General features: G+C 73.1%; 51 protein-coding genes and 1 pseudogene (2 of these 52 only partly in view). 18 read left to right on the forward strand and 34 right to left on the reverse strand.

Annotated features, from left to right (window positions below; translation table 11 throughout):
- The 5 genes from G6R13_RS00250 to G6R13_RS00270 form a co-directional block, all read right to left on the reverse strand.
- Positions 1-100 carry the 5' end (the start) of a biotin/lipoate A/B protein ligase family protein gene (locus G6R13_RS00250; protein ID WP_159833149.1) on the reverse strand. It extends 959 nt beyond the left edge of the window, so the window shows 100 of its 1,059 coding nt (coding positions 1-100); its start codon is at positions 98-100; the stop codon falls past the left edge of the window.
- A gap of 103 nt (positions 101-203) precedes the next feature.
- A complete protein-coding gene (locus G6R13_RS00255; protein ID WP_036336843.1) occupies positions 204-461 on the reverse strand; it encodes a type B 50S ribosomal protein L31 in 258 nt (85 codons plus the stop codon).
- 109 nt (positions 462-570) lie between these two features.
- Entirely contained in the window at positions 571-1,413 is an 843-nt protein-coding gene (locus G6R13_RS00260) for an RNA methyltransferase (RefSeq protein WP_159833147.1), read from the reverse strand.
- Positions 1,406-2,251, reverse strand: a complete 846-nt coding sequence (locus G6R13_RS00265) for a sulfite exporter TauE/SafE family protein (RefSeq protein WP_036315227.1) — start codon at positions 2,249-2,251, stop codon at positions 1,406-1,408. Before G6R13_RS00265 ends, G6R13_RS00260 begins: the two co-directional genes overlap by 8 nt.
- Complete coding sequence (locus tag G6R13_RS00270; protein ID WP_052520061.1) at positions 2,248-3,072, reverse strand: ABC transporter ATP-binding protein; 825 nt, start codon at positions 3,070-3,072, stop codon at positions 2,248-2,250. The genes G6R13_RS00265 and G6R13_RS00270 overlap by 4 nt, the downstream gene beginning before the upstream one ends.
- Positions 3,073-3,158: 86 nt before the next feature.
- On the opposite strand from G6R13_RS00270, the gene serB reads away from it, so the two are divergent.
- Positions 3,159-3,995 (forward strand): phosphoserine phosphatase SerB, encoded by an 837-nt coding sequence (gene serB, locus G6R13_RS00275; RefSeq protein ID WP_159833145.1) that lies wholly within the window; start codon positions 3,159-3,161, stop codon positions 3,993-3,995.
- Positions 3,996-4,068: 73 nt separating this feature from the next.
- On the opposite strand, the gene G6R13_RS00280 is transcribed toward serB, so the two are convergent.
- Positions 4,069-4,827, reverse strand: a complete 759-nt coding sequence (locus tag G6R13_RS00280; RefSeq protein ID WP_159833143.1) for an SDR family oxidoreductase — start codon at positions 4,825-4,827, stop codon at positions 4,069-4,071.
- A gap of 37 nt (positions 4,828-4,864) precedes the next feature.
- Positions 4,865-5,611, reverse strand: a complete 747-nt coding sequence (locus tag G6R13_RS00285; protein ID WP_159833141.1) for a beta-ketoacyl-ACP reductase — start codon at positions 5,609-5,611, stop codon at positions 4,865-4,867.
- A gap of 171 nt (positions 5,612-5,782) precedes the next feature.
- On the opposite strand from G6R13_RS00285, the gene G6R13_RS00290 reads away from it, so the two are divergent.
- The 3 genes from G6R13_RS00290 to G6R13_RS00300 are packed head-to-tail and all read left to right on the forward strand — an operon-like array spanning position 5,783 to position 7,532.
- On the forward strand, positions 5,783-6,250 hold the full coding sequence (locus G6R13_RS00290; RefSeq protein WP_159833139.1) for a DUF3099 domain-containing protein: 468 nt from the start codon (positions 5,783-5,785) through the stop codon (positions 6,248-6,250).
- Positions 6,247-6,618, forward strand: a complete 372-nt coding sequence (locus G6R13_RS00295) for a hypothetical protein (RefSeq protein WP_036336831.1) — start codon at positions 6,247-6,249, stop codon at positions 6,616-6,618. The genes G6R13_RS00290 and G6R13_RS00295 overlap by 4 nt, the downstream gene beginning before the upstream one ends.
- Positions 6,615-7,532, forward strand: coding sequence for an SURF1 family protein (locus G6R13_RS00300; protein WP_070708822.1), 918 nt, complete (start codon positions 6,615-6,617; stop codon positions 7,530-7,532). The genes G6R13_RS00295 and G6R13_RS00300 overlap by 4 nt, the downstream gene beginning before the upstream one ends.
- Positions 7,533-7,562: 30 nt before the next feature.
- On the opposite strand, the gene abc-f is transcribed toward G6R13_RS00300, so the two are convergent.
- On the reverse strand, positions 7,563-9,161 hold the full coding sequence (gene abc-f / locus G6R13_RS00305) for a ribosomal protection-like ABC-F family protein (RefSeq protein ID WP_098092828.1): 1,599 nt from the start codon (positions 9,159-9,161) through the stop codon (positions 7,563-7,565).
- Between the two features lie 122 nt (positions 9,162-9,283).
- Between abc-f and G6R13_RS00310 the strand changes: the two genes are divergently transcribed.
- Positions 9,284-10,231 carry a neutral zinc metallopeptidase gene (locus G6R13_RS00310; protein WP_070708820.1) on the forward strand — a complete coding sequence of 316 codons (948 nt, stop codon included), beginning with the start codon at positions 9,284-9,286 and terminating at the stop codon, positions 10,229-10,231.
- A gap of 105 nt (positions 10,232-10,336) precedes the next feature.
- Here G6R13_RS00310 and G6R13_RS00315 read toward each other — a convergent pair whose 3' ends face one another.
- The 5 genes from G6R13_RS00315 to G6R13_RS00335 all read right to left on the reverse strand — a co-directional run bounded on the left by G6R13_RS00315 (position 10,337) and on the right by G6R13_RS00335 (position 14,960).
- The gene (locus G6R13_RS00315; protein WP_070708819.1) at positions 10,337-10,663 is read right to left on the reverse strand and encodes a metal-sulfur cluster assembly factor; all 327 of its coding nucleotides are present in this window, start codon (positions 10,661-10,663) and stop codon (positions 10,337-10,339) included.
- A 1-nt stretch (position 10,664) separates the two neighbouring features.
- A complete protein-coding gene (gene sufC, locus G6R13_RS00320; RefSeq protein ID WP_070708818.1) occupies positions 10,665-11,429 on the reverse strand; it encodes a Fe-S cluster assembly ATPase SufC in 765 nt (254 codons plus the stop codon).
- A 46-nt stretch (positions 11,430-11,475) separates the two neighbouring features.
- A complete protein-coding gene (gene sufD / locus G6R13_RS00325; RefSeq protein ID WP_036315255.1) occupies positions 11,476-12,714 on the reverse strand; it encodes a Fe-S cluster assembly protein SufD in 1,239 nt (412 codons plus the stop codon).
- A 1-nt stretch (position 12,715) separates the two neighbouring features.
- A complete protein-coding gene (sufB, locus tag G6R13_RS00330; RefSeq protein WP_002855322.1) occupies positions 12,716-14,188 on the reverse strand; it encodes a Fe-S cluster assembly protein SufB in 1,473 nt (490 codons plus the stop codon).
- A gap of 76 nt (positions 14,189-14,264) precedes the next feature.
- Positions 14,265-14,960 (reverse strand): helix-turn-helix domain-containing protein, encoded by a 696-nt coding sequence (locus G6R13_RS00335; RefSeq protein ID WP_230297443.1) that lies wholly within the window; start codon positions 14,958-14,960, stop codon positions 14,265-14,267.
- Positions 14,961-15,098: 138 nt separating this feature from the next.
- Here G6R13_RS00335 and G6R13_RS00340 point away from each other — a divergent pair, with 138 nt between their 5' ends.
- From G6R13_RS00340 to G6R13_RS00350, 3 genes are read left to right on the forward strand one after another with little or no spacing between them, the layout of a single operon-like run.
- Positions 15,099-16,064 (forward strand): ABC transporter ATP-binding protein, encoded by a 966-nt coding sequence (locus G6R13_RS00340; RefSeq protein WP_230956199.1) that lies wholly within the window; start codon positions 15,099-15,101, stop codon positions 16,062-16,064.
- Positions 16,061-16,837, forward strand: a complete 777-nt coding sequence (locus tag G6R13_RS00345; protein WP_036315265.1) for an ABC transporter permease — start codon at positions 16,061-16,063, stop codon at positions 16,835-16,837. The genes G6R13_RS00340 and G6R13_RS00345 overlap by 4 nt, the downstream gene beginning before the upstream one ends.
- A gap of 42 nt (positions 16,838-16,879) precedes the next feature.
- Complete coding sequence (locus G6R13_RS00350) at positions 16,880-17,896, forward strand: COX15/CtaA family protein (protein WP_095353368.1); 1,017 nt, start codon at positions 16,880-16,882, stop codon at positions 17,894-17,896.
- Between the two features lie 89 nt (positions 17,897-17,985).
- On the opposite strand, the gene G6R13_RS00355 is transcribed toward G6R13_RS00350, so the two are convergent.
- Positions 17,986-18,969: a heme o synthase gene (locus tag G6R13_RS00355; protein ID WP_060973634.1), complete on the reverse strand. Its 984-nt coding sequence runs from the start codon at positions 18,967-18,969 to the stop codon at positions 17,986-17,988.
- A gap of 262 nt (positions 18,970-19,231) precedes the next feature.
- On the opposite strand from G6R13_RS00355, the gene tkt reads away from it, so the two are divergent.
- From tkt to G6R13_RS00380, 5 genes are read left to right on the forward strand one after another with little or no spacing between them, the layout of a single operon-like run.
- Positions 19,232-21,406, forward strand: a complete 2,175-nt coding sequence (gene tkt, locus G6R13_RS00360) for a transketolase (RefSeq protein ID WP_163720859.1) — start codon at positions 19,232-19,234, stop codon at positions 21,404-21,406.
- Between the two features lie 60 nt (positions 21,407-21,466).
- Complete coding sequence (tal, locus tag G6R13_RS00365; protein WP_159833135.1) at positions 21,467-22,585, forward strand: transaldolase; 1,119 nt, start codon at positions 21,467-21,469, stop codon at positions 22,583-22,585.
- A gap of 56 nt (positions 22,586-22,641) precedes the next feature.
- Complete coding sequence (locus tag G6R13_RS00370; protein WP_155933091.1) at positions 22,642-24,243, forward strand: glucose-6-phosphate isomerase; 1,602 nt, start codon at positions 22,642-22,644, stop codon at positions 24,241-24,243.
- The gene (gene zwf / locus G6R13_RS00375) at positions 24,233-25,795 is read left to right on the forward strand and encodes a glucose-6-phosphate dehydrogenase (RefSeq protein WP_044658946.1); all 1,563 of its coding nucleotides are present in this window, start codon (positions 24,233-24,235) and stop codon (positions 25,793-25,795) included. The genes G6R13_RS00370 and zwf overlap by 11 nt, the downstream gene beginning before the upstream one ends.
- Positions 25,792-26,733: a glucose-6-phosphate dehydrogenase assembly protein OpcA gene (locus G6R13_RS00380; protein ID WP_044658947.1), complete on the forward strand. Its 942-nt coding sequence runs from the start codon at positions 25,792-25,794 to the stop codon at positions 26,731-26,733. The genes zwf and G6R13_RS00380 overlap by 4 nt, the downstream gene beginning before the upstream one ends.
- A 93-nt stretch (positions 26,734-26,826) precedes the next feature.
- Here G6R13_RS00380 and secG read toward each other — a convergent pair whose 3' ends face one another.
- The 11 genes from secG to uvrA all read right to left on the reverse strand — a co-directional run bounded on the left by secG (position 26,827) and on the right by uvrA (position 39,828).
- The gene (secG, locus tag G6R13_RS00385; protein ID WP_036315286.1) at positions 26,827-27,078 is read right to left on the reverse strand and encodes a preprotein translocase subunit SecG; all 252 of its coding nucleotides are present in this window, start codon (positions 27,076-27,078) and stop codon (positions 26,827-26,829) included.
- A gap of 81 nt (positions 27,079-27,159) precedes the next feature.
- On the reverse strand, positions 27,160-27,951 hold the full coding sequence (tpiA, locus tag G6R13_RS00390; protein ID WP_010078716.1) for a triose-phosphate isomerase: 792 nt from the start codon (positions 27,949-27,951) through the stop codon (positions 27,160-27,162).
- A gap of 2 nt (positions 27,952-27,953) precedes the next feature.
- The gene (locus G6R13_RS00395; RefSeq protein ID WP_159833133.1) at positions 27,954-29,201 is read right to left on the reverse strand and encodes a phosphoglycerate kinase; all 1,248 of its coding nucleotides are present in this window, start codon (positions 29,199-29,201) and stop codon (positions 27,954-27,956) included.
- Positions 29,202-29,308: 107 nt separating this feature from the next.
- Entirely contained in the window at positions 29,309-30,319 is a 1,011-nt protein-coding gene (gap, locus tag G6R13_RS00400; protein ID WP_044658949.1) for a type I glyceraldehyde-3-phosphate dehydrogenase, read from the reverse strand.
- A 185-nt stretch (positions 30,320-30,504) separates the two neighbouring features.
- Positions 30,505-31,131: a superoxide dismutase gene (locus tag G6R13_RS00405; protein ID WP_036315296.1), complete on the reverse strand. Its 627-nt coding sequence runs from the start codon at positions 31,129-31,131 to the stop codon at positions 30,505-30,507.
- Positions 31,132-31,280: 149 nt separating this feature from the next.
- Positions 31,281-32,246: a DNA-binding protein WhiA gene (gene whiA / locus G6R13_RS00410; RefSeq protein WP_123243856.1), complete on the reverse strand. Its 966-nt coding sequence runs from the start codon at positions 32,244-32,246 to the stop codon at positions 31,281-31,283.
- A 31-nt stretch (positions 32,247-32,277) separates the two neighbouring features.
- Positions 32,278-33,324 (reverse strand): uridine diphosphate-N-acetylglucosamine-binding protein YvcK, encoded by a 1,047-nt coding sequence (yvcK, locus tag G6R13_RS00415; RefSeq protein WP_123243857.1) that lies wholly within the window; start codon positions 33,322-33,324, stop codon positions 32,278-32,280.
- Positions 33,321-34,217, reverse strand: a complete 897-nt coding sequence (rapZ, locus tag G6R13_RS00420; protein ID WP_070709578.1) for an RNase adapter RapZ — start codon at positions 34,215-34,217, stop codon at positions 33,321-33,323. The genes yvcK and rapZ overlap by 4 nt, the downstream gene beginning before the upstream one ends.
- Positions 34,214-36,139: an excinuclease ABC subunit UvrC gene (gene uvrC, locus G6R13_RS00425; RefSeq protein ID WP_036315391.1), complete on the reverse strand. Its 1,926-nt coding sequence runs from the start codon at positions 36,137-36,139 to the stop codon at positions 34,214-34,216. Before uvrC ends, rapZ begins: the two co-directional genes overlap by 4 nt.
- Complete coding sequence (locus G6R13_RS00430; protein ID WP_036315306.1) at positions 36,132-36,803, reverse strand: lysophospholipid acyltransferase family protein; 672 nt, start codon at positions 36,801-36,803, stop codon at positions 36,132-36,134. Before G6R13_RS00430 ends, uvrC begins: the two co-directional genes overlap by 8 nt.
- A gap of 40 nt (positions 36,804-36,843) precedes the next feature.
- Positions 36,844-39,828 (reverse strand): excinuclease ABC subunit UvrA, encoded by a 2,985-nt coding sequence (gene uvrA / locus G6R13_RS00435; RefSeq protein WP_095695702.1) that lies wholly within the window; start codon positions 39,826-39,828, stop codon positions 36,844-36,846.
- A gap of 113 nt (positions 39,829-39,941) precedes the next feature.
- Between uvrA and G6R13_RS00440 the strand changes: the two genes are divergently transcribed.
- Positions 39,942-40,622: an MBL fold metallo-hydrolase gene (locus G6R13_RS00440; RefSeq protein ID WP_095695701.1), complete on the forward strand. Its 681-nt coding sequence runs from the start codon at positions 39,942-39,944 to the stop codon at positions 40,620-40,622.
- Positions 40,623-40,652: 30 nt separating this feature from the next.
- On the opposite strand, the gene G6R13_RS00445 is transcribed toward G6R13_RS00440, so the two are convergent.
- A complete protein-coding gene (locus tag G6R13_RS00445) occupies positions 40,653-41,576 on the reverse strand; it encodes a methyltransferase domain-containing protein (RefSeq protein ID WP_095695700.1) in 924 nt (307 codons plus the stop codon).
- Positions 41,577-41,618: 42 nt separating this feature from the next.
- On the opposite strand from G6R13_RS00445, the gene G6R13_RS00450 reads away from it, so the two are divergent.
- The gene (locus G6R13_RS00450; RefSeq protein WP_123243858.1) at positions 41,619-44,252 is read left to right on the forward strand and encodes a DEAD/DEAH box helicase; all 2,634 of its coding nucleotides are present in this window, start codon (positions 41,619-41,621) and stop codon (positions 44,250-44,252) included.
- Positions 44,253-44,284: 32 nt separating this feature from the next.
- Positions 44,285-45,751, forward strand: a complete 1,467-nt coding sequence (locus G6R13_RS00455) for an alpha/beta fold hydrolase (protein WP_036315316.1) — start codon at positions 44,285-44,287, stop codon at positions 45,749-45,751.
- A 53-nt stretch (positions 45,752-45,804) separates the two neighbouring features.
- Here G6R13_RS00455 and G6R13_RS00460 read toward each other — a convergent pair whose 3' ends face one another.
- The 7 genes and pseudogenes from G6R13_RS00460 to coaE (G6R13_RS00490) all read right to left on the reverse strand — a co-directional run bounded on the left by G6R13_RS00460 (position 45,805) and on the right by coaE (G6R13_RS00490) (position 54,627).
- Positions 45,805-47,064, reverse strand: a complete 1,260-nt coding sequence (locus tag G6R13_RS00460) for a TerC family protein (RefSeq protein WP_036315319.1) — start codon at positions 47,062-47,064, stop codon at positions 45,805-45,807.
- A 16-nt stretch (positions 47,065-47,080) separates the two neighbouring features.
- Positions 47,081-47,920 (reverse strand): annotated as a pseudogene (locus G6R13_RS00465) (TerC/Alx family metal homeostasis membrane protein); the annotation flags it as partial.
- 49 nt (positions 47,921-47,969) lie between these two features.
- Entirely contained in the window at positions 47,970-48,734 is a 765-nt protein-coding gene (locus G6R13_RS00470; protein WP_036315322.1) for a hypothetical protein, read from the reverse strand.
- Positions 48,731-49,369 (reverse strand): SatD family protein, encoded by a 639-nt coding sequence (locus G6R13_RS00475; protein WP_036315325.1) that lies wholly within the window; start codon positions 49,367-49,369, stop codon positions 48,731-48,733. Before G6R13_RS00475 ends, G6R13_RS00470 begins: the two co-directional genes overlap by 4 nt.
- Before the next feature lie 77 nt (positions 49,370-49,446).
- Positions 49,447-51,576 carry an excinuclease ABC subunit UvrB gene (gene uvrB / locus G6R13_RS00480; protein ID WP_036315328.1) on the reverse strand — a complete coding sequence of 710 codons (2,130 nt, stop codon included), beginning with the start codon at positions 51,574-51,576 and terminating at the stop codon, positions 49,447-49,449.
- A 37-nt stretch (positions 51,577-51,613) separates the two neighbouring features.
- Positions 51,614-52,261 carry a dephospho-CoA kinase gene (gene coaE, locus G6R13_RS00485; RefSeq protein ID WP_036315330.1) on the reverse strand — a complete coding sequence of 216 codons (648 nt, stop codon included), beginning with the start codon at positions 52,259-52,261 and terminating at the stop codon, positions 51,614-51,616.
- Positions 52,258-54,627, reverse strand: a complete 2,370-nt coding sequence (coaE, locus tag G6R13_RS00490; protein ID WP_041102705.1) for a dephospho-CoA kinase — start codon at positions 54,625-54,627, stop codon at positions 52,258-52,260. Before coaE (G6R13_RS00490) ends, coaE (G6R13_RS00485) begins: the two co-directional genes overlap by 4 nt.
- 154 nt (positions 54,628-54,781) lie before the next feature.
- Here coaE (G6R13_RS00490) and G6R13_RS00495 point away from each other — a divergent pair, with 154 nt between their 5' ends.
- Both G6R13_RS00495 and G6R13_RS00500 read left to right on the forward strand, forming a co-directional pair.
- On the forward strand, positions 54,782-55,483 hold the full coding sequence (locus G6R13_RS00495; protein ID WP_036315334.1) for a YigZ family protein: 702 nt from the start codon (positions 54,782-54,784) through the stop codon (positions 55,481-55,483).
- On the forward strand, positions 55,476-56,693 hold the full coding sequence (locus tag G6R13_RS00500; RefSeq protein WP_233569897.1) for a class I SAM-dependent methyltransferase: 1,218 nt from the start codon (positions 55,476-55,478) through the stop codon (positions 56,691-56,693). The genes G6R13_RS00495 and G6R13_RS00500 overlap by 8 nt, the downstream gene beginning before the upstream one ends.
- Before the next feature lie 135 nt (positions 56,694-56,828).
- Here the strand turns inward: G6R13_RS00500 and rpsA are convergent, their stop codons facing one another.
- On the reverse strand, positions 56,829-56,925 hold the 3' portion of the coding sequence (rpsA, locus tag G6R13_RS00505; RefSeq protein ID WP_036315338.1) for a 30S ribosomal protein S1. Its footprint extends 1,361 nt past the window's final position; only the last 97 of its 1,458 coding nucleotides appear in the window; the start codon falls outside the window, past its right edge; its stop codon occupies positions 56,829-56,831.

Consider the following 56,925-nt stretch of genomic DNA (forward strand, 5'->3'; position numbering starts at 1 on the left):
CGTTGATGCTGGCGGTCGCGATCCGGCCGTCCGCGAGGGTCAGGTCCGCCGCGACCAGCTTGCCGCCGATCACCTTGTATTCACCGTGGAGAGTCGTCATGCCCGTCAGCCTACGGGCGACGCGACGGGCCCCGCACCGCCCGGATCGCTCCGGGGGCGCGGGGCCCGTCGTCGTGGTGGGCGCGCGGCTCAGGCCGCCGCGGTCACTTCTTGCCGCCGAAGCCCTTGAAGCGGGCGTTGAAGCGCTCGACGCGGCCGGCGGTGTCCATGATGCGCTGCTTGCCCGTGTAGAACGGGTGCGAGGCGGCCGAGATCTCGACGTCGATCACCGGGTAGGTGTTGCCATCGGTCCACTCCGCGGTCTTCTCGGAGTTCGCGGTGCTGCGGGTGAGGATCTTCTCACCGGAGGCGAGGTCGTTGAAGATGACGTAGCGGTAATCCGGGTGGATCTCAGACTTCATGGTGCATCCTTCGTTTCAGCCGCCTGATTGGGACCAGGGGCGCGAGAGGTGTGGTCAGGGGGTCCGCCGGACGGCGGGCCAGCCGCCCACTCTACCGCACCCGGGCCGGTCAGCGCGCGCGCAGCTCCCACAGCGCGACCGCCGCGGCCGCGGCCACGTTCAGCGAGTCGACGCCGGCGGGCATGGGGATGACGACGTCGGCGTCGGTCTGGGCGAGGGTGTCGGGCCGGACCCCCGGCCCCTCCTGGCCGAGGACGAGGGCCAGGCGCTCGGCGGTCCGCAGCGGCTCGATCTCCGGCGAGTCCAGGCCCACGGCGCGGTCCGTCACCTCGAGGGCGGCCACCGCGAACCCGGCCGCCCGCAGCGCGGGCAGCGACTCGGCGACCGGGCCGGGCAGGCGCGCCCACGGCAGGCGGAACACCGTGCCCATCGAGACGCGGATGGCGCGCCGGTACAGCGGGTCGGCGGCCTGCGGGGTGAGCAGCAGCGCGTCCCAGCCGAGGGCGACGGCGGAGCGCACCACGGCGCCCAGGTTCGTGTGGTCCACGAGGTCCTCGGCGATGAGCACGCGCCGGGCGCCCGCGAGGACGTCGGCGAGCGGCCGGGGTGCGGGGCGGTCCATCGCGGCCAGGGCGCCGCGGTGCAGGTGGAAGCCGGTGAGGGCCTCGAGCACATCGTCGGGTCCGGTGAAGACCGGGACGTCCGGATGGGCGGCGAGCACGTCCGCGAAGGAACCGCGGTAGCGGTCCCCCAGCAGGAAGGAGCGCGGGGTGTGTCCGGCGTCCAGCGCGCGGCGGACCACCTGGGAGGACTCGGCGAGGAAGACGCCGTGCTCCGCGTCGACGCGACGGCGCAGGGCCGCGTCCGTCATGGTCGTGTAGGGGGCCAGGCGGGGGTCGGCGAGGTCCTCGATCCGCTCCAGGCGCACCTCGCGGGTCCCGCCCTCACCCACCCGAGACCTGCCGCATCACCATGACCACCAGCCCGGCCAGGCCCACGATCACGATGGTGACGCGCAGCGCCGTCGGCGAGATGCGCCGGCCGATCCGCGCGCCCACGAGCCCGCCCACGAGCGAGGAGAGCGCGATCAACAGGACGGCCCGCCAGTCGATGCGGTCGAAGGCGAAGACCAGGTAGAACGCGGCGGCGGTGAGGTTGACCACCAGCGACAGCCACGTCTTCACCGCGTTGGCGTGCACGAGGGTGCCGCCCACCAGCAGCACGCCGAAGATCGCCATGAGCATGACGCCCTGGGCGGCCACGAAGTAGCCGCCGTAGATGCCGGTCAGGAACACGAGCGTCCACAGCGTCGGGGTCACGGGGCCCACCGGCACGGGAGAGTCCGCGCCGGGGGTCGGCCCCTGGTCCTCCGCCCGACGCCGGACCCACCGCTGGATGCGCGGCTGCAGCACGACGACCGTCAGGGCCACCACGAGCAGCACCGGCGCGACGTAGCCGAACACGGCCGGGGGCAGCGTGGTGAGCAGGGCGGCGCCGATGACCCCGCCGAGCAGGGACGCGACGGTCAGCTTCGGCAGGAGCGCCCGGGACTGGGCCAGCTCGCGGCGGTACCCGTACGTGCCGGAGAAGCCCGAGGCCACCAGGCCCATCGCGTTGGAGACCTGGGCCGTCACGGGCGGGAACCCGACCGCCACGAGCGTCGGGAAGGTGACGAGCGTGCCCGAGCCGATCACCGAGTTGATCGTGCCGGCCCAGAACCCCGCGAGCAGCACGAGCAGGACCTGCCACAGGTCCATGCCCAGCAGCTGCGCGGTCAGCAGCCCCGTCACCGGGCCACGGCGGTGTACCGACCGCCGGTGCGGGTCACCTTCAGGTCCGTGCCGAACGCCGCGGAGAGGTGCTCCTCGGTGAGCGTCGACTCGATGGGCCCGGCCGCCACGACGCCGCCGTCCCGCAGCAGCAGGGCATGCGTGAAGCCCGGGGGCACCTCCTCGAGGTGGTGCGTGACGAGGACCAGCGCGGGCGCGTCCTCGTCCGTGGCGAGCGCCGTCAGCTGGCGCACGAGGTCCTCCCGCCCGGCGAGGTCCAGGCCCGCGGCGGGCTCGTCCAGCAGGAGCAGCTCGGGATCGGTCATCAGGGCACGGGCGATGAGCACGCGCTTGCGCTCACCGTCGGAGAGGGTGCCGAACGCGCGGTGCGCGAGGCGGGAGAGCCCCCAGGTCGCCACGAGGCCGAGCGCGCGGGCGCGATCCTCCGTCTCGTACCGCTCGCGCCACGTGCCGGTGATCCCGTAGGCGGCGGTGACGACGGCGTCCTGCACGGTCTCGTTCGCGGGCACCTGGGCGGCGAGCTGGGCGGAGGACAGGCCGATGCGCGGGCGCAGCTCGAACACGTCGACGGCGCCGAGCACCTCGTCCAGCACGCCGACGTCGCCGGCGGTCGGGTGCAGGCGGGCCGCGGCCAGCTGAAGCAGCGTGGACTTGCCGGCGCCGTTCGGGCCCATCACGATCCACCGCTGCCCCGCGCGGACCGTCCAGTCCAGGGGGCCGAGGATGTCGGTGGTGCCGCGGCGCACGCGCACGCGGCGCATCTGCAGCACGGCGTCCTCATCCGGGAGGAACCAGTCGTCGGGAGGCGCGGGGGTGGTCATGGGGGCCAGCCTAGTCCGGCCGGCCGGCGCGTCGCCGATGCGACGCACGCCCGGCCGCGCCCGCACCCCCGCCTAGGATGCCGCGCATGAGCACCCTGCGCCGCCTCGTCGTCACCGCCGACCCCGCCCTCCTCGTCACGGACGCGCCCCCGGCCGGCGTGCCCGACGACGCCGAGCGGCTCACCGACGACGGCCTGCTGGGCTGGCGCTTCGCCGCGGACGAGTGGGCGGCGGCCCCGGAGCCGGGCTCCGGGTGGGACGTGCTCACGGTGCCGGCGACGGTCGCCGCCGCGCCGGCGCCCCTCGTGGTGACGGACGTGGACTCCACGCTGATCCGGCAGGAGGTCATCGAGCTGCTCGCCGCCCACGCCGGCCGCGAGGCCGAGGTCGCCGAGGTGACGGAGCGGGCGATGCGCGGTGAGCTCGACTTCGCCGCCTCGCTGCACGCGCGCGTCGAGGCGCTCGCGGGGCTGCCCGTGGGCGTCGTGGCGGACGTGGTGCGGGCCATCCGGCCCACCGACGGAGCCCTCGCGCTGATCGAGGCCATCACCGCGGCCGGCGGCCGGGTGTGCGCGGTCTCCGGCGGCTTCACCCAGGTGCTCGCCCCGCTGGCCGAGGCGTGGGGCGTGCACGCCTACTGCGCCAACGAGCTCGAGGTGCGGGACGGGCACCTGACGGGGAAGGTGCTCGGCGACGTCGTGGACCGCGCGGCGAAGGCCGCCATGCTGCGCGCCTGGGCCGAGGACGCGGGGCTCACCCCCGAGCAGGCCGTCGGCGTGGGCGACGGCGCCAACGACATCGATCTGCTCGAGGCGGCCGGCTGCGGCGTGGCGCTGTGCGCGAAGCCGATCCTCCGGGAGCACGCGGACGTCGTCGTCGACGTGCCCTCCTTCACCCCCCTGCGGTGGCTCCTCGGTCTCTGAGGCGTCCGCTCCCGGAGGTCACTAGGGCCGGATCCCACGGATCCGGCCCTCGTCGTCAGGGGTGTGGTGCGGTTCAGTCCTGCCCGAGGAAGTCCTCGGCGCCGCCCACGAGCTCGGTGTGGCCGACCTCGAGGTCCTCGCGGCCCACGAGGGAGGCGATCTCGGCGGCGAACTCCTCCACGGAGTAGAGCTTGCCGGCGGCCTCGCGGCGGGCCTCGATGGCACCGGGCTCGGCGCGGTCGAGCAGGGTGGCGGTGATGGTGCCCTCGATCATGTCGCCGGAGACCACCACGAAGCCCACGCCCTTCTCGGTGAACGCGGGGATGCGCTCGCGCAGGGCGTCCTCGCCGGCGCGCTTGGAGCGGGCCACGGGCTCGTAGGAGTCCATCGTGGCGACCTCGTCGATGAAGTGCGCCTGGTGGGAGGTCACGAACACGATCTGCCCGCCGGCACCCATGCGCTCGAGCGCGGCGTCGGCCAGCGCGGCCTGGGCGTCACGGTTGAGCTTCAGGGCGTAGTCCTCGCCGAACTGGGACTCCATGCCGCCCGAGGCGTTGAGCACGAGCACGTCGAGTGAGCCGAAGTGCTCCACGGCGGCGTCCAGCAGCGCGGCCCGATCCTCGGCGACGGTCACGTCGCCGCCCACGGCCACGGCGCGGCCGCCGGCGTCCTCGATCTTCTGCACCACCTTGTTCGCGCGCGGCGCCTTCTGGCGGTAGTTCACCACGACGCCCGCGCCGCGGGCGGCCAGCAGCTCGGCGGTGGCGGCTCCGATGCCGCGGGAGGAGCCGGTGACGACGACGCCGCGTCCGGCCAGGTCCTGCTCGGTCATGTTCTGTGCTTCCTGTCTGCTCAGCGGTCGGTGGTCGTCAGTGGCCCATGCCCAGGCCGCCGTCCACGGGGATCACGGCCCCGGAGATGTACGCGGCCTCGTCCGAGGCCAGCCAGCGCACGACGCCGGCCACCTCCTCCGGGGCGGCGAAGCGGCCGGCCGGGATGGACGTCTTGTACTGGGCCTTGAGCTCGTCGTCGAGGGACTGCGTCATCTCGGTGTCGATGTAGCCGGGGGCCACGACGTTCGCGGTCACGCCGCGCGCGCCGAGCTCGCGCGTGATCGAGCGGGCCATCCCGACGAGGCCGGACTTGGAGGCGGCGTAGTTGACCTGGCCGGGCGAGCCGAGCAGGCCCACCACGGAGGAGATCAGGACGATGCGGCCGCGCTTCAGGCGCATCATGCCCTTGGTGGCGCGCTGCACCACGCGGAAGGCGCCGGTGAGGTTCGTGTCGATCACCGAGGTGAAGTCGTCCTCGGACATGCGCAGCAGCAGCTGGTCGTGGGTGATCCCGGCGTTGGCCACGAGCACCTCGACCGGGCCGTGGGCCTCCTCGACCTCGCGGAAGGCCGCGTCCACGGAGGCCGCGTCCGTCACGTCGGCCCGGACCGCGAGGACCCCCTCCGGCCCCTCCCCCGAGCGGGAGGTGATGGCCACCCGGTCGCCGTTCGCGGCGAACGCCCGGGCGATGGCCAGGCCGATGCCGCGATTGCCCCCCGTGACGAGGACGCTGCGGCCGGCGGCCTGCGCGTCCGCTGCGGGCGTGGTGGTCTGATCGGCCATGGGAACACCTTCCGGACGGGACGGGACTAGACTGAAGCACCGGCGCGGCGCCGTCGACGCCGTCCTGCGGGGCGCCGCCGAGGGCGGGCGCGCCGGCATGTGAACCACCACTCTACGTCCGCGGCCGCGCGGGGGCCCTCCGCAGGGCGCGACGTGCCAGGAGGATGCGCCATGACCAGCTCCGCCGCCAGCTCCCGAGCCGGCCGTCCCGCCCGCGCCGGGCGCGGGACGACACCGGAGGTCCAGGGGGTCACCACCGCCGCCGCCGGCCGCAGCGCGGACCGGGAGGCGCGCATGAAGGTCTACCTGGTCCAGATGCTGCTCCGCACCGCCTGCTTCGTCGCCGCGCTCTTCACCCACGGCTGGTGGCAGCTCGGGTTCATCCTCGGCGCGGTCGTGCTGCCCTACGTCGCCGTCGTGCGCGTGAACAACACCGGCCCGCAGCAGGCCGGCACCCTGCGCGCCGTGCCCACCCAGGGACCGGCCCTGGCCCCCCGCCCCGACGACACGGCGGCGCCCGAGCCGGTCGTGCTCACCGGCGACCTCGTGGACGACCCGCGCGACCGTGCGCCCCGGGCGCTGGGCCGAGGGTCCTCGTCCGCCGGCAGTCCCGGCCTGCCCGGACGGGGCGGCGCGTGATCGGCGCGGTCCCGGGTGAGCCGGGCATGGACCTGCTGGGCGCCCTCGCGTCCGGCCGCCTTGACCCCGCCGCCGGTGCCTCCACTGCCCGATCCCCGCACGCCGCCGTGGACGGGCCCGAGCGGCCGGTCTGCTCGCGTCGTGGCTGCACCGCGGAGGCCGCCTGGGCCCTGGAGTGGAACAACCCGCGCGTCCACGCCCCGGACCGCGTGAAGACCTGGCTGGCCTGCACGGACCATCGGCCCTTCCTGGACGACTTCCTGAGCGCCCGCGGCTTCCTGCGGCGCTCCCGCCCGCTCGATCCGGCCGCCACGCAGGCGCCCGAGGTCGACACGCCCGAGACCCCGCAGGAGCCCCCGCGCCCATGAGCATCCCCGCCCCCATGACGGACCCGACCGCCCGCGACGCCGAACGCCTTCCTGCCCTGCGCTTCGGCTTCCTCGCCACCGGCCCGTGGATCCTCGGCTTCGTGGTGTGCGTCCTCTTCGCGTTCCTGTGCCATGCGCTCGCGCAGTGGCAGTGGGACCGCCGCGTGGAGGTCCAGCACCGCGTCAACCGCGTCCTGGAGAACTACGACGACGACCCGGTTCCGTTCGCCGAGGCCTCCCGGCTGTTCACCGCGTTCCAGACCGACGACGAGTGGACGCCCGTGACACTGACCGGCGAGTACCTCGTCGACGAGACGCTCATCGTCCGCAACCGCCCCCGGGCCGGCCAGCCCGGCTACGAGGTGCTCGTGCCGTTCCGGACGGACGAGGGCCCCGTCGTCGTGGTGGACCGCGGCTGGCTCCCGGTGGGCAACAGTCCGGGTCAGCCGGACGCCGTGCCGGCCCCGCCCGCCGGCCACGCCGAGGTCGTGGTGCGGGTCAAGCCCGGGGAGCCGGCCCTGGACCGCGACGCCCCGGACGGTCAGGTGCCCTCGATCGACCTCGCCGAGATCGCCGACACCGTGGGCGGGCCCGTGGCCGGGACGGCCTACGGGATCATGGTCACGGAGGACCCGGCGGTGGAGCCGATGCCGCAGAAGCTCGTCGAGCCCACCCTCGACGAGGGCCCGCACCTGTCCTACGCGATCCAGTGGTACCTGTTCGCGGCCATGGGCTTCGGGGTGTGGGGGTACTCCGCGTGGATGCGCGCGCGCAACGACCGGGCCGACGCCCTCGACGACGCCGCGGACGACGGGCTGCTCTCCGCGCACCGGGTCCCCCGCGCCAAGCCGGCCCGGCGGCGGCGCGACGGGCGGCTCACGGACGAGGAGGCCGAGGATGCGCTCTTCGACTGAGCCGGCCCTCCGCCTCGGCGGCCCGCGGACTCAGGCGAGGGTGATGAGGTCCCTGTAGTCGTCGTTCCAGAGGTCCTCGACCCCGTCCGGCAGCAGCACCACGCGCTCGGGGTCGAGCGCCTCGACGGCGCCCTCGTCGTGGGTCACGAGCACCACGGCGCCCTCGTACTGGCGCAGTGCGTGGAGGATCTCCTCACGGCTGGCGGGGTCGAGGTTGTTCGTGGGCTCGTCCAGCAGCAGCACGTTCGCACTCGAGGCCACGAGCGTGGCCAGCGCCAGGCGGGTCTTCTCGCCGCCGGAGAGGACGCGGGCGGGCTTGTCGACGTCGTCGCCCTGGAAGAGGAACGATCCGAGCAGCGTGCGCGCCTGGGTGTCGCCGAGCTGCGGGGCGGCGTGGCGCATGTTGTCCAGGACCGACGCGTCCTGGTCCAGGGTGTCGTGCTCCTGGGCGAAGTAACCCAGCTTGAGCCCGTGGCCCGCCTGCACCTCCCCGGTGTCCGGGGTCTCCTCCCCGGCGAGCATGCGCAGCAGCGTCGTCTTGCCGGCGCCGTTGTAGCCCAGGATCACCACGCGCGAGCCGCGGTCGATCGCCAGGTCCACTCCCGTGAAGATCTCGAGCGAGCCGTAGGACTTGGAGAGGTTCTCGGCGCGCAGCGGCGTCTTGCCGGAGGCCTGCGGGGTGGGGAAGCGGATCGCGGCCACGCGGTCGACCGCGCGCTCGCCCTCGACGCCGCGCATGAGCCGCTCGGCGCGCTTGATCATGTTCTGCGCGGCGGTGGCCTTGGTCGCCTTGGCACGCATCTTCTCGGCCTGGGCCATGAGGGCCGAGGCCTTCTTCTCCGCGTTGGCGAACTCCCGCCGGCGGCGCGCCTCGTCCTGCTGGCGCTGGGCGAGGTAGTTCTTCCACGTCATGTTGTAGACGTCCATGGTCTGCCGGTTCGCGTCCAGGTAGAGGACCTTGTTCACGGTCATCTCCATGAGCTCGACGTCGTGCGAGATCATCAGGAGGCCGCCGGAGTAGGTCTTCAGGTAGTCGCGCAGCCACACGATCGAGTCGTGGTCGAGGTGGTTGGTGGGCTCGTCCAGCAGCAGGATGTCCGCGTCGGAGAAGAGGATGCGGGCGAGCTCCACGCGGCGGCGCTGGCCGCCGGAGAGGGTGTGCAGCGGCTGGTCCAGGACGCGGTCCGGCAGGCCGAGGTTGGACGTGATCCGGGCGGCCTCGGACTCGGCCGCGTAGCCGCCGCGGGCCTCGAACTCCGCCTCCAGGCGGGAGTAGCGGTTCATCGCCCGCTCCCGCTCGGCGTCGTCGACGGCGGCCATGCCGGCCTCGGCCTCCCGCATGCGGCGGATCGTCTGGTCCAGGTCGCGGGCGGAGAGGATGCGGTCGCGGCCGGACTGGTCCATGTCCTCGACCTTGGGGTCCTGGGGCAGGTAGCCGATGCGCCCGGTCCGGGTCACGGTGCCCGCCGTGGGCTGCCCGCCGCCGGCCAGGACCTTGGTCAGCGTCGTCTTGCCGGCGCCGTTGCGCCCCACGAGGCCGACCTTGTCCCCCTTGTCCACGCGGAAGTTCACCTCGTCCATGAGGAGACGGGCGCCCACGCGCAGTTCGACATCGGTGACGGTCAGCATGGGGGTGTCAGACTCCAGGGGTCGAGGGAAGAACAGGGGTGCACCGGCGGGGTCCGGCCGATCTCGACGGGCGGGGGCCAGCGCGGTGCCGGGCCAGTCTAGTCCGTCTACACTCTGGCCCCATGAGCTTCAACGAGAACGTGCAGATCGACGCCGGCCGGGCCCGATCGGGCGGTGGCGGCGGGCTGGGGGGCCGGGGCATCGCCATCGGCGGTGGCGGCGGCCTGCTCGCGTTGCTGCTCGCGATCTTCGCCCCCGGGCTGGCCGAGCAGCTCGGGATCGACACGGGCGGCGGGTCCGTCGGCCAGAGTCAGTACCAGCAGCAGACGGGCTCGGGCGGCCAGAGCCAGCCCCTCTCGGACGAGGAGTGCGCCAGCGGTGCGGACGCCAACCAGAACACGGACTGCCGCGTCGTCGCGACCACCGAGGCCGCGGACGAGTTCTGGGGCGAGTACCTCGCCCAGTTCTCGGACATCCAGTGGCGCCAGCCGCAGCTGACCCTGTTCCAGGGCGGCGTGAGCACCGGCTGCGGCAGCGCCTCCTCGGCCACGGGCCCGTTCTACTGCCCGGCGGACGAGTCCATGTACTTCGACACCGCGTTCTTCGAGACGCTGCAGACCGATTTCGGCGCCGAGGGCGGACCGCTGGCGGAGGAGTACATCGTGGCGCACGAGTACGGCCACCACGTTCAGCAGGTGACCGGCTACCTGCAGCACTCGAAGGACGGGACCACCGGCCCCACCTCCGGCGCCGTGCGCGCAGAGCTGCAGGCCGACTGCTTCGCCGGCATGTGGGCCGGGCATGCCACCTCCACCGTGGACCCCGAGTCCGGTGAGCCGTTCCTGAAGCCGATCTCGCAGGACCAGCTGCGCCAGGCCATCGACGCGGCCTCCGCCGTGGGCGATGACCGCATCCAGTCCACCCACACCGGGCGGGTGGACCCCGAGGCGTTCACGCACGGCACCTCCGAGCAGCGCATGGCCTGGTTCATGCGCGGCTACCAGAGCGCCCAGCAGGAGCCCGACATCCGCCAGTGCGACACGTTCCGGGCCCCCTCCCTGGACATCTGAGCCGAGAGCACCGCGCCTGCGGGTCCGTCCGCACTCCCCCACGACGACGGCGGCCCCTCACCTCCTGGGCGAAGGTGAGGGGCCGCCGTCGTCGTCCGGACCGGATCAGATGTTGAAGCCAAGGGCGCGCATCTGGTCGCGCCCGTCCTCGGTGATCCGCTCGGGGCCCCACGGGGGCATCCAGACCCAGTTCAGCCGCCACTCGTCCACCATGGTGCCGATCGCGCGGGAGACCTGGTCCTCGATCTCGTCCGTGAGCGGGCAGGCCGCGGTGGTCAGGGTCATGTCCACGAGCAGCGCGCCGTCGTCGGCGTAGTGCAGCCCGTAGAGCAGACCCAGGTCCACGACGTTGACGCCCAGCTCCGGGTCGATCACGTCCTTGAGGGCCTCACGGATGTCCTCCGTGGGCACCTGGTTCGCGGTCTCCGTCATCTCAGGCCCCCGCCGCGGCCTTCTCGAAGCGGGCGTAGCCCTCGGCCTCGAGCTGCTCGGCGAGCTCCGGGCCGCCGGACTCGGCGACGCGGCCGTCCACCAGCACGTGCACGTGGTCCGGCTTGATGTAGTTGAGGATCCGCGTGTAGTGGGTGATCAGCAGGGTGCCCATCTCGTTCTGCGCCTGGGCGCGGTTGACGCCCTCGGAGACGATGCGCAGCGCGTCGACGTCGAGGCCGGAGTCGGTCTCGTCGAGGATCGCGAACTTGGGCTTGAACAGCTCGAGCTGGAGGATCTCGGCGCGCTTCTTCTCGCCGCCGGAGAAGCCCTCGTTGACGTTGCGGTTCATGAACGCCGGGTCGATCTGCAGGGCCTCGAAGGCGCCCTTGACGTCCTTGGTCCAGGTGCGCAGCGAGGGGGCCTCGCCGTCAAGCGCGGTCTTGGCGGTGCGCAGGAAGTTGGTCATGGTGACGCCCGGGATCTCCACGGGGTACTGCATGGCCAGGAAGAGGCCGGCCTGGGCGCGCTCGTCGACGCCCATCTCCAGCACGTCCTCGCCGTCGAGGGTGATGGAGCCGGAGGTGACCTCGTAGCGCGGGTGGCCGGCGATGGTCGAGGCCAGGGTGGACTTGCCGGAGCCGTTCGGGCCCATGATCGCGTGGGTCTCGCCCGTCTCGATGGTCAGGGAGAGGCCCTTCAGGATCTCCTTGGGGCCGTTCTCGGTCGCGATCTGCACGTGCAGGTCGGTGATCTGCAGGGTTGCCATGGTGGTTCTCCTCGGGTGGAAGGCGGTGGGGTCTGCGGGGCGTCGGTCAGAGCTGCGCGATGCGGAGCTCGTCCTCCATGACGGCGGTCAGCTCGTCCTCGACGTCGCCGATGCCGATCTTCTGGATGATCTCGTTGAGGAAGCCGCGCACGATCAGGCGGCGGGCCTCGGTCTCGGAGATGCCGCGGGCCATCAGGTAGAACAGCTGGGTCTCGTCGAAGCGGCCGGTCGCGGACGCGTGGCCCGCCCCCTCGATCACGCCGGTCTCGATCTCCAGGTTCGGCACCGAGTCCGCGCGCGCCCCGTCGGAGAGCAGCAGGTTCTGGTTCTTCTCGTACGTGTCCGTGCCCTCGGCCTCCTTGCGGATCAGCACGTCGCCCACCCACACGGTGCGCGCGTCCGTGCCCTGCAGGGCGCCCTTGTAGAGCACGTTCGAGACGCAGTCCGGCTGGTTGTGGTCCACGAACAGGCGGTTCTCGAGGTGCTGACCGGCGTCGGCGAAGTACAGGCCGTACATCTCGGCCTCGCCGCGCTCCGCGGCGAACCGCGCGGTCGGGGTCAGCCGCACCACGCCGCCGCCGTAGGACACGGCCACGTGCTTGAAGTGCGCGTTCGTGGCGACCGAGGCCTGCTGGGCCGAGACGTGCACGGCATCGCCCTCCCAGGCTTGCAGTGCGACCACGTTCAGGCGGGCGTCGCGGCGCACGTCGAACTCGACGTTCTGGGCCAGCACGGCGGTGCCGCGGTGGGCGATCACGACGTCGGCCTGCGCGTTCTCCTCCACGAGCACGGTCAGGTGCATCGCGGCCGGGTCGGCGGAGGAGCCGACGACGTCGATGCGCACCGGCTCGGCGACCTCACCGGAGATCGTCACGACGGTGGCCTCGGAGACCGAGTTCCAGGCCGCGGCGGACACGCGGTCGTCCGGGGTCAGGACGGAGCCGACGCGGGCGTCGTCGCGGGCCACGGTCTCCACCGTGACGCCGGCCTGCTCGGCCACGGTCACGGCGGGGGCGGCACCGGTCAGGCGCGCGTCGTCGCCCTCGGGCAGGTGCAGCCCGCCCAGGCGCTTGAGCGGGGTGAAGCGCCAGTCCTCCTCGCGCCCCGTGAGCACGGGGAAGTCGGACAGCTCGAAGGAGCTGAGGCGATCGGCGCGCGAGCCCGCGGCGTTGCGCTCCCGGCCCCCGGCCCGGGCGGCCGGGTTCTGCGCGGCGGTGAGCTTCTCGCCCTCCTCGCCCATGCCCGGGATCATGGTCCGCTGGGTGTTCTCAACGGTGTCGGTCATGTCAGCCCACCGATCCTTCCATCTGCAGTTCGATCAGCTTGTTGAGCTCGAGCGCGTACTCCATGGGCAGCTCGCGGGCGATCGGCTCGATGAAGCCGCGCACGATCATGGCCATGGCCTCGTCCTCGGACATGCCGCGGCTCATGAGGTAGAAGAGCTGCTCCTCGGACACCTTCGAGACGGTCGCCTCGTGGCCGAGGGTCACGTCGTCCTCGCGGATGTCGATGTACGGGTAGGTGTCGGAGCGGGAGACCGTGTCCACGAGCAGGGCGTCGCACACCACCGAGTTGGCGGAGCCGTTCGCGCCCTCGGCGATCTGCACCAGGCCGCGATAGGCGGCGCGGCCGCCGCTGCGGGCCACGGACTTGGACACGATCGAGGAGTTCGTGTGCGGGGCCATGTGCACCATCTTGGAGCCGGTGTCCTGGTGCTGGTCCTTGCCCGCGAACGCGACGGAGAGGGTCTCGCCGGTGGCGTGCTCGCCGGTCAGGTACACGGCCGGGTACTTCATGGTCACCTTGGAGCCGATGTTGCCGTCGATCCACTCCATGGTGCCGCCGGCCTCGACCACGGCGCGCTTGGTCACGAGGTTGTACACGTTCGTGGACCAGTTCTGGATGGTGGTGTAGCGCACGCGCGCGTTCTTCTTCACCACGATCTCGACGACGGCCGAGTGCAGCGAGTCGGACTGGTAGATCGGGGCGGTGCAGCCCTCGATGTAGTGCACGTACGAGTCCTCGTCCGCGATGATCAGCGTCCGCTCGAACTGGCCCATGTTCTCCGTGTTGATGCGGAAGTAGGCCTGCAGCGGGATCTCCACGTGCACGCCCTTGGGCACGTACACGAAGGAGCCGCCGGACCACACGGCCGTGTTCAGGGAGGCGAACTTGTTGTCGCCGACCGGGATCACGGTGCCGAAGTACTCCTCGAAGATCTCCGGGTGCTCCTTGAGCGCGGTGTCGGTGTCGAGGAACACGACGCCCTGCTCCTCCAGGTCCTCACGGATCTGGTGGTAGACGACCTCGGACTCGTACTGGGCGGCGACGCCGGCCACGAGACGCTCGCGCTCGGCCTCCGGGATGCCCAGGCGCTCGTAGGTGTTGCGGATGTCCTCGGGCAGGTCCTCCCAGGTCTTGGCCTGGCCCTCGGTGGAGCGCACGAAGTACTTGATGTTGTCGAAGTCGATGCCGGACAGGTCCGGGCCCCACGCCGGCATCGGCTTGCGCTCGAAGTACTTGAGGGCCTTCAGGCGCAGGTCGCGCATCCACTCCGGCTCGTCCTTCTTGCCGGAGATGTCGCGCACGACGTCCTCGTTCAGACCGCGGACGGCCTTCTCGCCGGCCGCGTCGGAGTCGGCCCAGCCGTACTGGTAGGCGCCGATGGCGTTGAGCTCGGGGTTCTTGTCGAGGATCTCCTGGATCACGCCGGGGTCGGCGGTCTCCGTGGAGTCCCGCTGGACGATCTGGTCGGTCATCTCAGCCTCTCTCACTAGTCACTGCGGTCGGGGTCGGTCGGGTGGTCGGCGGGAGCCGGGGCGTGGCCCGCGCGGCTCAGTCGCGGCCCAGCGGCACGTGTGTGGTGCACACGTGGGCGCCGGCGGCGAGGGTCGAGAGCCGGCGCACGTCCACCTCGAGCAGGCGGGCGAACAGCGCGGTCTCCTCTTCACAGAACTCCGGATGGCGCGCGGGAATTCCCTGGAACGGGCAGTGCCCCTGGCAGACCTGGTCCGCGCGGAGGGTGGGCGCCAGGCCCGCGCCGAAGTGGCGCAGCGTGCCGGCGTAGCCGGCCTCGTCGAGGACCCGCGCGAGGATGCGGGTGCGGTCCTGCAGCGCGGTCTCCCGGCCGTCGACGGCGGCCGTGAAGCGCTCCTCGATCTCCCGGAAGGCGTGGCGCGCGGTGCGGCGCACCTCCTCCTCCCCGCCGAGCTCCTCGAGGCGGGCCAGGGTGTCCAGGGCGACGGCGAGGTGGTCCTTGGGCAGGTGCTCCTGCGCGTGCGAGGTGACCACGTAGCGGCGGGAGGGCCGTCCCGCGCCGCGGGCCGCGGTGACCCGCTTGACCTCGACGAGCGAGTCCTCCTCGAGCGCGTCCAGATGGCGGCGCACGGCGGCCGCGGTCAGCTCCAGCTCCCGACCGATCTCGGCCGCGCTCACGGGTCCACGCGTCAGGACCAGCTGCAGCACACGCTCGCGCGTGCCCTCGGCCGGGGCCGGAGCGGGGGGCGACGCAGACTGATCCGAATACACCACGCCATCATGACCTATTGATCTGGAACGGTTCAAGTGAGGCTCGCCTGGCTTGATGACGCCCGCGGCGGAACCCGCGTCAGACCGGGCGCCCCGGCCCCACGAGCCGGGGTCGCAGGGCCCGAGGACTAGACTGGCACAGTGCCCCGACCTCCCCTGACCCCGGATCCCGTGCCGCGCGACGAGCCCGTCCTGCGCCTGAGCGACGTCCACCGGAGCCTCGGCCGCGGCCGGTCCCGCACCCCCGTCCTGCGGGGCGTCGACCTCACCGCCCGTGCCGGCGCCGTCACGGTGCTGCTCGGCCCCAACGGGGCCGGCAAGTCCACCACCCTCGGCCTCTGCCACGGCATGGACCGGCCCGACGCCGGCACCGTGCGCGTCTTCGGCGCAGACCCGTGGCGGGCCTCCGCCGACCTGCGCGCCCGCATCGGCGTGATGTGGCAGGAGGGCGGCCTGCCGCCCGCGATCCCCGCCCGCCGCTTCGTCGGCCACGTGGCGTCCCTGTACCGCGACCCGCTGCCCGTCGAGCCGCTGCTGGAGCGCCTGCTGATCGCCGACGTCGCCGGTCGCCCCCTGCGCCGCCTCTCCGGTGGCCAGCGCCAGCGCGTCGCGCTCGCGGCCGCCCTCGTCGGCCGGCCGGACATGCTGTTCCTCGACGAGCCCACCGCGGGCCTCGACCCGGAGACCCGGCCCGTCGTGCACGACGTCGTGCGTGAACAGACCGACCGCGGCGCCGCCGTGCTGCTGACCACGCACCTGCTCGACGACGCCGAGCGGCTCGCGGACGACGTCGCCATCCTGCGCGCCGGCCGCGTGGTGCGCTCCGGCTCGCTGGCCGAGCTCACGCGCGTGGCCGAGGGCGACGTCGTCGACGTGGACTTCGGCGACGCCTCCCCCGACGCCGTCCGCGCCTGGGCCGACACCCTGCCCGCGCCGCTGCGCGCGGCCGGCCTCGACGAGTCCGCCCGCCTGCGCGTGGCCGGCGTCCGCGGCCCGGACGACCTGGCCGTTCTCGCCGCGAGCTGGCGGGAGCACGCCCTGATGCCCACCCGATTCGAGCGCGCCGGACTGCGCCTCGAGCAGATCCTCCGGGAGACCGCCGCATGAGCACGCCCGTCGTCGACCACCGCGCCCCGGCCGGCACCGGAGCCCACGCCGGCGCCGCCCCGCTGGCCGCCCGCGTCCTGCGTCAGGCCGGCTACGAGACCGGCACCGCGCTGCGCAACGGCGAGCAGCTGCTCGTCACCGTGGTGCTGCCCCTGCTCGCGCTCGTGGGCGTGCACGTCACCGGCCTGCTGGACGCCCCCGGCCGCTCGGGCCTGGACGTGGCCGTGCCCGGCGTGCTCGCCCTGGCCGTGATCAGCTCCGCGTTCACGGCCACCGCGATCGCCACGGGCTTCGAGCGTCGCTACGACGTGCTCGCCGCCCTGGCCACCACCCCGCTGGGCACGCTCGGCCTCGTCGCCGGCAAGGCCCTGGCGGTGGTGGCCCTCCTGCTGGTGCAGGTGAGCGTGATCGGCGGCGTCGGCCTGGCGCTCGGCTGGCGTCCGGACCCCGAGGGGATCCTGCCGGCCCTCGTCGCCCTCGCGCTGGGGGCCGCCGCCTTCACGGCCCTCGGGCTGCTGCTCGCCGGCACGGCCCGGCCGGAGGCGACCCTCGCCGTCGCCAACCTGCTGTGGGTGCTGTTCGGCGCCGTCGGCGGCACGGTGTTCCCCGCGCGGGTGCCCGGCGTGGACCTGCTCCCCTCCGGCGCGCTGGGCACGGCCCTGCGGGCCGCCCTCCTGGACGGGGCCTGGTCGCCCGTCCCCCTGCTCGTGCTCACCCTGTGGGGCGCCGTGGCCGTCGCGGCCGCGCTCCGCTGGTTCCGCTGGCGGCCCTGAGCCGTTCCCCGTCCCCCTGCATCGAACGATCGGAAGGACACCGTGTCCACCACCACCCCCGCGGCCGGGACCGCCCCGGCCGGGCTCGCCGCCCGCCTGCCGCAGCGCCTCACGAAGGCCACCATGGCCCTCGCCGTGGCGTCCCTGGCGTCCGAGATCGGCATCATCGTCACCGGCGGCGCCGTGCGCCTCACCGGCTCCGGCCTGGGCTGCCCCACGTGGCCCAAGTGCTCACCCGAGTCCCTCACCAACACCCCAGAGATGGGCATCCACGGCTACATCGAATTCGGCAACCGGACGCTGACGTTCGTCCTGGTGGTCATCGCCGCCGCCATGTTCCTGTCCCTGTGGAACCTGCGCGGCACCCACCGGAGCCCCTTCTGGCTCTCCGTGGGCCTGCTGGCCGGCATTCCCGCGCAGGCCCTCGTGGGCGGCGTCGTGGTCCTGACGAATCTGAACCCGTGGTGGGTGGCCGGCCACTTCATCGTGTCCTCGATCATGGTGGCCGTGGCGACCCTGCTCGTGGTGCGCATCGCCGCCGAGCGCCGTGCCGGCCGGGCGGGGGTGCCCCTCGTGGACGGCGCCACCACCGGCCGGTCCCGTGCCGCCGCCTGGGCGGCGTTCGCGCTGACGTGGGCCGCCGTGTACCTGGGCACCGTGGTGACCGGCACGGGCCCGCACTCCGGCGACCCCGGCTCGCCGCGCCACGAGTTCGACCCGCTGCTGGTCACGCGTGCCCACGTGATCCCGGTGTACCTGCTCCTGGCGGCCGCCCTGGTCCTGTTCTTCACGGTGCGCCGCGCGGCCGGCGCCTCCCGCCTGCAGCGCGCCGCCGTGCTGCGGCTCCTGCTCGCCCTCGTGTTCCAGGCCGCCGTGGGCTACACCCAGCACTTCACGGGCCTGCCGATCGGCGTGGTCCTGCTGCACATGCTGGGCTCTGCCCTGCTCGTGGCCGCCGCGACGGAGACCTGGGACCGCCAGGTCGCCCGCTACGTCACGGCCGGGCCGGGTGTCCCGGTCGAGGCCGCCGCCCCCACGCGCACCGTCGCCGCGGGCTGACGCCCCGCGCACGCGAACGGCCCCGCACCGGCTGGTGCGGGGCCGTCGTCGTCTGCGTCCCGGGGAGAGCGCCCGGGGCGGATCGGCGCTCAGGCGCCGAAGTGCATCAGCGGCGCGCCCACGAACGGGTCCACGGCCAGGGCGATGAACAGCAGCGTCAGATAGGTGATGGAGAGGTGGAAGACCTTCATGGCCTTGCGGTCCTCGAAGTCCTCGCGCTGGGCCTGCACCTGCAGCACATGGGACTCCCAGATGAACCAGGCTCCGACGACGAGCGCGACCGCGGTGTAGACGATGCCGGCCCAGCCCATCGGCACGAGCAGGAGGGAGCACGCCACGGTGGCCCACGCGTAGAGCACGACCTGGTTGGAGACGTGGCGCGCGGAGGCGATGGCGCCGAGCATCGGCACGTCGGCCTGCTGGTAGTCGCGCTTGTACTTCATGGACAACGGCCAGTAGTGCGGGGGCGTCCACAGGAAGACCACGAGGAACAGCACGATGGCCGGCCACTCGACGGTCCCGCGCACGGCCGCCCAGCCGATCAGCACGGGGAAGCAGCCGGCGATGCCGCCCCACACGATGTTCTGCTCCGTGCGGCGCTTGAGCACGAGCGAGTACACGACCACGTAGAAGAAGATGGCGGCCACACCCAGGCCGGCCGCCAGCCAGTTGGCGCCGAACCCGAGGATCAGGATGGACACGACCGTCTGCACCCACGCGAACACGAGGGCCTCGCGAGGGGTGACCTCGCCGGTGACGAGCGGCCGGTTCTCGGTGCGCTTCATGACCCGGTCGATGTCGCGGTCGATGTAGCAGTTGAAGGTGCCGGAGGCGCCGGCGGCGAGCGCACCGCCGACGAGCGTGGCGATCATGGTGAGCACGTCCGGGAAGCCGCGCTGCGCGAAGATCATGGTCGGCAGCGTGGTCACCAGCAGCAGCTCGATCACCCGGGGCTTCGTCAGCTCGACGTACGCCCGGACCTTGCGGCGCAGGGGCAGCGGGGACCGGTCGACGACGCCGGGCTCGGCGGCGGCGACGCGGGCGGCGGACGGCGACTCCAGGGAGGATGACATCTGCTTCTCACGGTGAGGGGACGGTGGGCGTGCCCGTCCCGGGGTTCGGATCGGCCACTCGGGCGGTCCGCCTGCGGTCAGGCCTTGACCCAGTCTACTCGTGTCAACGGCTGTTCGCCCGGGGGCGAAGCATGTCATGAGGCGCCCGGTCGGGCCCGCCCCGCCGTCGCGCGGCTAGGCTGGGACGACGGCCCCGCGCCGCGACGCCCCGGCGTCGGCCGGGGCCGCACCCCGACGCTCCCGATCCGCCAGGAGAGAACCCGTGACCGACGCCGCGCAGCCGTCCACCCCCCCGACCCTGGACCGGGTGGCCCCGGCCCGCGGGTTCGTCTACTCGGAGCAGGACCGCCGGATGGTGGACACGCTCAAGGCGCTCTCGGCGGACGCCGTGGAGAAGGCCGGGCACGGCCACCCCGGCACCGCGATCTCGCTGGCCCCCGTGGCGTGGCAGCTGTACCAGAACGTCATGCACCTGGACCCCACGGACGACCGCTGGGAGGGCCGGGATCGCTTCATCCTCTCCGCGGGCCACGCCTCGCTCATCCAGTACCTGCAGTTGTTCGCCGCGGGCGCCGGGCTCGAGATCGAGGACATCCAGGGGCTGCGCACCGAGGGATCCAGGACCCCGGGCCACCCGGAGTACGGCCACACCCACGGCGTCGAGGTGACCACGGGTCCGCTGGGCCAGGGCCTGGCGATGGGCGTCGGCTTCGCGTACGAGCAGCGCCGCGTGCGCGGGCTGATGGACCCCGACGCCGCCCCCGGCACCTCCCCGTTCGACCACCACGTGTTCGTGCTCGCCTCCGACGGGGACATCCAGGAGGGCGTCGCCGCCGAGGCCTCCTCGCTGGCCGGGCACCAGGAGCTCGGGAACCTGGTCGTCGTCTACGACGCGAACCGCATCTCGATCGAGGACGACACGGACATCGCGTTCACCGAGGACGTGGTCCGCCGCTACGAGGCCTACGGCTGGCACGTGCAGGAGGTCGACTGGACCAACGGCGCCCAGGGCCACGCCGTGACCGAGTACACGGAGGACGTGGAGGCCCTGTACGACGCCCTCGTCGCGGCCAAGGCCGAGACCGGCCGGCCCTCGCTGATCAAGCTGCGCACCGTGATCGGCTGGCCCTCCCCCACGAAGCAGAACACCGGCGGCATCCACGGCTCCAAGCTCGGCACGGACGAGGTCGCCGGCCTGAAGGAGGGCCTCGGGCTGGATCCGACCACGACCTTCGACGTCGACCCCGAGCTCCTGGCCGGTGCCCGGTCCATCGCCGAGCGCTCGGCCGAGTACCGCCGCGGGTGGGAGGCGGCGTTCCAGGCCTGGCGCGAGGCGAACCCGGAGAACGCGCGGCTGTACGACCGACTGGCCGGACGAGAGCTGCCCGCCGGCTTCGCGGACGCGTTCCCGTCCTGGGACGCGGACGAGAAGGGCCTGGCCACGCGCGCGGCCTCCGGTGAGGTGCTCACGGCCCTCGCGCCGGTCATGCCCGAGCTCTGGGGCGGCTCGGCCGACCTCGCCGGGTCGAACAACACGACCATGAAGGGCGAGCCCTCCTTCATCCCGGCCCGCCGCTCCACGGCGACCTGGCAGGGCGACGAGCACGGCCGCACCCTGCACTTCGGCATTCGCGAGTTCGCGGCCGGGGCGATCGTCAACGGCATCACGATCGGCGGCCTGACCCGTGCCTACATGGGCACGTTCCTGACGTTCTCCGACTACATGCGCCCCGCCGTCCGCCTGGCCGCCCTCATGGGCACCCCGAGCACGTACGTGTGGACGCACGACTCCATCGGCCTCGGCGAGGACGGCCCCACGCACCAGCCGGTGGAGCACCTGGCCGCACTGCGCGCCATCCCCGGGCTCGACGTCGTCCGCCCGGCCGACGCGAACGAGACCGCGTGGGCGTGGCGGACGGTGCTCGAGCACCGGGACCGCCCGGCCGGCCTCATCCTGTCCCGGCAGAACCTGCCCGTGCTCCCCCGGGACACGGACGGCTTCGCCCCCGCCTCGGGCGTGGCCCGCGGCGCCTACGTCCTCGTCGACGCCACGGATGCCGACGGCGCGCCGACGCCGGCCCGCGCGCTGCTGATCGCGACCGGCTCCGAGGTCTCCGTGGCCGTGCGGGCCCGCGAGCTGCTGCAGGCCGACGGCGTCCCGACCCGCGTCGTCTCCGCCCCGTGCCTCGAGTGGTTCGCCGAGCAGGACGCGGCCTACCGGGCCGAGGTCCTGCCCGACGGCCCCGACGCCCCGGTCCGCGTCTCCGTCGAGGCCGGCGTCGCGATGCCGTGGTTCGAGCACACGGTGACGGCCTCCTCCCCGGGCGCCCGCGTGAGCCTCGAGCACTACGGCGAGTCGGCCGACGGCGCCCGCCTGATGGAGAAGTACGGATTCACCGGTGAGCACGTCGCCGAGGTGACCCGCGGCCTCCTCTGAGGCCCGGCGCCCGCGACGCCCCGAGCACGTCCACCCCCGAAGGGAAGGCACCCGCAGACCATGAGCACCCCGCAGAACCCGAACACCGCCGCGCTGGCCCAGGCCGGTGTGTCGATCTGGCTCGACGACCTCTCCCGCACGCGGCTGGACGAGGGCACGCTCGAGAAGCTGATCGCCACCCGCTCGGTCACCGGCGTCACCACGAACCCGTCCATCTTCGCCGTCGCCCTCGCGGACGCGGGCGCCTACCAGGGCCAGCTGCGCGACCTCGCCGCCGCCGGCGCCTCGGTGGACGAGGCCGTCGTCGCCCTGACGACCGAGGACGTGCGCCGCGCCGCCGACGTGCTCGCGCCCGTCCACGAGCGCACCGGCGGGGCGGACGGCTTCGTCTCCCTCGAGGTCGATCCGCGCCTGGCCCGCGACGCCGCCGGCACCGTGGCCCAGGCCCGCGAGCTGGCGGCGGCCGTCGACCGTCCCAACCTCATGGTGAAGATCCCCGCGACCGTGGAGGGTATGTCCGCCATCGCGGACGTGCTCGGCGAGGGCATCAGCGTGAACGTGACCCTGATCTTCTCGCTGCCCCGCTACCGCCGGGTGCTCAACGCCTGGCTCACCGGCCTGGAGAAGGCCCGGGCGAACGGGCACGACGTCCGCCGCCTCCACTCGGTGGCCTCCTTCTTCGTCTCCCGTGTGGACACGGAGGTCGACGCGCGGCTGCGCGCGATCGGCACCCCCGAGGCCGAGGCGCTGACCGGCCGGGCCGCCGTCGCCAACGCGCGCCTGGCCTACCGAGCCTTCGAGCAGGCCCTGGACTCGGAGCGCTGGCGCCTGCTCGAGGCGGCCGGCGCCCCCGTGCAGCGGCCCCTGTGGGCCTCCACCGGCGTCAAGGACCCCGCCCTGCCGGACACGCTGTACGTCACCGAACTCGTGGCACCGCACACCGTGACCACCCTGCCGGAGAAGACCCTCGAGGCGGTCGCCGACCACGGGGTGATCGCGGCGGACACCGTCACGGGCGCCTACGCCGAGGCCGATGCCCTGCTCGACGCGGTCGGCGCGGCAGGCGTGTCCTACCAGGACGTCGTGGACGTGCTGGAGACTGAGGGCCTGGAGAAGTTCGAGGCCGCGTGGGACGAGCTGCTCGGCTCGGTCCGCTCCGGGCTCGACGCCCATCGCTGACCGCACCCGCCCCCCGACCCCGCCGCCCGCTCGCCACGCGCACGGAAGGACCCCCCATGAGCACCCTCGGCCTCACCGCCACCGGAGCCGCCCTCGAGGCGATCGACCGCCATCTGCCCGCCCTCCTCCAGGACCGCGTCGCCTCCCGCCTCGGGGCGCAGGACGCCGACCTGTGGGGGGCGCCGGCCCGCGACGAGGCCGCCAAGCGGCTCGGCTGGATCGACCTGTTCGAGGACTCCCGCGCCCTCGTCCCGCACATCGCCCAGCTGACCCGGGAGCTGCGCGCCGAGGGCGTGGACCGCGTGCTCCTGGCGGGCATGGGCGGTTCGTCCCTGGCCCCCGAGGTGATCGCGGCGACGGCCGGCGTCGAGCTCGAGGTCCTGGACTCCACGGACCCGTTCCAGGTCTCCCGTGCCCTCGAGCGCGACCTCGAGCGGACCGTGCTGGTGGTCTCCTCCAAGTCCGGCTCCACCGTGGAGACCGACTCGCAGCGCCGCGTCGTCGAGGCCGCGTTCCGCGACGCCGGGATCGACCCCCGCACCCGCCTGGTCGCCGTCACGGACCCGGGCTCGCCGCTGCACGCCGCGTGCGAGTCCGCCGGCTGGCGCGCCGTCTTCACCGCGGACCCGACCGTGGGCGGGCGCTTCTCGGCTCTCACCGCGTTCGGCCTGGTCCCCACCGGCCTGGCCGGGGTGGACGTCGCGGCCCTGCTGGACGACGCGGAGGCCGTGCTCGACCTGCTGACCGCCGACGACGAGGACAACCCGGGCCTGCAGCTCGGCGCGGCCCTGGGCGGCACGCAGCCGCTGCGCGACAAGCTCGTCTTCGCCGACCACGGGTCCGGCATCGCCGGACTGCCGGCCTGGATCGAGCAGCTGATCGCCGAGTCCACGGGCAAGGACGGCACCGGGCTGCTGCCCGTCGTCGTCGCCCCCGGCGACCCCGAGACCGTGTGGGACGCCCCCGACCTGCTGCAGGTGCAGCTCGTCGGCGAGGACGACGTCGCGGCCCCGGGCCACGGCGTGCAGGTCGCCGGCTCGCTCGGCGCCCAGCTGCTGCTGTGGGAGGTGGCCACCGCGGTGGCCGGCCGCCTGCTCGGGATCAACCCCTTCGACCAGCCGGACGTGGAGGCCGCCAAGGCCGCCGCGCGCACCCTGCTGGACGGCCCCGCCGCCGAGCGGACGGCCGACGGTGAGGTGGAGGGCGTCGAGGTCTCCGGCCCGGCGTCCGTGACCTCTGCCCCGGACCTGGCCGGCGTGCTGCGCGCCACGGCCGCGCTGGTGCCCGAGGACGGCTACCTGGCGGTCCACGCCTACCTCTCCCGTCATGACGACGCCGAGCTCGAGGAGCTGCGCGCGGACCTGGCAGAGCTGGTCGGCCGCCCGGTCACGTTCGGCTGGGGTCCGCGGTTCCTGCACTCCACCGGACAGTTCCACAAGGGCGGCCCGGCCGTCGGCGTGTTCCTCCAGATCACGGGCGACGCCGGCCTGGACCTCGAGGTGCCCGGACGCCCGTTCTCCCTGGGCAGGCTCATCGCCGCGCAGGCCGCGGGCGACGCCCGGGTGCTGGGCGATCTCGGCCGCCCCGTGGTCACCCTGCACCTGCGCCGCCGCGACGCGGGCATCGAGGCCCTGAGGAACGCCGTCCGTGGCCGGTGAGTCCCGGACCGTCCCCCGCAACCCGCTGCGCGACCCCCGTGACCGGCGCCTGACCCGCATCGCGGGTCCGTCGGCCCTCGTGCTGTTCGGCGTGACGGGCGACCTGGCGAAGAAGAAGCTCCTGCCGGCCATGTACGACCTGGCCCAGCGCGGCCTGCTGCCGCCGGCGTTCTCCCTCGTCGGCTTCGGCCGCCGCGACTGGTCCGACGAGGAGTTCGCCGACTACGTGCGTGCCGCCGTGGAGGCCTCCTCCCGAACCACCTTCGACGAGACCGTGTGGGACCAGTTCCGGGGCGGCCTGCGCTTCGTCTCCGGCGCGTTCGACGACGAGGCGGCCTATGTCCGTCTCGACGAGGTGCTCGCCGAGCTCGAGACCTCACGCGGCACGCGCGGGAACACGGCGTTCTACCTCTCCATCCCGCCGGACTGGTTCGAGGCCGTCTCCCACCACCTGGCCGACCAGGGCCTGGCCGACCGGTCCCAGCCGGCCGACGGCCCGTGGCGCCGCGTGGTCATCGAGAAGCCCTTCGGCCACGACCTGGCCAGCGCGCAGGAGCTCAACGCCGTGATCGAGCGCGTCTTCCCCTCGGACGCCGTGTTCCGCATCGACCACTACCTCGGCAAGGAGACGGTGCAGAACATCCTCGCGTTCCGGTTCGCCAACCGGATGTTCGAGCCGCTCTGGAACGCGGAGCACGTGGACCACGTCCAGATCACGATGGCCGAGGACATCGGCATCGGCGGACGGGCGAGCTACTACGACGGCGTGGGCGCGGCCCGCGACGTCATCCAGAACCACCTCCTGCAGCTGCTCGCGTTCACGGCGATGGAGGAGCCGATCTCGTTCGACGCGGACCACCTGCGCGCGGAGAAGGAGAAGGTCCTCGAAGCCGTGACCGTCCCGGACACGCCCGAGGGACTCGCGGGGGCCTCCGCCCGCGGCCAGTACACCTCCGGCTGGCAGGGCGGCGAGCAGGTCACGGGCTTCCTCGACGAGGAGGGCTTCAACCCGGCGTCCGTCACGGAGACGTACGCCGCGCTCAAGGTGGGCATCCGCACGCGCCGTTGGCAGGGCGTCCCGTTCTACCTGCGGGCCGGCAAGCGCCTCGGCCGGCGGGTGACGGAGATCGCCGTCGTCTTCAAGAAGCCCCCGCACCTGCTGTTCCCCGTCCACGACGGGGACGAGTTCGGGCAGAACGTCATCGTCATCCGGGTGCAGCCGGACGAGGGCGTCACCATCCGCTTCGCGTCCAAGGTGCCCGGCACGCAGACCGAGATCCGCGACGTCACGATGGACTTCGGCTACGGCCACGCCTTCACCGAGGACTCCCCCGAGGCGTACGAACGGCTCATCCTCGACGTACTCCTCGGGGAGCCGCCGCTGTTCCCGCGTCAGGCCGAGGTGGAGCTGTCCTGGCGGATCGTGGACCCGTTCGAGGAGCACTGGGCGAGCCTGGGCACCCAGCCCGAGCCCTACGCCCCGGGCACGTGGGGCCCGCCCTCGGCCGACGCCCTCATGGCCCGCGACGGACGAAGCTGGAGGCGCCCGTGAAGATCCGCATGCAGGACACCACCACCTCCCAGGTGGCCAAGCGCATCACGCAGCTGCGCGAGAAGAGCGGGGTCGTGACCCTCGGCCGCGTCCTCACGCTCGTGATCAGCACGGACGACGCCGGCATCGAGTCCGCCGTCCAGGCCGCCAACGCGGCCTCGTTGGAGCACCCGTGCCGCATCATCGTCCTGGCCCTGGGCGACCCTGCGGCACCCACCCGCCTGGACGCCGAGATCCGGGTCGGCGGCGACGCCGGCGCCTCCGACGTCGTGGTGCTGTGGTGCGCCGGGGAGAACGCCCACGCCGATGAGTCGCTCGTCTCCGGGCTGCTCCTGCCCGATGCGCCCATCGTCGCGTGGTGGCCCGGGGTGCCGCCCGAGGTCCCCTCGGCGACGGCGCTCGGTCGCCTGGCCCACCGCCGGATCACGGACACGGCATCGGCGTCCGCGGCCGAGCCCGCCCTGTGGGCTCTGCGCGCGGGCCACCATGAGGGCGACACCGACCTGGCCTGGACGCGCCTGACGCTGTGGCGGATCCAGGTGGCCGGGATCTTCGACACGCTCGACGTGGCCACCCTGCGCTCGGTGACGGTGGACGGGGCGCCGGACTCCCCCAGCACCATGCTGCTCGCGGCGTGGCTCACCCTGACCCTGAAGGTGCCCGTGACGATCGCGCACTCGAAGGTCGGCCACGGGATCCGTGCGGTGCGCCTGCGGTGCACGGACGGGGACGTGGTGCTCTCCCGCTCGCAGTCGCAGGTGGCCCGGCTCTATCAGCAGGGCCGGCCGGTGCAGCGCATCTCCCTGCCACGCCGGACGATCCAGGACTGCCTGGCCGAGGAGCTGCGCCGCCTGGACCCGGACGAGGTCTTCGGCGCCGTGCTCCACCAGGGCCTGCCGCGCACGGACCTCTCCCCCGTGCAGGCCTCCGAACGCTGAGGGGCCCCCGGCGCCCCACCGGTCCGGGACGCGCGAACGCCCCGCACGGATCTTCCGTGCGGGGCGTTCGCGTCGGGGCCCGGCGGGGCGGCCTCAGGACTCCATGGTCAGTCGCGGCAGGACGCCGAGCAGGGCGATCACGACACCCCAGGCGACCACGGAGCCGACGGTCAGGCGGGTGAGCAGACGCTGGGCGGAGCCCGAGGAGCTCATCGAGCTGGTCACGCCGCCGCCGAACATGTCCGAGACGCCGCCGCCGCGGCCCTTGTGCAGCAGGATGAGCAGCACGATGACCACGCTGAGCACGACCACGAGGATCTGCAGGGCCAGGGTCAGGACGTCCACGGGAGGGCTCCTCGGGTCGAGGTGCGGCCCCGGCGCGCGCCGGGGCCGTCACGGAGAATGCGGTCGGTCGGGCCGGACGGATCAGGCCTGGTCGAACCGGACGATCTTAGCAAACTCGTCCGCGTCGAGGCTGGCGCCGCCCACGAGGGCGCCGTCCACGTCCGGCTGCGCCAGCAGCGCCGGCGCGCTGGAGGACTTCACGGAGCCGCCGTAGAGGATCCGCAGTCCGGCGGCGACGTCGTCGCCGTGCAGTGCGGCCACGCGGGCGCGCAGGGCCGCGCACATCTGCTGCGCGTCCTCGGGGCCGGCGACCTCGCCCGTGCCGATCGCCCATACGGGCTCGTAGGCGACGACGACGCCGGCCACGTCCTGCGCCGACAGGCCCGCGATCGAGCCCTCCAGCTGGGCGAGCGTGTGCTCGACGTGCCGGCCGGCCTGGCGCACCTCCAGGCCCTCGCCCACGCAGATCACCGGGGTGAGGCCGTGGCGCAGGGCCGCGGCGGCCTTGCGCGCGACGAGGGCGTCGTCCTCCCCGTGGAGGGTGCGGCGCTCGGAGTGGCCCACGATCGCGTAACGGCACCCCAGCGCGGCCAGGAACGCGCCGGAGACGTCGCCCGTGTAGGCGCCGGCGTCCTCGGGCGAGAGGTCCTGCGCGCCGTAGACGAGGTCCAGGCGGTCGCCGGTGACGAGCGTCTGCACGGACCGCAGGCCCGTGAAGGGCGGGAACACCGCGACCTCCACGGCCTCCTGGTCATGGTCCGCGTCCGAGAGGAGCCACGTGAGGCGCTGCACCAGGGTGACGGCCTCGAGGTGGTCCAGGTTCATCTTCCAGTTGCCCGCGATCAGCGGCACGCGCGTGGTCTGCTCCGCCATGCTCACGCCCGCCCCTCGCCGGCCAGGGCGGTGACGCCCGGCAGCTCCTTGCCCTCGAGGTATTCGAGGGAGGCGCCGCCACCGGTGGAGATGTGGCCGAACGCGTCGTCGGCGAAGCCGAGCGTGCGCACGGCCGCCGCGGAGTCGCCGCCGCCGACCACCGACAGGCCGCCGGCCGCGGAGGCCTCGGTGAGGGCCTGGGCCACCGCCCGGGTGCCCTCCGCGAAGGCCGGGAACTCGAACACGCCCATGGGGCCGTTCCAGAACACGGTCTGGGCGCCGCGGATCTGCTCGGCGAACGCCCGGGCCGTCTCGGGGCCGATGTCCAAGCCCATGGCGGACGCGCCGTGCGCGCCCGAGGTGAGGGCGTCCGCGGCCAGGACCTCGTGCTCGGCGTCGGCCGCGAAGCCGGAGGCCATCACGATGTCCGTGGGGAGCACGATGCGGGCGGCCCCGGCCTCGGAGCGGCGCAGGTATTCGCGAACGGTGTCGAGCTGGTCCTCCTCGAGCAGGGAGGCGCCCACCTCGTGGCCCTGCGCCTTGAGGAAGGTGAAGAGCATGCCGCCGCCGATCAGCAGCATGTCGGCCTTGTCCAGCAGGTTGTCGATCACGGCCAGCTTGTCCGAGACCTTCGACCCGCCCAGCACGACGACGTAGGGCCGCTCCGGGGACTCGGTCAGGCGGGTGAGCACCTCGAGCTCGGCGGCGACCAGCGGGCCCTGGTAGGCCGGCAGCTGCGCCGCGACGTCGAACACGGAGGCGTGCTTGCGGTGGACCGCGCCGAACGCGTCGCCCACGTAGGCACCGTCCGCGCCGGCCAGGGCAGCCATCTCCCCGGCGAGTGCGGCGCGCTCGGCATCGTCCTTGGAGGTCTCGCGGGCGTCGAAGCGCACGTTCTCCAGCAGCAGCACCTGGCCGTCCTGCAGGGCGGCGGCGTGGGCGCGCGCGTCGTCCCCGGTCACGTCTGCGGCCAGGGCGACGTCGGCGCCCAGCAGCTCGGCCATGCGCGCGGCGACCGGACGGAGGGAGTACGCGGGGTCGGGCTCACCCTTGGGGCGGCCCAGATGGGCCATGACGATCACGCGGGCCCCGGCCTCCGCCAGGTCCCGGATCGCGGGCAGCGAGGCACGGATGCGGCCGTCGTCGGTGACGGTGTCCCCGTCCAGCGGGACGTTCAGGTCGGACCGGATGAGCACGGTGCGGCCGGCGACGCCGGCCTCGAGCAGATCGGTGAGGGTCGGTGCGGGCATGATGCCTCCTGGGGTGCCGGAGCGGGGTCGGTTCACGGTGCAGTCTAGGCGGACGGCCCGGGCCGACGGAGGAACCGTCGGCCCGGGCCGTCGGGCGCCGTGCGGGCTCAGAGCTTCGAGCCGATGAGGTCTGCGAAGTCCATGAGCTGGGAGGTGTAGCCGTACTCGTTGTCGTACCAGCCGATGATCTTCACGGTCTGGCCGATGGACTTGGTCAGCGGGGCGTCGAAGGTGCACGCCGCCGGGGAGGTGATGATGTCCGAGGACACGATCGGGTCCTCCGAGTAGACCAGGCGGCCCTGCAGCGGACCGGACTCCGCGGCCTTCTTGAACGCCGCGTTGATCTCCTCGACCTCCACGTGGCGCGTCAGCTCCACGGTCAGGTCGGTGGCCGAGCCGGTGATGGTGGGCACCCGCATGGCGAAGCCGTCGAGCTTGCCCTTCAGCTCCGGGATGACCTCGCCGATGGCCTTGGCCGCGCCCGTGGAGGTGGGCACCATGTTCTGGGCGGCGGCGCGCGCCCGACGGCGATCCTTCTTGTGCACGTTGTCGTGCAGGTTCTGGTCGCCGGTGTACGCGTGGATCGTGGTCATGATGCCGTCCACGATGCCGAACTCGTCGTTGAGGACCTTCGCCATCGGGGCCAGGCAGTTCGTGGTGCACGAGGCGTTCGAGACGATGTGCATCGACTCCGCGTCGTAGGTGTGCTCGTTCACACCCATCACGAAGGTGCCGTCGACCTCCTTGGCGGGAGCGGAGATGAGGACCTTCTTGGCCCCGGCGTCGAGGTGGGCCTGCGCCTTGGGGCCGGTCGTGAAGATGCCGGTGCACTCGATGACCAGGTCCACGCCGAGCTCACCCCACGGCAGCTTCGTCGGGTCGGCCTCCTGGAAGAACGCGACGTCGCGGCCGTCGATGCGGAACCCCTTCTCGGTCCGCTCCAGCTCGCCCGGGTAGCGGCCCAGGATGGTGTCGTACTTGGTGAGCCAGAACAGGTCCTCGGGGTCGGCGAGGTCGTTCACGGCGACCAGCTCGAGGCCCTCGTGGCCGCGGTCCCTGAGCACGCGCACGATGTTGCGTCCGATGCGGCCGTAGCCGTTGATGGCGATCTTGGTCATGGTGGTCTCTCTCGTTAGTTCGCGTTGCGTGGTCCCCGTGGCGGTGGGTCCGGGGCGGTACGGTCGAGCGGTCGCGCCCGGTCCGGGCGCGCGGTGGGGACAGGGCCGGAGCGCCGAGCCCCTCCCCGCATCGGGGCGCTGACGTCGTGGGGCCACGACATCAGCGCCCCGGTGCGCGGTGTGGATCAGGCCGGGAGGATCAGGCCGGAGGCGCCGGCGCGGGCGGCCTCGAAGCGGGCCTGCACGTCGGCCCAGTTCACGATGTTCCAGATCGCCTTGACGTAGTCCGCCTTGACGTTCTGGTAGTCGAGGTAGAAGGCGTGCTCCCACATGTCCAGCTGGAACAGCGGGATGGTGGCGACCGGCACGCCGTTCTGCTGGTCGTAGAACTGCTCGATCACCAGGTTGCCGCCGATGGGCTCGTAGGCCAGCACGGCCCAGCCGGAGCCCTGGATGCCGAGGGCGGCGGCGGTGAAGTGGGCCTGGAACTGGTCGAACGAGCCGAAGTACTCGTCGATGGCGGCGGCCAGCTCGCCGGTCGGCTTGTCGCCGCCCTCCGGCGAGAGGTTCTTCCAGAAGATCGAGTGGTTCGTGTGCCCGCCCAGGTTGAAGGCGAGGTCCTTCGACAGCTGGTTCACGGAGCCGAAGTCGCCGGCCTCACGCGCGGCGGCCAGCTTCTCCAGGGCGGTGTTCGCGCCCTTGACGTACGTGGCGTGGTGCTTGGAGTGGTGCAGCTCCATGATGCGGGCCGAGATGTGCGGCTCCAGCGCGGCGTAGTCGTAGTCCAGCTCCGGAAGGGTGTATTCGGTCATGCTTCCTCCTTGGTCAGGCGAGGCTGCGGGCAGGACGCCCTCGGCCTCCACCTCGGGCAACCTCGCGTCTCGGCGGCGTATTCCGTCCGTCTCCATTGTGATCGGGGGCGGAGCGCCGGGGCCAGATCCCGTCGACGGTGATCCCGCGCTCAGCCCTCGGAGGCCGCGTCCGTCCCGGGGATGCCCCGCTCGGCGGCCCGCTTGTCCGCCATGGCCAGCAGCCGGCGGATGCGCCCGGCGACGGCGTCCTTGGTCATCGGCGGGTCCGCGAGGCGGCCGAGCTCGTCGAGGGAGGCCTGCTTGTGCTCGAGGCGCAGCCGTCCCGCGTAGCGAAGGTGGTCGGGCACCTCGTCCCCGAGGATCTCGAGGGCCCGCTCCACCTTCGCCCCGGCCGTGACAGCGGCCTGGGCGGAACGGCGCAGGTTGGCGTCGTCGAAGTTCGCGAGGCGGTTGGCGGTGGCCCGGACCTCTTTGCGCTCGCGCCGCTCGCGCCAGAGGGTCGCGGTCTGCTCCGCGCCGACGGCGGCGAGCAGCGTGGCGATCGCCTCGCCGTCGCGGACCACGACGCGGTCCGACTGACGCACCTCGCGTGCCTTCGCCGCCACGCGGAGCCGACGCGCGGCCCCCACCAGCGCGAGCGCGGCCTCCGGGCCCGGCGTGGTCACCTCGAGGGCCGCCGAGCGGCCGGGCTCGGTGAGGGAGCCGTGGGCCAGCAGGGCCCCGCGCCACACGGCGGCGGTGGCCGCCGTCGTCCCGCTGACGAGGACCGGCGCGAGGCCACGCACGGGCCGTCCCCGCTGGTCGATGAGCCCGGTCTGCCGGGCGAGGTCCTCTCCCCCGCGCACGACCCGGAGCACGTACCGCTGACCACGGCGCAGGTTGCCGCCGGAGACCACCACGATCTCCGGGGCCAGGCCGTACAGGTCGGTGATGGCGGCGCGCAGGCGGCGCACGCTGGCGCCGTGGTCCAGCTCCGCCTCCACGACGACGCGGCCGGCCACGAGGTGCAACCCCCCGGCGAACCGCAGCATCGCCGCGGTCTCCGCCCGCCGCTCCGGGGTCGCGGCGACCGGCACACGGGCCAGCTCCTCCTTGAGGGTCATGGTCAGCGCCATGCTCGTGCTCCTTCTCGGCGAGGTGCGCGCGTCAGTGGGTCATCGCCTCGTCGATCGCGACGGCCAGGCGCAGCGGGTCGTGGACCTGGGGATCCTGGGCACTGCTCACTCTACTGAACGCCACGCGCGCGCCCATCCGGGCCGCCTCGGCCTCCACCGCCGCCCGGTCGGTGACCGCGTCCACGTCGGCGATCACCACGTCCAGCCGGAGGTCCGGCGCATAGGAGCGCAGCACCTTGAGGTGGTCGGCGTGGGTGAGGCCGGTGGTCTCCTGGTCTCCCGTGCGCAGGTTCAGCACCATGAGGCGCCGGGCGGCGGTGGCGGCGAGGGCCGCGCGCACGTCCGGCATCAGCAGGTGCGGCAGCACCGACGTGTACAGCGAGCCGGGTCCGAGCACCACCCAGTCGGCCAGCTCGATCGCCGAGAGCGCCTCCGGGGTGGCGGGGGCGTCGGACGGGCTCAGGCGGACGTCGGTGACGCGCCCCTCGAACGCGGCGACCGCGAGGGCCACCTGGCCCTCCACGCATCGGGTGCGCAGGCGGCCGTCCGGGCCGGCGCTGAGCACGTCCCCGCCGATGGTCAGCGGCACCCGCGAGACCGGCAGGACCTCGCCGTGCGCCCGCAGCAGGGCGCCGGCCCAGCGCAGCCCGTCCACCGGGTCGCCCAGCAGCTCCCAGAGGGCGACGATCAGGAGGTTCCCGAGCGCGTGGTTGTCCAGGGTGGCCTGGTCCGCGGGCACCTCGGTGGAGCGGAAGCGGTGCTGCATGACGTGGGCCCAGGTCCGACCCCAGTCGGTGTCGTCGCACAGGGCGGCCAGCGCCATGCGGAGGTCGCCGGGCGGCAGCACCGCCATCTCCCGGCGGATGGTGCCGGAGGAGCCGCCGTCGTCCGCCACCGTGACGACGGCCGTGAGGTGCCCGGCCACGTGCCGCAGGGCCGCGAGGGACGCGGAGAGGCCGTGGCCGCCGCCGAGGGCGGTGACCCGGGCCGTGGGGCGGGACATGCCGGCGCCCACCCCGCGCCCTTCCGAACCCATCCCGGGCGGCAGGGGCAGCTGGCCGGTGAGCGGGGACGTCATTCGCGCCCCATGTCCCGGTGCTGGACGTGCACCGTGACGTGGGGCACCTGGGCCAGGCGCCGGGCGAGCTCCTCGGCGACGGCCACGGAGCGGTGCTTGCCGCCCGTGCAGCCGATGGCGAGCGTGGCGTAGTGCTTGTTCTCCCGCCGGTAGCCCTCGAACACCGGCCCCAGCATGGCGACGTACGCGCGCAGGAAGTCCTCGACACCGGGGCGGGAGAGCACGTAGTCCGCGACCGCGGCCTCCGTGCCCGTGTGCGGACGCAGCGCCGGCACCCAGTGGGGGTTGGGGATGAAGCGCATGTCCGCCACGAAGTTCGCGTCCGCCGGGACGCCGTACTTGAACCCGAAGCTCATGATGGTCAGGCGCAGCGTGACGGGGCCGGACTCCGAGAACAGCTCGGTGATCTCCGTGGCCAGGCCGTGCACGTTCAGCTCGGTGGTGTCCACCACGACGTCGGCACGCGCCTTGAGAGGCTCGACGACGTCCCGCTCCGCGCGGATGCCGTCCAGCAGCCGGGCGTTGCCCTGCATCGGGTGGGGGCGGCGGCCGGCCTCGAAGCGTTGCAGGAGGACGTGGTCCTCCGCATCGAGGAACACGGTGCGATACTCCACTCCGCTGTTGGCCAGGTGCTGCAGGGCGGCGTACAGCTCCTCGAAGTAGGAGCGCGAGCGCACGTCCACCACGATCGCTAGGCGCGGGAACGCCTCCGGCGAGCGGGCGATGAGCTCGGCCAGCGTGCCGAACAGGGCCGGCGGCATGTTCTCCACCACGTCCCAGCCGTGGTCCTCGAGCGCGTGCGCGGCGGTGGTCCGTCCGGCGCCGGACATCCCGGCGATCACGAGCACCTCGGATGTCGGCGGCTTCTCCGGCTGGAGGGTCTCCTCGATCATGACTCCACTGTATCCGCGGGCGTGTCGGCCGTGAGCGCCGTGTGGACGGCCTCGGCCAGCCGCGGCCCGATGCCGGCGACCTCGGTCAGCCGGTCCACGCCGGCGGCCCGGATCTCGGCGACGGAGCCGAAGTGGTTCAGCAGCGCGGTGCGCTTGGCCGGGCCCAGGCCCGGGATCCCATCCAGGGCGGAGACGGTCATCGCCTTGGACCGCCGGCTGCGGTGGCCCGCGATCGCGAACCGGTGCGACTCGTCACGGATGCGCTGGAGCAGGTACAGGCCCTCCGAGGTGCGCGGCAGGACCACCGGGAACTCGTCGCCCGGCAGCCACACCTCCTCGAGCCGCTTGGCCAGCCCGACCACGGGCAGGTCGTCCAGGCCCAGCTCCTCGAGGACCGCCGCGGCCGCGGCCACCTGGGGCGGGCCGCCGTCGACCACCACGAGCGAGGGCGGGTACGCGAAGCGGCGCCCCGCCTCCTGATCGTCCCCCTCGACCTGGCCGGAGAGCGGGGCGCCCTCCGCGCGCTCCTTGGCCAGGCGGGCGAAACGACGCCGCAGGACGTCGCGCAGGGACGCCGTGTCGTCCCGGGCGGCCTCCCCCGTGACGTTGAAGCGGCGGTAGTCCTTCTTCTTCGGCAGCCCGTCCTCCATGACGACCATCGAGCCGACCACGTTGGTGCCCTGGGAGTGGGAGATGTCGTAGCACTCGATGCGCAGCAGGGGCTCGGTGATCTCCAGGGCCTCCTGCAGCTCCCGCAGGGCGGCGGAGCGGGTGGTGAGGTCCCCGGACCGCCGCGACTTGTGCAGCTTGAGGGCCATCTCCGCGTTCTCCCGGACGGTCTCCATGAGGTCCGCCTTCGAGCCCCGCCGGGGCACGCGCACGGCGACCCGGGACCCGCGCAGGCCCGAGAGCCACTCGGTGAGCTGTGCGGCGTCGTCGGGCTCGACCGGGACGAGGATCTCGTGCGGGATGCGCTCCGGCCCCTCGAGGTCGCCGTAGACCTGCTGGAGCAGGTGCGCGACCATCTCCGGCTCGGCGACGTCCTCCACGCGCTCCATGACCCAGCCGCGCTGGCCGCGGATGCGACCCTGCCGGACGTGGAACACCTGCACCGCGACCTCCAGCTCGTCCGCGTGCAGGGCGAAGATGTCCGCCTCCGTGTTCTCCGGCAGCACCACGGCGTTGCGCTCGAACACGCGGCGCAGCGCGGCGATGTCGTCCCGCAGCCGGGCCGCGTCCTCGTAGCGCAGCTCCTCGACGGCGCGGGCCATGGCCTTCTCCAGCTCGCGGATGAACCGGTTCGCATCCCCGGCCATGAAGTCGCAGAAGTCCTGGGCCAGCGCGCGATGGTCCGCCGGGCTGATCCGGCCCACGCAGGGCGCCGAGCACTTGCCGATGTAGCCGAGCAGGCACGGCCGGTCCTGGGCGCGGGCCCGCTTGAACACGCCGGCCGAGCACGTGCGGACCGGGAAGACGCGCAGCATCAGGTCCACGGTCTCCCGGATCGCCTTGGCCGGGTGGAACGGGCCGAAGTACTTCACGCCGGGCTTCCGGTCGCCGCGCATCACCTGGACGCGCGGGAACTGCTCGTTCATAGTCACGGCCAGGTAGGGGTACGACTTGTCGTCCCGGTACATGATGTTGAACCGGGGGCGATACTCCTTGATCCACGTGTACTCGAGCTGGAGCGCCTCCAGCTCGGAGCCGACGACGGTCCACTCGACCGCGGCCGCCGTGAACACCATGGTCCGGGTCTTGGTGGCCAGCCGAGCCGGGTCCTGGAAATAGGAGCTCAGGCGGGCGCGCAGGTTCTTCGCCTTGCCGACGTAGACGACGCGTCCGTCCGCGTCGCGGAAGCGGTAGACGCCGGGCGACGTGGAGATCTCGCCCGGAGCCGGGCGGTAGGAGGCCGGATCAGCCACGGGCGCCCGGGGCGGCGTTGTAGGCGTCCACGCGCTCCTGCCCCGAGAGCGCGCCGATGGCGTCCATGATCGCCGCCGTCGCGTCGCGGCGCTGCGGCAGGGTGTGTCGACGCCCGGGGTGGCCGAAGTCCAGGGGCGCGCCCACGCGCACGGAGAACCGGTGGGGACGGAAGCCGTTCGTGTCCGGCGGCTGGAGGTGCTGCGTGCCGACGAGGCCCACGGGCACCACGGGTGCGCCGGTGGCCAGGGCCAGCCAGGCCGCACCGGTGCGGCCGCGGTAGAGGCGGCCGTCGCGGCTGCGGGTGCCCTCCGGGTAGATGCCGACGCCCTGGCCGGACTCGAGCAGGCCCACGAGGGACTCGAGCGCGGCCACGGAGGCGGCCTGCTCGCCCCGGCGGACGGGGACGGAGCCCACGGACTCGAAGAACCGCCGCCGGACGCGGCCCCGCAGGCCCGTGCCCGTGAAGTACTCCTCCTTGGCGAAGAAGTGGACCGGGCGGGGGGCGAGGGCCTGGAGGATCACCGAGTCGACGAAGGACAGGTGGTTGGAGGCCATGACGAAGGGGCCCCGCGCAGGGACGTGCTCCATGCCGACGACCTCGGGGCGGCAGGTGAGCCGCAGGAGCGCGGCGGCGCTCCTGCGCACGGGCTCCGACGTCGCCATGGCTCTCCTTCGTCCGCGTCCTGCGTGGGCGGGGTCCATGCTACGCGAGCAGTTCCGCGAGGAACCGGCCCGTGTGGCTCTCCGCGACGTGTGCGACCTCCTCCGGCGTGCCCGCGGCCACGATCGTGCCGCCCCCGGAGCCGCCCTCGGGGCCGAGGTCGATCACGTGGTCGGCACTCTTGATCACGTCGAGGTTGTGCTCGATGGTGAGCACCGTGTTGCCCTTGTCCACGAGGGACTGGAGCACGTGCAGGAGCTTGCGGATGTCGTCGAAGTGCAGCCCCGTGGTCGGCTCGTCCAGCACGTAGATGGTGCGGCCGTTGGAGCGCTTCTGGAGCTCGGCCGCCAGCTTCACGCGCTGGGCCTCGCCGCCCGAGAGCGTGGTGGCGGGCTGGCCCAGGCGGACGTAGCCCAGACCGACGTCGACGAGCGTGTCCAGGTACCGCGAGATGCGGGTGTACGCGCTGAAGAAGTCCGCGGCCTCCTCGATCGGCATGTCGAGGACCTCGGCGATGTTCTTGCCCTTGTAGGTGACCTCGAGCGTCTCCCGGTTGTACCGGGCCCCGTGGCACACCTCGCACGGCACGTAGACGTCCGGCAGGAAGTTCATCTCGATCTTCAGCGTGCCGTCGCCCGCGCACGCCTCGCAGCGCCCGCCCTTGATGTTGAAGGAGAACCGGCCCTGCTGGTAGCCCCGGACCTTCGCCTCGGGGGTCTCCGCGAAGAGCTTGCGGATCGCGTCGAACACGCCCGTGTAGGTGGCGGGGTTGGAGCGCGGCGTGCGCCCGATGGGGCTCTGGTCCACGTGGACCACCTTGTCCAGGTGCTCGAGCCCCTCCACGGACCGGTGCCGGCCGGGCACGAGCTTGGCGCCGTTGAGCCGGTTGGCCAGGACCTTGTAGAGGATCTCGTTGATCAGCGTGGACTTGCCGGAGCCGGACACGCCCGTCACGGCGGTGAGGACCCCGAGCGGGACCTCCACCGAGACGTCCTTCAGGTTGTTCTCCTGGGCCCCGCGGACCGTCAGCATGCGCCCCTTCTCCGGGACGCGACGCCGCTCCGGCACCGCGATGGAGCGGCGGCCGGAGAGGTAGTCGCCGGTGACGGACCGCGTGTTCGCCTTGAGATCCGCCAGGGAGCCCGAGTGCACGACCTCGCCGCCGTGCTCGCCCGCGCGAGGACCGATGTCCACGATCCAGTCCGCCTCGGCGATCGTGTCCTCGTCGTGCTCGACGACGATGAGGGTGTTGCCGAGGTCCCGCAGGCGCAGGAGGGTCTCGATGAGGCGGCGGTTGTCCCGCTGGTGCAGGCCGATGGACGGCTCGTCGAGCACGTAGAGGACGCCGACCAGCCCGGAGCCGATCTGCGTGGCCAGGCGGATGCGCTGGGCCTCGCCTCCGGAGAGGGTGCCGGCCGGCCGCTCCAGGTTGAGGTACTCGAGGCCGACGTCCAGCAGGAACGCCAGCCGGGCCAGGATCTCCTTGAGCACCTGGTCCGCGATCTGCCGCTCGCGGTCCGTCAGTCGCAGCCCCGAGAAGAACTCCATGGCCTCCCGCATGGGCAGGCGGGTGGCGTCCGCGATGGACAGGCCGCCCACGAGCACGTTCAGGACCGTGGGGTTGAGGCGGGCCCCGTGGCACGCCGGGCACGGGATCTCCCGCATGAACGACTCGTAGCGCTCGCGGGCGCCGTCCGACTCGGTCTCCCCGTGCTTGCGCATCACGTAGGGGATGACGCCCTCGAAGCCCGTGGTGTAGCGGCGCTCGCGCCCGAACCGGTTGCGGAACGTCACCTCCACCTTGAAGTCCTTGCCGTTCAGGACGGCGTCGCGCTCCGCCTCCGTCAGGTCCTTCCACGGGGTGTCCAGGGAGAAGCCCATCTCCTTGCCCAGCCCGCCGAGCACGCGCAGCCAGTAGTCCGAGGTGGACTTGCCCAGCGACCACGGCACCACGGCGCCCTCACGCAGGGACAGCTCGTCGTTGGCGACGACGAGGTCCGGGTCCACCTGCAGGCGGGAGCCGATGCCGGTGCACTCGGGGCACGCGCCGAACGGGTTGTTGAAGGAGAACGAGCGCGGCTCGATCTCGTCCACGGTCTGCTCGTGCCCGTTGGGGCAGGAGAGCTTCTCGGAGAACGAGCGGTACCGGGGGTTGCCCTCGGCGTCCCGCCCGCCGAACTCCGCGGTGTTCTTCTTGGCCTTCTCGGCGACCGGCTCCACGTCCACGAACTCGGCCACGACGAGGCCGTCCGCCAGCTTCAGGGCGGTCTCCACCGAGTCGGTGAGGCGCTGGCGGATGCCCTCCTTCATGGCGAGGCGGTCCACGACGACGGCGATGGTGTGCTTGACCTGCTTCTTCAGCACGGGCGGGTCCGAGAGCTGGACGGTCTCCCCGTCCACGACGGCGCGGGCGAAGCCCTGCGTGGACAGGTCCTGGAACAGGTCCACGAACTCGCCCTTGCGGCCGCGGACCACGGGCGCGAGCACCTGGAAGCGGGTGCGCTCGGGCAGCTCCTCGAGCTGGTCCACGATCTGCTGCGGGGTCTGCCGGCTCACCGGCTCCCCGCACTGCGGGCAGTGCGGCACCCCGACGCGCGCCCAGAGCAGGCGCATGTAGTCGTAGATCTCGGTGATGGTCCCCACCGTGGAGCGCGGGTTGCGGTTGGTGGACTTCTGGTCGATGGACACGGCCGGGGACAGGCCCTCGATGAAGTCCACGTCCGGCTTGTCCACCCGGCCCAGGAACATGCGGGCGTAGGAGGAGAGCGACTCGACGTAGCGTCGCTGGCCCTCGGCGAAGATCGTGTCGAAGGCCAGGGAGGACTTGCCCGAGCCGGACAGACCCGTGAACACGACCATGGCGTCCCGCGGGAAGCTGACGTCCACGTCCTTCAGGTTGTGCTCGCGGGCGCCCTGGACGACGATGCGGTCCCGCTCGCCCGAGCGCGCGCCGCCGGGGCCGGAGGCGAGGCCGCCGGCGTGGGTCTCGACGGCGGAGGAGACGGTGGTGGAGGAGTTCTTGGGCACGCGGCCAGCATAGGGGCGGCACGGACACGACACCGGGGTCTCGCCTATGGGCGAACCCACCGCGGGCTGGGCCCGCCCTGGCGCCTCGCCGCCCCGTCCGTACACTGTTGCGCATGCCCGAGACCGCCCGGAACCGCCTCCTGCACGATCTGCCCGCCGTCACGGTGCGCACCTGCTCCGTGTCGGAGATGGACAACAACGTGTACCTGCTCACCTCCAAGACCACGGGGGCGCAGGTGCTGATCGACGCCGCCGACGACGCCGAGGCCATCCGCGACCTCATCGCCTCGGCCGCGGACGACACCCCGTGCGAGCCGCGCCTCGAGATGATCGTCACCACGCACCGGCACTGGGACCACGTGCGCGCACTGCCGGTGCTGGCGTCCCTGACCGGGGCCCGCACGGCGGCCGGCGAGGACGACGCCGACGCGATCGCCGAGGCCACGGGGGTCGCCCCCGACGTGCGCCTGCGCCACGGGGACACCGTGGGGGCGGACGGGCTCCGGCTCGAGGTCGTGGCCCTGCGCGGCCACACGCCCGGGTCCATCGCGCTGGTGTGCCGCCCCGAGGCGGACGAGCCGGCCGTGCTCTTCACCGGCGACGCCCTCTTCCCGGGCGGGGTGGGCAACACCGAGGGCGACGACGGCCGGTTCCGTCAGCTGTTCACGGACGTCACCGATCGGATCTTCGACGCGTTCGACGACGACGTGGTGGTCCACCCCGGCCACGGCGCCTCCACGACCCTGGGCGCCGAGCGCCCCCACCTGCCGGAGTGGGCCGAGCGCGGCTGGTGACGGCCCGCCCGGGCACTCCCGGGCCCGGCGTCAGGCCGGCTTCTGCCCGACCATGAACAGGCGCCGGGCCGGGAAGATCGTGACCGGGCCGCCGTCGTCGGCCGTGACGCCGGGCACCGGCGGGTACGCCTCGCGCATGGCGGCGCGGTACCGGTCCACGAACGCCTCGAGCAGCCCGGCGCCCTCGGCGGCGCCCTCCTCGGCGTCCCAGCGGGCCAGAGCCTGCAGGCTCGGTCGCAGGGCCGCGCCGGAGGTCCATCGGAACACCGGGTCCTCGCCCGTCAGCACCTGCTGGTACTCCGTCTCCCAGACGACCGGGGACCACCCCGCCTCGAGGAACAGCCGCGTGTACTCCTCGGGCGGCGCCACGGTGCGGGTCGTCGCCACCCCGTGCAGCGGCTCGGAGAAGGCCGGGTCCTCCGCCAGCGCCACGATCGCCGCATGGGAGGGCTGCTCGTAGGGCCGCGGGATCTGCGCCGCGAACCACGCCCCCGGCGTGAGGTCCCCGAGCCAGCGCCGGATCAGGCGACGGTGCGTCGGGATCCACTGGAGCATCGCGTTGGACACCACGACGTCCGTCGCCCCCGACGGGCGCCACTGCGAGGCGTCGACCGCCTCGAAGCGCAGGTTGGCGGGGGCACCCGTGCGGGCCGCCTGCTCTCGGGCCCGCTCGAGCATCGCGGGCGAGTCGTCCAGACCGATCACCTCGGCGTCCGGCCAGCGCTCGGCCAGCGTCCGGGTCAGGGTCCCCGGGCCGCAGCCCAGGTCCACCACGACGCGCGGCGCCTCGGCGCGCACGCGCCCCACCAGGTCGTGGAAGGGGCGGGCGCGGTGCTCGGCGAAGCCCTCGTACTGCGCGGGATCCCAGGTGAACCCCCCGCCCTCTCGGCCGGTCACGTCCCCCACGACGGCGTCGGTGTCCGGGTGCGGGCTCTCGGGCGCGATCTGACTCATGGCGGCACCGTATCGCGCGGAGCGGCCGATACCCTGGGGGCGATGACTTCTGCCGCCACGAACCCGCCCTCGCTGACCGACCGCATCGACGCCCTCCCGCCGACCCCGGACGCCGACGACGTCTTCGGGGCCTTCGCGGCCTGGACCGAGGACCGCGGCATCGCGCTCTACCCCGCCCAGGAGGAGGCCGCCCTCGAGCTGGTCCAGGGCCGGCACGTGATCCTGGCGACGCCCACCGGCTCCGGCAAGTCCCTGGTGGCGCTGGCCGCGCACGCCGACGCGCTCGCCCACGACGCCGTCTCCTACTACACGGCGCCGATCAAGGCGCTCGTCTCGGAGAAGTTCTTCGCGCTGGTGGACGTGTTCGGCGCGGAGAACGTCGGCATGGTCACGGGTGACTCCACCGTCAACGGTGACGCCCCCATCATCTGCTGCACCGCCGAGATCCTCGCCAACCGCGCGCTGCGCGAGGGCTCGGGCATGGAGATCGGCACCGTGGTGATGGACGAGTTCCACTACTACGCGGACCCCTCCCGCGGCTGGGCCTGGCAGGTGCCCCTCCTCGAGCTGCCGCAGGCCCGGTTCCTGCTGATGTCGGCCACCCTCGGCGACACGACCCGCCTCGAGGCGGACCTGACCGAGCGCACCGGGCGCGAGGTCGCCGTCGTCGCCCACGCGGAGCGCCCCATCCCGCTGACGTTCGAGTGGTCCGAGGTGCCGCTGCAGGAGAAGGTCGAGGAGCTCGTGAGCACCCGCCAGGCACCGGTGTACATCGTGCACTTCTCGCAGCTGGACGCCGTGGAGACGGCCCAGGGGCTGTCCTCGATCTCGGTGACGTCCAGGGAGGAGAAGGAGGCGATCGCCGCGCGGATCGCCGGCTTCCGCTTCTCCGCGGGCTTCGGGCACACGCTCAACCGCCTCGTCCGGGCGGGCATCGGCGTGCACCACGCGGGCATGCTGCCCAAGTACCGCCGCCTCGTGGAGAAGCTGGCCCAGGACGGGCTGCTCAAGGTCATCTGCGGCACGGACACGCTCGGCGTCGGGATCAACGTGCCGATCCGCACCGTGCTGCTCACCGCGCTCTCCAAGTTCGACGGCGAGAAGACCCGCCTGCTCCAGGCCCGCGAGTTCCACCAGATCGCCGGCCGGGCGGGCCGGGCCGGCTTCGACACCTCCGGCACCGTGGTGGTCCAGGCCCCCGAGCACGTGATCGAGAACAAGGCGGCCGAGCGCAAGGCCGCGGCGAAGTTCGCGAACGTCAAGGACGAGGCCGAGCGGGCCAAGCGCATGAAGCAGTCCGTGAAGTCCGGCAAGCGCAAGACCCCGCCGGCCGGCTTCGTCTCGTGGGGGCCGGCGACGTTCGAGCGCCTCGTCTCCGCCGAGCCGGAGCCGCTGGTCTCCCGCATGCGGATCACGCACTCCATGCTGCTGAACATCCTCGACCGGCCCGGCGACCCGGTCATCGCGGTCCGGCGCCTGCTGCGCGGCACCCACGAGACCCCGGCCCGCCAGGCGGTGCTCATGCGCCGCGCGCTCGGGATCTTCCGGGAGCTGCTGGCCACGGGCGTCGTCGAGCGTCTGCCCGAGCCGGACGCCGAGGGCCGCACCGTGGACCTCACGGTGGACCTGCAGCCGGACTTCGCGCTCAACCAGCCGCTCTCCCCCTTCGCCCTCGCCGCGCTCGACCTGCTGGACCCGGCCGATCCCGACCACGCGCTCGACGTCGTCTCCGTGATCGAGGCGACCCTCGACCCGCCGCGCCAGGTGCTCTCCGCCCAGGTCAAGCACGCCAAGGGCGAGGCCGTGGCCGCCATGAAGGCCGAGGGCATGGACTACAACGACCGCATGCGGGCCCTCGACGAGATCACCCACCCGCGGCCGCTGGCCGAGCTCCTCGAGCAGCAGTTCGAGCTCTACCGGCAGGACGCCCCGTGGCTCGCGGAGTTCGAGCTGACCCCCAAGTCCGTGGTGCGCGACATGTTCGAGCGGGCCATGGGCTTCGGCGACTACGTGCGGTTCTACGGGATCGCCCGGTCCGAGGGCGTGCTGCTGCGCTACCTCACGGACGCGGTCAAGGCACTGCGCCACACCGTCCCCGAGGCGGCCCGCACCGAGGAGCTCCAGGTGCTGCTGGACTGGCTCGACGAGATGGTGAAGCAGACCGACTCGTCCCTCCTGGAGGAGTGGGAGGACCTGGTGGCCGGGGACATCGACGAGCTGCGCCGGGACATGGAGGCGCTCGAGCCGCCGGCCCCGCCTCGCCTGACGGACAACGAGCCCGTGTTCCGGGTGATGGTCCGCAACGCGATGTTCCAGCGGGTGCGCCTGTTCGGCGACGAGCGGGACGAGGCGCTCGCGCGCCTGTCCGGCGAGCTGTCCGCCGACGACTGGGCCGACGCCCTCGACGCCTACTTCGACGACCACGAGGACATCGACGACGGCCCCGCCGCGCGCGGCCCCGAGCTGTTCCGCGTGGCCGCGGCCCCCGACGTCGCCGCCCCGCTGGAGCTGGCCGGCCCGCGCTGGTGGGCGGTGCGGCAGGTCCTGAAGGACCCGGACGGGGACCTGGACCACGGGATCAACGCCGTGGTCGACCTGGACGCCTCCGACGAGGCGGGCCATCCCGTGATCCGGGTGGTCTCCGTGGGCGCGCCCGAGTCCGGGTGGGGCCTGTGAGCGCCGGGGACGCTCGGGCGGCAGGACGGCCCGTGGCGGGCGACCCGCGCGGCTTCGCTCCCCTCGAGCCGGCCCGCCACCGCGTGGGCGAGCGCACCGAGCTCTACGACGGCACCGTCACGGTGGACCACTGGTTCTCGGTGCCGATCGACCACGCGCTGGGCCTCGCCGAGGCCGAGGCGCAGGACGCGGCGGGCACCGGCGTCGGGCCGCACGGGCGCGGCACGCTGACCGTCTTCGCCCGCGAGATCCGGGCGAAGGACGACCCCGAGGGCGAGCGCCCCTGGGCCCTGTACCTCCAGGGTGGCCCCGGCAGTGCCGGGCCCCGCCCGGCGCGCCTGAGCGGCTGGCTCGGCGCGCTGGCCGAGAGCCACCGCGTGCTGCTGCTGGACCAGCGCGGCACGGGGCGTTCGACCCCGGCCACTGTGGCGACCCTGACCGCCCCGGGCGCCTTCGCCACGGACGAGGCGCGCGCCGAGCACCTGGTGCACCTGCGGGCGCCCTCGATCGTGCGGGACGCCGAGATGCTGCGCCTCGCCCTCGGCGCCGGGCCGTGGACCACACTGGGCCAGAGCTTCGGCGGGTTCTGCACGCTGAGCTATCTCTCCTTCCACCCGGAGGGCCTGCAGCGCAGCCTGGTGACCGGCGGCCTCGCCCCGCTCACCGGCCACGCCGACCGGGTCTACCGGGCCACCTACGCCCGGATGCGCGCCCGCACCGAGGAGTTCTTCGACCGGCACCCGGCCGACCGCGACGCGTGGTCGGAGGCCGTGGGGCTGATCCGCGCCGCCGAGGCCGCGGGCGCCCCGATCCCCCTGCCCGGCGGCGGGCCGCTCACCGTGGGACGGGCCCAGGGTCTGGGCATGCTGCTGGGCGGCAACACCCGCGTGGACCGCCTGCACTGGGTCCTCGCCGAGGCCGTGGACCGCACCGGACCCGCGCCGCGCCTGTCCGAGACGTTCCTGGCCGCCGTCGCCGACCAGGACGACCGCCTCGTCAACCCGCTCTACACCGTGCTGCACGAGGCGATCTACGCGCAGCCGGCGGACCTGGCCGGCGGCCGGGCGGACACCGGCTGGTCGGCGTCCCGGATGCTCGCCGAGCACCCGGACTTCGACCCGGAGGCGACCACGGTCCCGCTGCCCACGGGCGAACACGTCATGCCCTGGTCCGTCGAGGTCGACCCCCGGCTGCGGCCCCTGGCCGGCACGGCGCGGCTGCTCGCCGAGCGCACGCAGTGGGGCCCGCTCTACGACGTGGCTGCCCTGGCGCAGAACACCGTCCCCGTGGCCGCCGCGGTCTACGCCGACGACGTGTACGTGGACCGGGACCTCTCGCTCGAGACGGCGCGGCGCGTCCGCGGCCTGCAGGTGTGGGAGACCGACGCCTTCCACCACGACGGCATCGCCGACGACGGGCCGGCGATCCTCGACCGGCTCCTGGCGATGACCGCGGCGGACGGCGCCGGGACGACGACGGCCCCCGACCCGGTCGACTGACCGGCCCGGGGGCCCGGGCGCCGGCGGAGCACTCCCCCGGTGCCGTGATCGGCTCAGACGGTGGGCCCGTCCTGTCGCACGATCTGCTCGGAGACCCCGCGCGCGTCGTCGTCACGGGGATCGGCGAGCCGGGTCTCGTGGGCCGTGCGGATGATGGCCGACCACGCGTCCTTGTGCTCGAGCAGCTGGTCGCGCCAGCGCTGGTCCAGGGCCTCGGCCCGGGCCGTCCAGCGGTCCATCAGGGCGGCGGCGCGCTCGCGCTCGGCCGGGTCGGCGTCCTCGGCCAGCTTCGAGTACCGATACGAGTACTTCTCGGCGTTCTGCAGCGCCCGCAGGGCCTGGCCCTTCGGCGAGGCCAGGGAGATCGCCACGGTGATCGCCAGGATCACGACGACGACCACGAGGGACAGCGTCGTGGGGATCTCGACGACGGGCACGTTCTCGCCGCCGTTGATGAACGGCAGGTTGTTCTCGTGCAGGGCGTGCAGGATCAGCTTCACGCCGATGAACGCCAGCAGCGCGGAGAGCCCGTAGGCCAGGTAGACGAGGCGGTCGAGCAGGCCGTCGATCAGGAAGTACAGCTGGCGCAGGCCCATGAGCGAGAACGCCGTGGCGGTGAAGACGATGTACGCCTCCTGGGTCACGCCGAAGATCGCGGGGATGGAGTCGAAGGCGAAGAGGATGTCCGTGGCGCCGATCGCGATCATCACGAGGAGCATCGGCGTCATGAGGCGCTTGCCGTCCACCGTCGTGAAGAGGCGGTCGCCGTCGAACTGCTCGGAGGCGGGCAGGAACCGCTTGACGAGGCGGACCATCACGTTGTCCGCCTCGTCCTGGGCGCCCTCGGCGTCGCCGGACATCTCGCCCTTGAGCTGGCCGCCGGCGATGATCAGCAGGAACAGGCCGAAGAGGTAGAACACGTCCGACCACGCGGCGATGACGGCGGCGCCCAGCAGGATGAACAGGGTGCGCGAGATCAGCGCGAACGTGATGCCGAACAGCAGCACCTTCTGCTGGTACTCGCGCGGCACCCGAAAGCTGGCCATGATGACCAGGAAGACGAACAGGTTGTCGACGCTGAGCGCCTTCTCCAGCAGGTAGCCGGTGTAGTACTCGACCGCGTGCTGGGTGTCGCCGAAGGCGAAGAACACGAGGCCGAAGACGAGCGCGAGGCCGACGTAGACGCCGGACCAGATCGCGGCCTCCCGGATCGACGGCGTGTGCGCCTTGCGGACATGGGCGAAGTAGTCGAACGCGAGGAGCCCGACGATCAGCGCGATCGTCAGGCCCCAGGTCAGGCCGTTGATTTCCACGGGTCACCTCTCGGCGTCAGGGGTCAGGACGGTGCCGCAAGTCTCTCCGCCCGCCGCGGCCGCGGCCCGGGCCCCTGTGTCCGGCCGGCGGCGCGCTCTCGGCGGCCGCGGCGTGCTGACGTCCACAGTGTTCGGGATACTCCCCTACGTCGCCGGTCAGTCTACCCGGTCGCACGACGACGCCCCGACCCGCGGCGGGCGGAGCGGGGCGTCGTCGGGCCCGCTGGTGCGGGCCCATGAGGGCGAAGATATTGGCGGTCAGGACGATGAACCAGTTCTGGGTGAGGCCGAAGATCGCCGGGATGGAGTCCACCGCGAACATCACGTCCGTCAGGCCGATCGTGATGAACACGACCACCATGGGGGTGAACATGCGCCGGCCGTCCACGGTGGTGCGCAGTCGGTTGCCGTCGTAGTCCGGCGCCACGTTGAGGCGGCGGGTCAGGCGGGCCACGACGCCCGGCTCGGACTCCTCGTCCCCGCCGTCGTCCTTGAGCTGCTGCCAGGCGGTCCAGAGCAGGAAGGCGCCGAAGATGTAGAACTCCCACGTCAGGTGCTCGATGGCGACGGCGCCGACCGCGATGAACACCGCGCGGGCGATCAGCGCGATGATGATGCCCACCATCAGCACCTCCTGCTGGTAGCGGCGGGGCACCTGGAACTTGGCCATGATGATGAGGAACACGAACAGGTTGTCCACGCTGAGGCTGTACTCGGTGACCCAGCCGGCGAGGAACTCGGTGCCGTGCTGCGCATCGCCCAGGGCGAAGAGCAGCCCCGCGAAGACCAGCGCCAGCGCCACGTAGAACCCGATCCACAGGCCGGCCTCCTTCATGGAGGGCTCGTGGGGGCCGCGCCAGTCTAGACGGGTGCGGTCCCGCGCGCGGATGCGGGTGGGCCCGGTCTCAGGCTGCGCCGGGGGCGGTCAAGCCGAGGGCGAGCCAGACGACGACGGCGCCGGCGGCGGCCAGGCCCCAGCTGGCGAGGGAGCCGATGAGGAACTCCTCCGCGCGCGAGCCGGCTCCGCGGTCCGCCGAGATCTCCGGGAAGCGCACGATGCCCTTGGCCGCCATCAGGGCCGCGATCACCGGATAGGCCTGCGCGAGCCCCAGGACGACCATGAGCAGTCGCTCCATGGGCCCGATGTAGCGACCGCCGCGCAGGCCGTCGGCCGCGGGGTCCGTGGGCGCGGCGGACGGCACGGTCGTGGGCTCCGCCGCGGGGTCCTCCGCCTCCTCGTCGCCCCCGTCGGCGGACCGGCCCGCCAGGGCGAGGACCGCGCGGGTGACCCGGTTGCCGGTCTCGGTCAGCGCCACCGTCACCGCCAGCAGCGTGAGTGCCGGGGGCGCGGAGCGCAGACCCGCGGGCGCCAGGGTCGACTCGAGCACGGCCACCAGGCCGACCGCGGCCGCCACCGCGACCACCCCGAGCGGCCGGTCCGGGTGCAGCCACGTCCAGCCCATCAGCAGGCCGAGGGCCACCAGGCCGCCGCCCACCGCGACGGAGATGCCGGTCGGCGCCAGGACGGCCACCAGCACCGCGGCGAGGACGGCGGCCACCGCCGCGCCGGCCCGGGCCAGCCACCGCCGCCGGGGGGTGGGCCAGGCGCCGGGCAGGACGGCGTCGAGCAGGTCGTGCAGCCCCAGCGCGAGCAGGGCGAGGGCGGTCACGGCGCGACCTCCGTCGCCGCGGCGGCGAGCTCGGCGTCCAGCTCGAGCAGCCGGTCGATCCCGGACCGCGCGACGGCCTGTGACACCGCGGACTGCGTGATCCGCTCCGCCCGTGCCGCCTCCGCCTGGGTCGCCCCGCCCAGCAGGGCGGCGGCGATTCGGCGTTCGCGGGCCTTGAGTCGGCCGAGGACATGGTCGCGCAGCAGGACGAGCCCGTCCACGGCGGCGGTGAGGGACGGGTCCGCGGCGCGGAAGGCGGTCGCGGCTCCGACAGCCCGCTCATGCGCGCGCTCGACGGCCTCGCGGGCCCGATACCAGGCCGGTCCGTCCTCGATGCCGTCTCCGCCGGCGTCCAGGGCCCGCCGCTGCCCCAGGCCGATCCCGAAGCGCAGGTCCAGGCCCGGGGGCAGGGCGAGCGTGACGCGGACGGTCAGCCGGAGCGCGTCCGGCCAGGTGCGGTGCAGCGCCTGGAACTCGTCGCCGACGCTGGCCCAGGCGGGACGCAGCGGCGGGACGTCCTGTTCCGCGGCCGCGAAGGCGGCCAGGATCTGCTCCTGCGCGCGGTCCCGGTCCGGGAGGGCGCGGGAGCCGACGATGTCCGCGATCACGGCCGCGACCGGGGGTGCTGCGCTCATGGCGTCACACTATCACTGATATGAAGATATTCATCAGTGTTTTCATAACACCCCGGGGCGCGGAACGCGCCGGGCGGTCACTGCTCCCGCTTCATCTGCCGCAGCTCCTTCTTGAGCTCGCCGACCTCATCGCGCAGGCGGGCCGCGAGCTCGAACTGCAGGTCCGCCGCCGCCTGGTGCATCTGCTGCGACATCTGCTCGATCAGATCGGCCAGGTCCTTGGCGGGCAGCGACGCCGGGTCCACCGCCGGGGCCTCGGCACCCTCCCCCGTGGCCGGGGCCCGGTCCAGTGAGCTGAGGCCGCGGTGGCCCATGCCGAAGTCGAACCCGGACTTCACGCCCCCCATGCCCTTGAGGAAGTCGGCGGTGTCCGCGTCCTCCCGGGCCAGCTGGTCCGTGATGTCCGCGATGCGCTTGCGCAGCGGCTGGGGGTCGATCCCGTGCTCCTCGTTGTACGCGATCTGCACGGCCCGGCGCCGCTCGGTCTCGTCGATCGCCCGCCGCATGGAGTCCGTGACGTTGTCGGCGTACATGTGGACCTCGCCGGAGACGTTGCGGGCGGCGCGGCCGATGGTCTGGATGAGGGAGGTGGTGGAGCGCAGGAAGCCCTCCTTGTCCGCGTCCAGGATCGCCACGAGCGAGACCTCGGGCAGGTCCAGGCCCTCGCGCAGCAGGTTGATGCCCACCAGCACGTCGAAGGTGCCCTTGCGCAGCTCCCGCAGCAGCTCCACGCGGCGCAGCGTGTCCACATCCGAGTGGAGGTACTCGACCTTCACCCCCGCCTCGAGCAGGTAGTCCGTGAGGTCCTCGGCCATGCGCTTGGTCAGCGTGGTCACCAGGACGCGCTCGTCCTTGGCCGTGCGCACCCGGATCTGCTCGAGCAGGTCGTCGATCTGGCCCTCGGTCGGCTTGACCACCACCTGCGGGTCCACCAGCCCGGTGGGCCGGATGATCTGCTCGACGTAGCCGTCCGCCTGGCCGAGCTCGTAGGCGCCCGGCGTCGCGGAGAGGTACACGGTCTGCCCGATCCGTTCGAGGAACTCATCCCACTTCAGCGGGCGGTTGTCCATGGCCGAGGGCAGGCGGAAGCCGTGCTCCACGAGGGTGCGCTTGCGGGACATGTCCCCCTCGTACATCGCGCCGATCTGCGGGATGGTCACGTGGGACTCGTCCACCACGAGCAGGAAGTCGTCCGGGAAGTAGTCCAGCAGGCAGTGCGGGGCGGAGCCGGCGGGACGGCCGTCGATGTGGCGCGAGTAGTTCTCGATGCCGTTGCAGTAGCCCATCTGCTGCATCATCTCGAGGTCGTACGTGGTGCGCATGCGCAGCCGCTGCGCCTCGAGGAGCCTGTCCTGGGACTCCAGCTCCTGCAGCCGCTCCCGCAGCTCGTCCTCGATGGTGGTGATCGCCCGGCCCATGCGCTCGTCGCCGGCCACGTAGTGCGAGGCCGGGAAGATGTACATCTCCTCCTCCTCGCGCACCACCTGGCCGGTGAGCGGGTGCAGGGTCTGGATGGACTCGATCTCGTCCCCGAAGAACTCGATGCGCACCGCGAGCTCCTCGTACATGGGGATGATCTCCACGGTGTCCCCCCGCACCCGGAAGGTGCCGCGGTGGAAGTCGACGTCGTTGCGCACGTACTGCATCTGCACGAACCGCCGCAGGAGCACGTCCCGGTCCATCTCCGCACCGCGGCGCAGGGTGACCATCTGCTCGATGTACTCCTCGGGCGTGCCGAGGCCGTAGATGCAGGAGACGGTGGCCACCACGATCACGTCCCGCCGGGTCAGCAGCGCGTTCGTGGCCGAGTGGCGCAGCCGCTCGACCTCCTCGTTGATGGAGGAGTCCTTCTCGATGAAGGTGTCCGTCTGCGGGACGTACGCCTCGGGCTGGTAGTAGTCGTAGTAGGAGACGAAGTACTCGACCGCGTTGTTGGGCAGCAGCTCCCGGAACTCGTTGGCCAGCTGCGCCGCGAGCGTCTTGTTCTGCACCATCACCAGCGTGGGCCGCTGGAGGCGCTCGACGAGCCACGCCGTCGTCGCCGACTTGCCCGTGCCGGTGGCGCCCATCAGGACGACGTCCTTCTCCCCCGCCTCCACGCGCTCGGCGAGCTCGGCGATGGCCTTCGGCTGGTCACCGGAGGGCTGGTAGGGGGAGATGACCTCGAACGGGGCGACGACGCGGTTGATCTTCTGGGCCAGGCTCATGGCAGAACCCTACGTCGCGCCCCGGACACCCCGGCGGTCAGTCCGCCGAGGGCTCAGCCGCGCCGGGGGCGAGGAACCGGTCCCACACCTGGTTCGCCACGGACGCGAGCCGCTCGAGGTCGGCGTCGTTGACGATGACCACGTCCGCGACGGCGCGCCGCTGCTCGTCCGTGGCCTGGGCCGCGATCCGCGCCTCGGCGTCCGCGCGGCTCATGCCGCGGTCCTCCACCATCCGGCGCAGGCGCTCCTCGAGCGGGGCCTCCACCACGATCACGAGGTCGAACGCGTCCGCCTGCCCGGTCTCCACCAGCAGCGGCACGTCCTGGACCACGACGGCGTCCGGCCCGGCCTCGGCGACGATGCGCCGGGCCGCAGCCCGGATCCGGGGGTGCACGATGCGGTTCAGGCGCTGTCGGGCGCCCTCGTCCCCGAAGACGATGCGGGCCATCTCGACGCGGTCGAGCTCACCGTCCGCGGTGATGACGCGGTCCCCGAACTCGTCCTGGACGGCGGCCAGCCCGTCGGTGCCCTTCTCGAGGACCAGCCGGGCGAGGGCGTCCGAGTCCACCAGGAGCGCGCCACGCTCCTGCAGGACACGGGCCACCGCGGACTTGCCGGCGGCGATCCCGCCGGTCAGGCCCACATGGACGCGCGGCCGTTCGGCCACCGGGTCGGTCTCGGTCATACGCGCTCTCCTCGGGCGGCCTCGAGCTGAGGCTGGATCTTGGCCTCCCAGTATGCCCGGACGGCCTCCTGCAGGTCCTCGAGCGAGCCGTCGTTCTCGATCACGGTGTCCGCGATCTCGGCCCGCTCCTCGTCCGCCGCCTCCTCGTCGATGAAGGCCCAGGCCCGCTCGCGGGTCATGTCGTGGGACTCCATGAGCCGGGCGACGCGCACCTCGGCGGGAGCGGAGACGGCCAGCACCTGGTCGAAGTCCTGTCCGGAGCCGGTCTCGGCCAGCAGGGCCAGGTCGACCACCAGCACGGAGTCCTCGCCGATCTCGCGGGCCCGGCGGTTCGCCTCGTCGCGCACCGCCGGGGAGACGATCTCGTACATGCGCGTCCGGGCGGTCGAGCTCTCGGTGGTGAGCCGGTTGAGGGTGCGCGCGTCCAGGGTGCCGTCCGCGCGGACGATGTCCTCGCCGAAGACCGAGCGGAGCTCCTCGAGCACGGGGTTGCCGGGCACGAGGATCTCCCCCATCAGGTCGTCGAACTCCACGACGACGGCGCCCAGCCGCTCGAGCTCCGCGCCGACCTCGGTGCGGCCCGCGGCGATGCCGCCGGTCAGGCCGACGGTGACGAGGGCCTTGGCCGCGTCGATGCGCTGCTGGTGCCACGTCTTCGGGGTGTGCGTGTCGTTCTCCGGCTCGGTGCCGACCTCGAACTCGGGGCGGATCACGAAGTCCGAGACGTCCACGCCGTCCTCGGTGGCGCGGCGGCGGTACTCCTCGACCGGCAGCACCTGCTTCCACTGGCGGGTCCGCATGGGCCGCGCGGCACCCGCGTCCTCGCGCAGGGCCTGCAGCAGCAGTGCGGCCTGCGTGACGGTGATGAGCAGGATGGGCAGGCCGATCACGATGATGACCTCCTGCAGCGCCGCCAGGCCGTTCTCGCCCGCGGTGAGGATGATGGCCGCGCAGACCGCGCCGATGGACACGGCCCAGAACACGGACTGGCGGCGGGGCGCGGCATCCTCGTGGCCATTGGCCATCGCGTCCATCACGAGCGCGCCCGAGTCGATCGAGGTGATGAAGAACAGCGTGATGACCACGAGCGCCACGACCGCGGCCACCGTGTAGAGCGGCGTGCCCTGCAGGTGCTGGAACAGGGCGGCCTGGACGTTGCCGTCGGTGACGATCGTCTGCGTGAGGTCACCGCCCTGGCCCGGCGCCGGCGCGGTGGCGCGGTCCGACTGGAACGCGGAGTAGCCGTAGATGCCCATCCAGATGATGACGAACGCCGTGGGCAGGCCGAGGCCGGCCATGATGAAGGAGCGGATGGTGCGGCCGCGTGAGATGCGGGCGAAGAACATCCCCACGAAGGGCGCCCACGTCACGGTCCAGGCCCAGTAGAAAACGGTCCAGTCACCGGACCACTGGCCCGAGTTGTACGTGTCGTTGTAGGTGGAGAGCACGGGCAGCATGGAGGCGTACTCGCCGATCGCCTGCACGGTGCCGCGGATGACGTCCATGCTGGAGACGGCCCACATCAGGACGTACACGAGCAGGGCGATCGCCAGCAGGATGTTGGCGTAGGACAGCCGCTTGACGCCCTTGTCCATGCCGACCAGCACGGAGGCCGTGCCCACGGCGGTGACGACGGCCAGGATGAGCGCCTGGACCCAGCCGGCCACGGGGGTGCCCAGCACGTAGTTCATGCCCGCGTTGATCTGCAGGGCGCCCAGGCCCACGGACACGCCGAGGCCGAACACGGTGGAGACCACGGCGATGATGTCGATCGTCTTGCCGATGGGGCCGTGGATGCGATCGCCGAGGAGGGGCTGGAAGGCGGAGGACACGCGCGGGGGCAGCTTGCGCTTGTACGTGAAGTAGCCGAAGCACAGGCCCGGGACGAGCAGGATCGCCCACATGTGGATGCCGAAGTGGAAGTTCGCGATCGCCATGGCCTCCGAGGCCGCGCGGTCGGAGAACGGCTCCGTCCCCGCCATGGGCGGGTTGGCGTAGTGGTTCATCGGCTCCGCGATGCCCCAGAACATCAGCACCGCGCCGACGCCGGCGGCGAACATCATGCCGAACCAGGTCAGGCCGGAGTACTCCGGCACCGCGTCGTCGTCGCCGAGCTTGACCCGGCCGTACCGGGTCACGGCGAGGATGAACAGGAACGCCACCAGCAGGGTCAGGCTGAGGGTGTAGATCCAGCCGACGTCGTAGCGCAGCCAGCTCGAGACCACGCCGAAGGCCGCCTGGACCGGGCCAGGGAACAGGCCCATCGCGGCGGTGAAGAGCACGACCGCGGCGGCCGAGCCGAAGAAGATCGCCGGACTCGTGCGGAGCCCCAACGTGTCGTGCAGGCGAGTGAGCGGGGAAGTCATGAGTCTCCCGGGACAGGGTCATGGGAGGCCCGCGGCGGCACGCGTGCTCGCTCACCGGTGGGCCGGTGCCGGGTGGCACGGTCTTCCACTGTACCGAAGCTCACGTCGGGGCTCGACGGCGTGCCCGTCCTCGGCCAGCCCCTAGGGTGGGGTCATGCCCGATCCCGCCCCCGCCCCGACCGCGCGCTGCACGGTCCTGCCGGCGTCCGCCCGCGACCCCGACGGCTGGCTGGAACGGGAGGTGGAGATCCGCCGCAGCCGCTTCCTCACCTACCTCGGGCGCGTCGAGGACGAGGCGCAGGCGCGCGAGATGGTCGCCGTCCTGCGGCGCCGGCACCACGACGCGCGGCACGTGTGCAGCGCGTTCGTCCTCGGCCCCGCCCGGGACCGGATGCGCTCCAGCGACGACGGCGAGCCCGCCGGCACGGCCGGCGTCCCCATGCTCGAGGCCGTCCTCCAGCGCGAGACCGCGCCGGGCCGGACCGACCTGACGGACGTGTGCGCCGTCGTCGTGCGCTGGTTCGGGGGGATCAAGCTGGGCGCCGGGGGCCTGGTGCGCGCCTACTCGGACTCGGTGTCCGGGGCACTCGACGCCGCCCCGCTGCGCACCCGCTCCCGGCTGGCCCTGCTCGCGGTGGAGGCGCCCCACACCGACGCCGGCCGGTGGGAGAACGAGCTGCGCGCGGCGGGCGTGTCCGTGCTGGAGGCGAGCTACGGCGCCGCGGGGGTCCGCCTGACGGTCGGCGTGCCGGACACCGAGGAGGCCCGCGCGGCGTTCGCGGCGCGGCTCGCGGACGTCACGGCCGGCGCGGGGCATGCGGAGCGGATCGGAGAGGACTGGGTGGACCATGAGTGAGCCGTTGCCCCGGGGGGTCACCCCCGATGTCGCCCGTGGCGGGCTGCCGGACGACCTCACCGCGGGCGTGGACTTCGCGGCGCTGGATCGGTGGCCGCTGCCGACCGAGCCCGACCGCCAGGCCCACGACGCGGCGGACCTGCTCCTGCTCGACACCCTGGCCGGGTGGATCGCGAGCGGGCACGTCCCCGGCCCGGTGGCCGTCCTGGAGGACCGGCACGGCGCGCTGACCCTGCCCCTGCTCACGGCCGGCCACGACGTCCGGATCCACCAGGACGACGCCTCCGCCGAGCGCTCGCTGGACGCGAACCTCGCCGCGTGGCGCGCCGCCGGTCGCCTCGGCGGGGAGACGGGCGAGCTCGAGCGAACGGCCACGCCTGAGGAGGCGGCCCGGGGCGCCCGGACGGTCCTGCTGCCGCTGCCCCGCTCGCTCGACGAGCTCGACCGGCTGTCCCGGATCGTCGCAGCCGTGGCCGACCCCGGCGTGGTCCTGCTGGCCGGCGGCCGCGACAAGCACATGAGTCCGCGCATGAACGCGGTGCTCGGCGCGGCGTTCGAGGACGTCGTCGCCGGACGGGGACGCCGCAAGGCGCGCGTGCTCACGGCCCGGGGCCCACGTCCCGGCGTGACCCCCCGGCCGCCGGAGGAGGCCGACCGCGACGTCCCCGGCGTGGGGCGCCTGCACCTGGTGGCCCACGCCGGCACCTTCGGCGGAGCCGCCGCCGACCCGGGCACCCGTCTGCTGCTCACCTCGCTCGCCGACGACCCGCGCCCGCCGGGGCGCGCCGTGGACCTGGGGTGCGGCAACGGGCTGCTCTCGGTCGGGGCGGCGCGGCTGTGGCCGCACGTCACCGTGCTGGCCACCGACCAGTCCGCCGTGGCGGTCGCCTCGACGCTCGCCACGGCCCGCGCGAACCGCGTGGCGGACCGCGTCCGGGCCGTGCGCGACGACGCCCTGACCACGTGGCCGGACGGGACGGAGGAGTGCGTGCTCCTGAATCCCCCGTTCCACGACGGCAACGCCGTGGACCCCTCCGTGGCCCACCGGCTGGTGGCGGCCGCGGCGCGGGTGCTGGAGCCGGGCGGCCGGCTGTGGTGCGTCTGGAACTCGCACCTGCGGTACCGGCCGGTGCTGGAGGACCTCGTCGGGCCGACCCGGCAGACGGCGCGCGACCGCACGTTCACCGTGACGGTCTCCGAGCGCCGCTGAGCGCGGCCGTCGGGTCCCGTCCGCTCCCCCACGGCCAGCCCCCCGGGACGCGACGACGCCCCGCCCCTCCGGAGGGAGGGACGGGGCGTCGGGTGCTCGGCGCGGGCCGTCAGGGACGGTCACGCACCGCGGCGATCAGTTGCCGGTGAGCTTCTCGCGCAGGGCGGCGAGGGCCTCGTCGGAGGCCAGGGTGCCTCCGTCCGAGGACGGGGCCTCGGAGGAGTAGGACGAG

Origin of the sequence: Micrococcus sp. Alg238-R198 (assembly GCF_900537135.1) — a bacterium.
Lineage (GTDB): Bacteria > Actinomycetota > Actinomycetes > Actinomycetales > Micrococcaceae > Micrococcus > Micrococcus luteus.

Coding starts and splice junctions, on each gene's coding strand:
- G6R13_RS00355 (WP_060973634.1), bottom strand. CDS start 18,969: ATGTCATCCTCCCTGGAGTCGCCGTCCGCCGCCCGCGTCGCCGCCGCC.
- G6R13_RS00300 (WP_070708822.1), top strand. CDS start 6,615: ATGAGCATCCCCGCCCCCATGACGGACCCGACCGCCCGCGACGCCGAA.
- G6R13_RS00450 (WP_123243858.1), top strand. CDS start 41,619: ATGACTTCTGCCGCCACGAACCCGCCCTCGCTGACCGACCGCATCGAC.
- coaE (WP_036315330.1), bottom strand. CDS start 52,261: ATGACCGAGACCGACCCGGTGGCCGAACGGCCGCGCGTCCATGTGGGC.
- rapZ (WP_070709578.1), bottom strand. CDS start 34,217: ATGATCGAGGAGACCCTCCAGCCGGAGAAGCCGCCGACATCCGAGGTG.
- G6R13_RS00370 (WP_155933091.1), top strand. CDS start 22,642: ATGAGCACCCTCGGCCTCACCGCCACCGGAGCCGCCCTCGAGGCGATC.
- G6R13_RS00315 (WP_070708819.1), bottom strand. CDS start 10,663: ATGACGGAGACCGCGAACCAGGTGCCCACGGAGGACATCCGTGAGGCC.
- G6R13_RS00345 (WP_036315265.1), top strand. CDS start 16,061: ATGAGCACGCCCGTCGTCGACCACCGCGCCCCGGCCGGCACCGGAGCC.
- gap (WP_044658949.1), bottom strand. CDS start 30,319: ATGACCAAGATCGCCATCAACGGCTACGGCCGCATCGGACGCAACATC.
- uvrB (WP_036315328.1), bottom strand. CDS start 51,576: ATGAGCCTGGCCCAGAAGATCAACCGCGTCGTCGCCCCGTTCGAGGTC.
- G6R13_RS00395 (WP_159833133.1), bottom strand. CDS start 29,201: ATGCCCGCACCGACCCTCACCGATCTGCTCGAGGCCGGCGTCGCCGGC.
- G6R13_RS00280 (WP_159833143.1), bottom strand. CDS start 4,827: ATGACCGAGCAGGACCTGGCCGGACGCGGCGTCGTCGTCACCGGCTCC.
- G6R13_RS00405 (WP_036315296.1), bottom strand. CDS start 31,131: ATGACCGAATACACCCTTCCGGAGCTGGACTACGACTACGCCGCGCTG.
- tpiA (WP_010078716.1), bottom strand. CDS start 27,951: ATGGCGGAGCAGACCACGCGCGTGCCGCTGATCGCGGGCAACTGGAAG.
- G6R13_RS00445 (WP_095695700.1), bottom strand. CDS start 41,576: ATGAGTCAGATCGCGCCCGAGAGCCCGCACCCGGACACCGACGCCGTC.
- G6R13_RS00440 (WP_095695701.1), top strand. CDS start 39,942: ATGCCCGAGACCGCCCGGAACCGCCTCCTGCACGATCTGCCCGCCGTC.
- G6R13_RS00495 (WP_036315334.1), top strand. CDS start 54,782: ATGCCCGATCCCGCCCCCGCCCCGACCGCGCGCTGCACGGTCCTGCCG.
- G6R13_RS00310 (WP_070708820.1), top strand. CDS start 9,284: ATGAGCTTCAACGAGAACGTGCAGATCGACGCCGGCCGGGCCCGATCG.
- tal (WP_159833135.1), top strand. CDS start 21,467: ATGAGCACCCCGCAGAACCCGAACACCGCCGCGCTGGCCCAGGCCGGT.
- G6R13_RS00255 (WP_036336843.1), bottom strand. CDS start 461: ATGAAGTCTGAGATCCACCCGGATTACCGCTACGTCATCTTCAACGAC.
- G6R13_RS00500 (WP_233569897.1), top strand. CDS start 55,476: ATGAGTGAGCCGTTGCCCCGGGGGGTCACCCCCGATGTCGCCCGTGGC.
- coaE (WP_041102705.1), bottom strand. CDS start 54,627: ATGACTTCCCCGCTCACTCGCCTGCACGACACGTTGGGGCTCCGCACG.
- whiA (WP_123243856.1), bottom strand. CDS start 32,246: ATGGCGCTGACCATGACCCTCAAGGAGGAGCTGGCCCGTGTGCCGGTC.
- sufB (WP_002855322.1), bottom strand. CDS start 14,188: ATGACCGACCAGATCGTCCAGCGGGACTCCACGGAGACCGCCGACCCC.
- yvcK (WP_123243857.1), bottom strand. CDS start 33,324: ATGACGTCCCCGCTCACCGGCCAGCTGCCCCTGCCGCCCGGGATGGGT.
- abc-f (WP_098092828.1), bottom strand. CDS start 9,161: ATGCTGACCGTCACCGATGTCGAACTGCGCGTGGGCGCCCGTCTCCTC.
- G6R13_RS00430 (WP_036315306.1), bottom strand. CDS start 36,803: ATGGCGACGTCGGAGCCCGTGCGCAGGAGCGCCGCCGCGCTCCTGCGG.
- G6R13_RS00285 (WP_159833141.1), bottom strand. CDS start 5,611: ATGGCCGATCAGACCACCACGCCCGCAGCGGACGCGCAGGCCGCCGGC.
- G6R13_RS00475 (WP_036315325.1), bottom strand. CDS start 49,369: ATGAGCGCAGCACCCCCGGTCGCGGCCGTGATCGCGGACATCGTCGGC.
- G6R13_RS00270 (WP_052520061.1), bottom strand. CDS start 3,072: ATGACCACCCCCGCGCCTCCCGACGACTGGTTCCTCCCGGATGAGGAC.
- G6R13_RS00290 (WP_159833139.1), top strand. CDS start 5,783: ATGACCAGCTCCGCCGCCAGCTCCCGAGCCGGCCGTCCCGCCCGCGCC.
- sufC (WP_070708818.1), bottom strand. CDS start 11,429: ATGGCAACCCTGCAGATCACCGACCTGCACGTGCAGATCGCGACCGAG.
- serB (WP_159833145.1), top strand. CDS start 3,159: ATGAGCACCCTGCGCCGCCTCGTCGTCACCGCCGACCCCGCCCTCCTC.
- sufD (WP_036315255.1), bottom strand. CDS start 12,714: ATGACCGACACCGTTGAGAACACCCAGCGGACCATGATCCCGGGCATG.